The organism is Streptomyces sp. KL116D (assembly GCF_030766975.1).
In the GTDB taxonomy this organism is placed as follows: domain Bacteria; phylum Actinomycetota; class Actinomycetes; order Streptomycetales; family Streptomycetaceae; genus Streptomyces; species Streptomyces longispororuber_A.
This window is the reverse complement of sequence record NZ_JASERH010000018.1, coordinates 57253-103211: the sequence shown is the minus strand read 5'-3', so window position 1 is coordinate 103211 and position 45959 is coordinate 57253. Positions and strand designations below refer to the sequence as shown.

Sequence of the window (45959 nt, the reverse complement as noted above, 5' to 3'; positions counted from 1 at the left end):
CCGCGCTCGCGGCCAGGACCACGCCCACCACGATCCCGGGCCACCCGGTCCACTTCAGACACGCCGCGGCCCCCAGCAGCAGGCCGCCCCCGACCGCCCGGCCCCGTCCCGCCCACACGAGACCCAGGCACATCAGCCCCACCACCGGCAGGTCCACGCCCCCGACGGCCGCCGGCAGCGCCACCGCGGGGCAGGCCACCAGCCACCACGACCGCACGCCGGAGGCGGCCGCCGCGACGCACGCCACGAAGACGCCCGCCGTCCACCACCGCGGATCCCCGGGCAGCGCCCCGAACAGGGCCGTGCCGGGGAGGTACGGGTTCACGTCGGCGACGGTGGCCGGGCCGGCGACGTACGGGCTGCCGGTGGCGAGCAGCCGGGCCCCCGACCGCTCCACGACCGCCACCTCCAACTGCCCGCGCCCACCGGCCACCAGCGTCCCGAGCGGCAGCACGACCGCGCCGCCCACGGCGATCGCGGACACCGTTCCCGCGCGTCCCGCCCCGGCGTACGTCAGCAGCGCCACGACCGCGTACGCGAGCGCGGCCAGGGCGCCCCAGATCCGGTGCGGGCCCAGGCCGGTGCTCAGCGCGTACCCCAGCGATCCGGCCGCGCAGCACCCCCACGCCCCGGCCCCGGCCGCCGCCGCCCGTCCCACGGCCGGTGCGGCCGTCCCCCGAATTCCCAGTTCAGCCATGCCGTCGACGCTAGGAAGCGGCGGCGCCCGGCGCGTCGGAGGAGGCTCCTCGTCCGCACGTCAACCCGTGGCATGACACGGCCGCCCGATCTCCACCCGCACGCCGACGCGCGCCCCGTACCGCCCCGGACAGAATCGTGGTCATGAGGAAGCCGCCCGCCGCCTGGACCGACGCTCCGGCCCATCCGTACGTCTCGGGGGCCGTCCTCACGGCCGGCACGATCGTCGAGCTGTGCTACTTCCCCGGCTCACTCACCATGACGGTGGCGGTCGTCCTGTGCGCGGCGTCCCTGATGTGGCGGCGGGCCTGTCCGCCGGTCGCGCTGCTCACGGTCGCGGCGGCGTTCGTGAGCTTCGGCGCGGACACCGCCCTGTCGTTCTCGGCGATGGTCTGCGGGCCGATGGGCTGGTACGTGCTGGCCAGGCACCGGGTCCTGCACCCCGCGCTCCTCGTCGCCGGCGGCGCCTTCGGCGCGCTCAGCGTGAACCTCGTGCACATCGCGAGCTGGGCCCGCGACGACCGGCTGCCGAACGTGCCGGCGTTCGGCCAGGCGGGCACGCTGAGCCTGTTCACGGAGACGTTCGGGCTGTCCGCTTTCGTCCTCGCGGCCGTCGCGCTCGGCGACGCGGTCCGCTCCCGCGAGCAGGCCCGGCAGGACCGGGCGCTGGCGCAGGCCCAGTTGATCGCCATGGAGCGGCGCCAGGCGGCGGAGGCGGAGCGCGCCGCGATCGCCCGCGAGCTGCACGACATCGTCGCCCACTCGGTGTCGATGATCGCGGTGCAGGCGGAGAGCGCGACGTACACGACGCCAGGTCTGACGCCCGCAGCCCGGGACGGCTTCCAGCAGATCGCGGGCACGGCCCGGGCGTCGATGGCCGAACTGCGCCGCCTGCTCGGGGTGTTGCACGAGGACGGCGGCGCGGCGACCGCCCCGCAGCCGTCCCTGGACCGCCTCGGCGATCTGATCGAGCAGCACCGCACGGTGGGCGGCAGCGCCGAGCTGACGGTGACGGGCGAGCGGGTGCCGCTGCCCGCGTCCTGGGAGCTGTCGGCGTACCGGATCGTCCAGGAGTCCCTGACGAACGTGCGCAAGCACTCCCCCGGTGCCGCCACCTCCGTCTCCGTCGAACTCGGCTACGGGAAGGACCGGTTGACGATCAGGGTCGCGGACGACGGGCCCGGCCCGCCCGGCCCCGCGGCGGCGGCCGACGCGCCGCCCGGCCACGGCCTGCCCGGCATGCGCCAGCGCGCGGCCCTGGTGGGCGGCACCCTCACCGCGGGCCCGGGCCGCGCCGGCGGCTTCCTGGTCGAGGCGGTGCTGCCCTGGTGACCCCCGCGACGCACACGATCCGCACGCTGGTCGCCGACGACCAGGCCGTGGTCCGCACCGCGTTCGCCGGGCTGCTGGCCACGCAGCCGGACATCGAGGTGGTCGCGGAGGCCGAGGACGGCGCGGGCGCGGTGCGGCTGGCCGCCGAGCACCGCCCCGACGTGGTGCTCCTGGACATCCGGATGCCGGGGACGAACGGCATCGAGGCGGCCCGCGCGATCCTGGACGCGTCGCGGGCCTCGGGCGGCACGACGAAGGCGCTGATGCTGACCACGTTCGGCCTCGACGAGTACGTCTACGAGGCGCTCGCCGCGGGTGCGTCCGGCTTCCTCCTCAAGGACGCCACCTTCCCCGAACTGCTGCACGCGGTACGGGTGGTGGCGGCGGGCAACGCGCTGCTCTCGCCCGAGATCACCCGGCGGATGGTCGCCGAGTTCGCCCGGCAGCGCGCCACCGTCCCGCCGAGGCGCAGCGTCGAGGGGCTCACCGGCCGGGAGGTCGAGGTGCTCGTCCTCATCGCCCGCGGTCTGTCGAACGCGGAGATCGCCGGGCACCTCACCATCTCCGACCACACCGTGAAGACCCACATCAACCGGCTGTTCGCCAAGCTGGACCTGCGTGACCGCGCGCAGGCGGTGATCACCGCGTACGAGACGGGCCTGGTCCGGCCCGCCCGGTGAGCCCGGTCCGCCCGGCCCCGTGAGCTGCTCGGCCCGCCCCGTGCGCGGCCCGGTCAGCCGAAGGTGGCCCGCTCCAGCCAGAACTCCAGCAGCTCGCGCTCGCCCAGCACCTCCACCCGCGGGTCGTCCAGCGGCACCCGCCGGTAGAAGGCGAGCAGCAGCGCGGTGAGCGGGCCGCGCAGCGCGACGTCGGCCTTCTCGTGGCCGCGCCGCCAGGCGATGCCCTCGTCGCGCAGCTCGATCAGCCACTCGGCCGCCATCTCGGGCGCGGTGTCGGTGGCGTGCAGGTGCAGGGTGCGGCCGGGGCCGCGCAGGTCCAGGAGCGCCTGTTCGAAGCCGATGCGCTGCCCGTACGTGACGATCTGCAGCCACTCGTCGATCGCGTCGGCGGCGACCTCGGGCACCACGTCGTAGGCGGCTCCGGCGGCGAGGGCCGCGTCGGCGCGGTGGACCACCGTCTCGTGGGCCATGCGGCGGGCCCAGAACCCGGCGTCGCGGCGCCAGGACCAGGTCCAGCAGGGCAGGTCGGGGCCGGCCGTGCGGAGCGTGTCGGCGGTGCGGCGGGCGCCGTCGGCGAGCCAGGCGTCGAGGGCGGCGGGGTCGTCGTCCGCGGGCCCGTCGAAGCCCTCCACGGCCTTCTCCGACACCTCTTCCACGGCCCGGGTGCGCACGGTCGTCTCGACCCAGCGGTGGGCGCCGCCGACGTGCACGGCGAGGTCGCGCAGGGTCCAGTCGGGGCAGGTCGGCACGGTCGCGGCGAGGTCGGCGCCGCGCAGGTGGTCCCTGAGCAGATCGGTCTGGGCGAGGATCTCGTCGCAGGAGCGGTCGTGGGAGAGCGGGGCGTACGGCTGCGTTTCCGTCGTCATGCGCCGACCCTACGAAGCGGGACCGGCTTCCAGCACCACGATTTCCGCCGCGTCGAAGGCGACGCCGACCTCGGCGCCCGGCTCCGGCGCCTCGCGCAGCGCGCAGGCCGCTTCGAGCCGGGGCGCGTCGGCGGGCTGGAGGTGCAGGGCGACGTGGGTGCCGCGGAAGGTGCGGGCGGCGACGGTGCAGGTCAACTGGGCGTCGGCGGCGGGCACGAGGCGTACGCCTGCGGGCCGGACGAGGAGGGTGGCCGGGCCCTGCGGCGCGCCGGCCGGCACCGGCACCTTGCCCCACGGCGTGTCCGCGGACTCGCCGGTGACGCTCGCCGGGACGACGTTGTCGAAGCCGAGGAAGCGGGCGACGAACTCGTCGGCGGGGTGCTGCCACACCTCCAGGGGCGTCCCGGACTGGGCGATGCGGCCGTCCCGCATCACCACGACCCGGTCGGCGAGCGCGAAGGCCTCGCCCTGGTCGTGCGTGACGGCGAGGACGGTGGTGCCCAGGTCGCCGAAGAGTTCGCGCAGTTCGACGACGAGCCGCTCGCGCAGGGAGCGGTCGAGCTGGCCGAGCGGCTCGTCCAGCATCAGCAGCCGGGGGCGCGGCGCGAGGGCGCGGGCGAGCGCGACGCGCTGCTGCTCGCCGCCGGACAGCGCGGCGACGGCCCGCCGTTCGGCGCCCGGCAGACCGACGAGCGCGAGCAACTCCCGTACGCGGGCAGCCTGTTCGTCACGGGAGGCGCCGTGCATACGGAGCCCGAAGGCGACGTTGCCGCCGACGTCGCGCTGCGGGAACAGCTGGTGGTCCTGGAACATCAGGCCGACGCCCCGCTGGTGGGCGGGCGCGCCCGTCTGGTCGCGTCCGTCGAGCGACACCCGGCCGCGGTCCAGGGGCTGCAGTCCGGCGACGGCCCGCAGCAGCGTCGACTTGCCGCTGCCGCTCGGCCCGAGCACGCACACGATCTCGTGCTCGGCGACCGCCAGGTCCACGTCGTCGAGCACGGCGCGGCCGCCGAACCGTACGGTCGCGTCGGCCAGTTCCAGCAGCGCCATCAGAACTCCCCGGTCGAGGCCCTGGCGGGCCGCATGCGTTCGAGCAGCAGCAGGGCGGCGGCGCAGACGACCATCAGGACGGTCGACAGGGCCATCGCCTGCCCGTAGTTGAGGTCACCGGCCCGGCCGAGCAGCCGGGCCACGGCGACCGGCAGGGTCGGGTTGTCGGGCCGCGCGATGAACACGGTCGCCCCGAACTCGCCCAGTGACACGGCGAACGCGAACCCCGCCGCGATCAGCAGCGCCCGCCGCACCATGGGCAGGTCGACCTCGCGCCAGGCCCGCAGCGGCGACGCCCCCAGCACGGCGGCGGCCTCCCGCAGGCGGCCGTCCACGGCCCGCAGGACCGGCAGCATGGTGCGCACGACGAAGGGCACGCCGACCAGGGCCTGGGCGAGCGGCACCAGGATCCAGGTCGCCCGCAGATCCAGCGGCGGCTCGTCGAGCGTGATCAGGAACCCGAATCCGACGGTCACCGCGGACACGCCGAGCGGCAGCATCAGCAGCGCGTCGAACCCGCGCACGAGCCGGCCGGCCCGCCGGGTGAGCGCGGCGGCGGCGAGCCCGCCGATCACCAGCGCGATGCCGGTGGCGGCGAGCGCGTACTCCAGCGAGTTGCGGACCGCGTCGATCGGCGGGACGAGGAAGGTCCCGCCGTCGGCGTCGCCGAGCGCCCGGAAGTACGCGAACCCGTAGCCGTCCGGGGTGTCGAGCGACCGCTGCACCAGCACGCCGAGCGGCAGCAGGATCAGCACGACGACGGTGGCCAGCACCCCGCCGAGGAGGGTCCACTGCCCGGCACCGCGCGGCCGCCGGGCCGTCTGCGCGGCGTCGACGAGCCGCAGCGTGCTCTCCCGGCGGCGGACGGTCCAGGCGTGCACGCCGAGGACGAGGCCGACGGCGACGAACTGCACGACGGTCAGGACCGCGGCGGTGGACAGGTCGAAGATCTGCGCGGTCTGCCGGTAGATCTCGACCTCCAGGGTCGAGAAGCCGGGCCCGCCCAGGATCTGCACGACGCCGAACGACGTGAACGTGAAGAGGAACACCATCAGCGCGGCGGCGGCGACCGCGGGTCCCAGCGCGGGCAGCGTCACCTTCCGCCAGGCCGTGAGCCGGGAGGCGCCGAGCATCCGCGCGGCCTCCTCCTGCCGCGGGTCGAGCTGCGCCCACAGCCCGCCCACCGTCCGGACGACGACGGCGTAGTTGAAGAAGACGTGCGCGAGCAGGATCGCCCACACGGTCGTGTCGAGCCGCACGCCCCACAGCTCGTCGAGGAGCCCGCCCTGCCCGAGCAGCGCGAGGAACGCGGTCCCGACCACCACGGTCGGCAGGACGAACGGCACGGTCACGACGGCCCGCAGCACCTGCTTGCCGGGAAAGTCGAGCCGCGCGAACACATAGGCGCCCGGCAGCGCGATCAGCAGGGTCAGCGCGGTGGAGGCGAGCGCCTGCCACACCGTGAACCACAGGACGTGCCGGATGTCGGACTGCCCGAGCACGTCCAGGATCCGCCCGAACCGCCAGCCGCCGTCGACGTGCAGCCCGCGCTCGACGATCGCGGCGACCGGATAGGCGAAGAAGACGCCGAAGAACGCGACGGGCACGGCCATGAGGCCGAGCCGCGCCGCACCGCCCGCACGAGTCGTACGGGCCTGGTCGACTGCCTCGTCGACTGCCTTGCCGGCTACTTCAGTACGAGCGAGGTCCACGACTTGACCCAGTCGTCACGGTTGTCCGCGATCTTGCGGGGGCTCATGGTCTCGGCGTCGTCGACCGGCACCGCGTACTTGGTGTACTCGGCGGGCGGGGTGGCGCTCTTGGTCACCGGGTCGACGAACATGTTGAGCGGCATGTCCTCCTGGAACTCCTTGGAGACGAGGAAGTCGATGAGCGCCTGACCGCCCTTCTCGTTCTTCGCGCCGTCGAGCAGGCCCGCGAACTCGATCTGCCGGAAGCACGTCCCCGTCGCGACGCCGACGGGCGACGTCTTGGGCTGCGGGTCGGAGTAGATCGCCTCGGCGGGCGGCGAGGAGGCGTACGAGACGACGAGCGGCCGGTCGCCCTTGGCCTTCTTGCCGCCGGCGCTGCCGCTGAACTCCTCGTTGTAGGCCTGGTCCCAACCGTCGACGACCTTCACGCCGTTGGCCTTGAGCTTCTTCCAGTAGCCCTGCCAGCCGTCGTCGCCCTGGCTCGCGGCGGAGCCGAGCAGGAAGCCGAGGCCGGGCGACGAGGTCGCCGCGTTCTCGGTGACGAGCAGGTCCTTGTAGGCGGGCTTGGTGAGGTCGGCGAAGGAAGCGGGCGGCGTCAGCTCGTGCTGCTCGAAGTACGCCTTGTCGTAGTTGACGCAGATGTCGCCGGTGTCGACGGGCGTCACCCGGTTCTTGCCGCTGTCGAGCCGGTACTCGCTCTTCACGTCCGCCAGGCCCTCGGCCTTGTACGAGGCGAAGATCCCGTTGTCGAGGGCCCGCGACAGCAGGGTGTTGTCGACGCCGAAGAAGACGTCGCCCTGCGGGTTGCCCTTGGAGAGGATCGCCTTGTTGACGGCCTCGCCGGCGTCCCCGTCCTTGAGGACCTTCACCTGGTAGCCGGACTTCTTCTCGAAGTCGGCCAGGACGTTCTTGGAGACGGCCCACGAGTCGTGGCTGACGAGGGTGACGGTCTTGGAGTCGCCGCCGGATCCCGAGTCGTTCGACGACCCGCACGCGGACAGCGTGACGAGACCGAGGCCCACGGCCACGGCCACGTACGTCTTCTTGCTCACTGGTTTTCCTCCTGGGGGTGACCAGGAAGAGACGCGGCCCTGCCCGGGGACCTCACGGTCTCCGGGCAGGGCGCAACAGCTTGGAGTGTTGACCGAACTTCCTACCCAGAATGACCTGGGCGAGGTTCAGAGGGTCTGCGGTCGATACCGCACTCTCAGCGCTGTGGCGCTCCCCTGTCGGAATATGCAGATGTCAGTACGCCTGTACGAGACGTACACCGGCAAGGCTACCGCTCGGTGGCCGCCAGCTGTCCACAGGCCCCGTCGATCTCCTGGCCACGGGTGTCCCGGATGGTGACGGGCACGCCGTGCGCGGCGATGGCCTCGACGAACGCCTTCTCGTCCTCGGGCCGCGACGCCGTCCACTTCGACCCGGGGGTCGGGTTCAGCGGAATGAGATTGACGTGCACGGGCTTGCCCCGGAGCAGCCGCCCGAGCCGGTCACCGCGCCACGCCTGGTCGTTGATGTCCCGGATCAGCGCGTACTCGATGGACAGCCGGCGCCCGGACTTCGCGGCGTACTCCCACCCGGCGTCCAGCACCTCCCGGACCTTCCACCGCGTGTTGACGGGTACGAGGGTGTCGCGCAGCTCGTCGTCGGGGGCGTGCAGCGAGATCGCGAGGCGGCACTTGAAGCCCTCGTCGGAGAACCGGTGAATGGCGGGCACCAGCCCGACGGTGGACACGGTGATGCCACGCTGGCTCAGCCCCAGCCCGTCCGGCTCGGGATCGGTGAGCGCACGGATGGACTGGACGACCCGCTTGTAGTTGGCGAGCGGCTCGCCCATCCCCATGAAGACGATGTTGCTCAGCCGCGCCGGACCACCCGGGATCTCCCCGTCCCGCAGGGCCCGCATCCCGTCGACGATCTGGTGCACGATCTCACCGGTCGACAGGTTCCGGTCGAGCCCGGCCTGGCCGGTCGCGCAGAACGGACAGTTCATCCCGCACCCGGCCTGCGACGAGATGCACATGGTGACCCGGTCCGGGTACCGCATGAGCACGGACTCGACGAGCGTCCCGTCGAACAGCCGCCACAGGGTCTTGCGGGTGGTGTCCTGGTCGGTCGACAGATGCCGCACGACGGTCATCAGCTCCGGCAGCAACGCCTCCCGCAGCTTCTCGCGCGAACCGGCGGGGATGTCGGTCCACTCCGCGGGGTCGTGCGCGTACCGCGCGAAGTAGTGCTGCGAGAGCTGCTTGGCGCGGAACGGCTTCTCGCCGATCGCGGCGACAGCCTCCTTGCGCTCGGCAGGCGTCAGGTCGGCAAGGTGCCGCGGCGGCTTCTTGGCTCCGCGCGGGGCGACGAAAGTGAGTTCTCCGGGCTTAGGCATGGCTGTACCAGTGTCGCAGATGGATGGGGGTGACCTGGGGTCGTCGCCTGGGACCCCTGTCACTGTCGGTCGCCCCTGGTCACTGCTGAGCGGCCTCGGACGGCCCAGGGACGGCCCGGGATTCTCGGCTCCCCCATGCTCTGACCAGCTAGTGCTGTGACCGCAAAGGTTCGCCGGGTTGCCTGGCAGGATCTCCCCATGCTTGATGAGGAGCTCGGCGCGCTTGCGCAGATGATGGCAGAGCACATGGCCAGGCCGTTCCCACCCGGTTTCCGCGGCCTGGATGTTGAGGGCTGGGACATGGTGATGCTCGACTCGGATGCCTATGCCTACGCCGCCTGCGTCCACGAAGGCCTGCTCAGCGAACAGACCGGCATACGCCTGACGCGGCTGACGTCGGCGTTCGGGAAGGTTCTTCCGGCGATCGACGACGAGTACGCGGCCAAGTACTACACCCATCTGCACAACATGGTCGTGCTGTCCGCCGAGATCGATAGCCAGCGCAAGAAGTAGCTGCCAGGAGTACAGCAAACCAGGTGACCTTTGCGGTCAGAGCACTAGCATCGCGGCCATTCCAGGGGATGGGGGCTCACGATGGCGATCGGCCGCAAGGGTTCGCGACGCATCGTCGTCGACGGCACGACGTACCGCTGGCGCCTGCGCCGCCGGCCGACCTACAGCCAGGGTCTCTGCTGGTCACCGTGCACGTACACGGTTGAGCATGCGGATGCCTCCGGGGCGACCCTGGTCGTCACGACGAATCAGCCTCACCCCAGTAACTGGGTCGGAGCGCCGAGTGTCGCGGTGCTGCCCAGCGACGTCAGCGTCGCCATCACGTCGGCCCTCGCACAGGGCTGGAACGCGACGAGTCCCGGCTCACCGTTTCGCCTGGACCAGTCAGACGGCTTCGTCAGCAGTCCCTGACGCCACGCTCACCTGGGTCGGCTGCGCCCCGAAGCCGACGATCGTTTAGTCCTCGGTATCGGACTCGTGCAGCGTGACAAGCTCTCCGAGGTCGTTGGCCACCATGACGCGCGCCAGTCGCCCGGCGACAGCGACGACCGTCGGCCAACCGGGCGACTGCAAATATTCCTCGTCCGTGTCATTGGGTGCCTGGGCCTCCGCCACGCCCAGGGCGACGCCCAGCTCCCGCATGAGCGAGACCTCTTCCTCGGTTCGCAGGCTGATGCCGAGGAACCGCTCGGGCTCGTCGGCGTCGCAGAAGTCGTCGAAGAGCGTGTGGAAGACGTGGTCCAGGTTCTCGAACACCGCCGGGTCGAGCCAGACGTCTCGCTGCCACGGCGGATTGGCCAGAGCGAGAACCGCGGGTACGACATGGACCCGGTAGTTCGCTATGAGGCGCGCATCGTCGGTCACGGCGACGAGCGTACGCACAGAGGGGCCCGGCCCCGTGCGGGTGCCGCCTGCGACCGTGGTTCGTCAGCTCTGGGCGGTGTCGTCGTCCGCCTGGCCGGAGCCCTCGGTCGTGCCCGTCCCTGTCTTCTCGCGCATCTTGCGCAGCAGCTCCGCCTTCTGGTCGGCCGCGCGCCGACGGTCGGCGTTGCGGTGCGGGCCGTTGTTCTGCCGTTCGGCGCGGGACTGCTTCTTGCGCTGGCCGCCGCCCTGGCCCACGGGGTTGTTGATGTTCTTGCTGTCGGTCACGGGTTCTCCCGGTGGTGATGTGAGGTGAGCTACGGATTCAGCGGTGGGGGACGGGCGGCGGCTTCGGAGGATGCCGGCGGGCCCGTCACGCTCTCACTCGTGAATCGGCGTCTGGAAGAACATGACAAGGACGTTACCCGGTCCCGTCGGCCCCGCGCGCCGGCCTTTTCCGCTCCCCGGCGTCGGGCCTGGGCCTTCGATGAGTGCCCGCAGCGAAGACGACCTGGTGGGCTCAGCTGGCTGAAGCCTGGAAGCCCACCTTCAGAGCGAGGTCGTTTCACCCGGCTCTGGGATCGCCGGTCCGGTCAGCCTGCGCCCGGCGCCCAGCGGCCCGCCCACCCCTGGGCTCCAGCACACCACCGCCGTCGGCGACGGACGGCGCGCGGCGAAGGCGTCGAGGTTCTTGTCGGTTTCGCGCCAGCGGCCGCAGGCGGGTGCGTTCGTCTCCCGTCGCGGCGCGGGCGTGCACCAGGCGATGGCCGTCGACCAGGTCGGCGTCGGCCTCCGGGCGTGATTGGAGGTTGAGCCACCAGGCGGGTTCGCCGGGCCCCACCCGTTCATCGCCAGCGTGACCAGGTTCGGGCCGTCCTCCAGGTAGGCGACGATGACGCGGCGGGTCGCCGGTGCGGCGTCCGGTCGTGGTCAGCCGGAGCACCCCAGCGTCGCCCGCGCGGCCGCCGCAGCGCGACCCTCCCGCCCAGCACCCGGTAACCGCCGCGGTGCACCACCCAGGCCAGCCGGATGAACCAGCGCGGCGGCGGCGTGGCGTCTGCGTCTGTCGTCCGACCGGCACGACGGCCTCCCGATGCCTCAGCGGCGGCGGTTCCCAGTACACGAAGGTAGCGGCAGGCGTCGGAGGCCGGTAGAGCCGTGGCGCCGGGCCTCAGGGGCAGTAACGGCGACGAGCCTGCCGGCTCAGGCGGGGGCTCATCAGAGAGTGTGCCGGATCGGGCGATCGGGCGACCGGTCGCGTCGAGGGTCAGCTCGATCCGACGAACAGCACCACGGCAGCAGCCACACCACCGGAGCGGTGGGCAGCAGCGAGTCGGAAGAGCGGTCCGCCCGATGCCGCCACGTGGCGGGAGCAGCAGCGTCCCCATGTCCTTGATGCCGAGATCCCGCTTGATCATGGACTCGCCCAGGTCACCGAGCGTCGCGCTGCACTGCGGCGACGAGGACACCGAGCACGCAGGCCCTGCCACCACGTGCCGTCGTCCACCAGGAACTGCATGCACAGCACGCCCGCCACCATCGCGAACGACAGCACCGCGCCGAGCAGACCCTCGCGGGTCTTGCCGGGAGCTGATCCGCGGCGCGAGCTTGTGCTTGCCGAACCGCCAGCCGATCGCGTACGCCCCGGTGTCGCTGACCACGGTCAGGATCCGGAACGTGAGCACCCGCCACGCCGTCGTCCGCGGTGAGCATCATCGCCACGAACGTCGCGAGGAGCAGGGACGTAGAAGGCCGCGAAGACACCGGCCGTGACGTCAGCTTCAGATAGCCCTCGGGCAGCATCCGTCATGCGCCACACCAGGACGGCCAGCGCGGTGAGCGCCATCGCCACCCAGGCGCCCTCGGGGCCCCGGACGTATCCGGCGACGACCATCGCCGCGCCACCGACGGCGAGCGGCACGAGCGGCGCCTTGATGCCCTTGCGCGCCTCGAGCCGCGACGTCAGCTCCCACAGGCCGACGACGACGGCGACCGCCATCACGCCGACGAACACGGCCTTGACGATGAACAACGACGCGATGATCACCGCACCGAGCCCGACGCCGACCCCTATGGCCGCCCCGAGGTCGCGGCCCGCGCTCTTCTTCTCTGCTTCGGCGCCGCCGCGGGGGCGGGCTGCGGTGCTGCGCTGGGCATGGGCTCCTGCGGTGTCTGCGGCGCCTGCGGTGTCTGCGGCGTCTCGTCGCGGAACAGGGGGCCGCTCAGCCGAGCGACCCCCGGTCGCCATCCTGGTCGGCGTCTCCGCCACCAGCGGGCACGCCGGGCATATCGGGCACGATGGGCATGGGCCGAGTCTCCTCAACCGCGTGCCGCTTTCGTACGCGGGACCCGCCGGAGCGCGTCCCTGGTCGTACGAGGGCCCCTGACCGTAGGCGGGCCCGTGGCCCTGGTCGGCGGGCCCCCAGTAGCCGGCCCGGTCGGCGCCCCCAGGAAGAGTCGTTCACGGATTCCTCGAACCTCGATGTTCCGCGCTCGCTCAGACTTCGAGCAGCTCGGCTTCCTTGTGCTTGAGCAGCTCGTCCACCTGGGCCACGTACTTGGCGGTGGTGTCGTCCAGTTCTTCTCGCCGCGACGGCCCTCGTCCTCGCCGATGTCGCCGTCCTTGATCGCCTTGTCGATGGCGTCCTTGGCCTTGCGACGGACCGAGCGGATGGAGACCTTGCTGTCCTCCGCCTTGGTCTTGGCGACCTTGATGTGAGTCGCGGCGACGCTCCTCGGTGAGCTCCGGGAACGTCACACGAATGATGCTGCCGTCGTTGCTCGGGTTGACGCCCAGGTCGGAGTCGCGGATCGCCTGCTCGATGTTGCGCAGCGCGCTCTTGTCGAACGGGGTCACCACGGCCATCCGCGGCTCGGGCACCGAGAACGAGGCCAGCTGGTTGATCGGCGTCAGCGCGCCGTAGTAGTCGGCCACGATCTTGTTGAACATCGCCGGGTGCGCACGACCGGTGCGGATCGCGGCGAAGTCCTCCTTGGCGACCACGACGGCCTTCTCCATCTTTTCCTCGGCCTCGAGGAGGGTCTCTTCGATCACCACTTGCTCCTGCGTGTCTTGAGTGAGGCCCGGCATGCACGGGGGCGGCCGGCTGCGTCGCGTGTCTTTCCTGCACGGTGTCCGACCGGCAGGACATTGTCCATCCCTCGGGGACCTCCGGGGGCCCGGGGCCCCGGGGACGGACGGCTGGGTCAGGCGCGGGTGCCCTGCTCGCCCACGAGCGTCCCGATCTTCTCACCCTTGACGGCGCGCGCGATATTGCCCGACGTGAGGAGCTCGAAGACGAGGATGGGCAGCGTGTTGTCCCGGCAGAGGGTGATCGCGGTCACGTCGGCGACCTTCAGGTCGCGGGTGATGACCTCGCCATAGCTGAGGGCGTCGAACTTCACGGCCTCGGGGTTCGTCTTCGGGTCCGAGTCGTAGACGCCGTCGACGCCGTTCTTGCCCATGAGCAGCGCCTCGGCGTCGATCTCCAGGGCGCGCTGCGCCGCGGTGGTGTCGGTGGAGAAGTACGGCATGCCCATGCCGGCGCCGAAGATGACGACGCGCCCCTTCTCCAGGTGGCGCACGGCGCGCAGCGGATGTACGGCTCCGCGACCTGGCCCATCGTGATGGCGGTCTGGACGCGGCTGTCGATGCCTTCCTTCTCCAGGAAGTCCTGGAGGGCCAGGCAGTTCATGACGGTGCCGAGCATGCCCATGTAGTCCGAGCGGGCCCGGTCCATGCCGCGCTGCTGGAGCTCGGCGCCGCGGAAGAGTTGCCGCCGCCGATGACGACGGCGATCTGCGCCCCGTCGCGGACGACGGCCGCGATCTCACGGGCGATGGCGTGCACCACGTCGGGGTCGACTCCGAGACCCCCGCCCCGGCGAACGCCTCACCGGAAAGCTTCAGCAGAAAGCGCCCGCGCCTTTGCCGTCGTCGCTCTTGTCGCCCTTGTCGGCCTGGGTGGTGGTCATGGAATCTCCTCGTGGTGCACATACGAAGAAGGCCATTGCCGGTGGGGTGTTTCGCATCCCATGCGCGGCAATGGCCTCCGCGTCACATCTGCGGTCGTCCGGAGCGTTCCCGAACGACTGCTGTCGACCCTATCGGGGTCTCGCGTCGGGCGCGGTACGGACTCAGATGCCGACCTTGATGCGCGAGAAGCGCTTCAGGGTGACACCGGCCTCCTGGAGGACCTTCTCGACGGACTTCTTGTTGTCGAGGGCGCACGGCTGACCGAGCAGCGTGGCCTCTCGAAGAAGCCGCTGACGCGACCCTCGACGATCTTCGGGAGCGCGGCCTCCGGCTTGCCCTCGGCGCGGGTGGTCTCCTCGGCGACGCGGCGCTCGGAGTCGACGACCTCGGCCGGGACGTCCTCGCGGGAGAGGTACTTCGGCGCGAAGGCGGCGATGTGCTGCGCGACACCCTTGGCGAGGTCGGCGTCGGCCTTGTCCAGCTCGACCAGAACACCGATCTGCGGGGGCAGGTCGGGCATGGTGCGGTGCATGTAGGCGGCGACGTAGGCGCCCGAGAACTGCGCGAAGCGGTCCAGGACGATCTTCTCGCCGAGGTTGGCGTTGGCCTCGTCGACGAACGCCTGACGGTCTTGCCGGCCTCGATCTCGGAGGCGAGCAGGGCCTCGAGGTCCGCGGGGCTCGTCTTGGCGACGTGCGCGGCGAGCTGGTTGGCGACCGACTGGAACTTCTCGCCCTTGGCGACGAAGTCCGTCTCGCACTTCAGCTCGACGAGGACACCGGAGGTGTTGTCGTCGGCGATGAGGGACACCACGGCGCCGTTCTCGGCGGAGCGGCCCTCGCGCTTGGCGACGCCCTTCTGGCCCTTGATGCGGAGCGCCTCGACGGCCTTGTCGACGTTGCCCTCGGCCTCGTCGAGCGCCTTCTTGCAGTCCATCATGCCGGCGCCCGTGAGCTCACGGAGCTTCTTGACGTCAGCGGCGGTGTAGTTCGCCATGATCCTGGTTTTCTCTCTACGAAGTCTGAAGCAGTCTGCGAAGGAAGGTCACGGGTGAACGGCGGGGGCCGAAGGGGCCCCCGCCGTCACCTCGCGAAACCGGTGTTGATGCCGGTACCCGTACGGGTCAGGCCTGCTCGGCGTCCGCGGCCGGGGCCTCGGCGGCCGGAGCCTCGCGCGGCGGGCGCCTCGGCAGCGGGGGCCTCGGCGGCAGCGGCGTCGGCGGCCGGGGCCTCCTCAGCCTTCTCGTCGGCCTTCTTCTCGCTCCTCGAGCAGGTCGCGCTCCCACTCCGCGAGCGGCTCGCCGGCGGCCTTCTCGCCCGGCTTCTGGTCGCCCGTGGCCACGCCGGAACGGGCGATGAGGCCCTCGGCGACGGCGTCGGCGATCACGCGGGTGAGCAGGGTGACGGAGCGGATCGCGTCGTCGTTGCCCGGGATCTTGTAGTCGACCTCGTCGGGGTCACAGTTCGTGTCGAGGATCGCGACGACCGATGTTGAGCTTCGGGCCTCGCCGACAGCGATGTGCTCCTTCTTGGTGTCCACGATCCAGACGGCGCTGGGAACCTTGGACATCTCGCGGATACCGCCGAGGGTCTTCTCCAGCTTGGCCTTCTCGCGCGAGAGACACGAGAAGCTCCTTCTTGGTGAGACCGGACGCGCGACGTCCTCGAAGTCGATCTGCTCGAGCTCCTTGAGGCGCTGCAGACGCTTGTAGACGGTCGAGAAGTTGAGTGAGCATGCCGCCCAGCCAGCGCTGGTTCACGTAGGGCATGCCGACGCGGGTCGCCTGCTCGGCGATCGCTTCCTGCGCCTGCTTCTTCGTACCGACGAACATGACCGTGCCGCCGTGGGCGACGGTCTCTCTGACGAACTCGTAGGCGCGGTCGATGTACGACAGCGACTGGAGAAGGTCGATGATGTAGATGCCGTTGCGCTCCGTGAAGATGAAGCGCTTCATCTTCGGGTTCCAACGACGGGTCTGGTGACCGAAGTGGACGCCGCTTTCCAGCAGCTCCCGCATCGTGACGACGGCCATGGCCGTACTCCTTGTGTGTTCTCGGTTGTGTCCTGACGCCCCGCTGCGCGCCTGCCGCGTACGTTCCGTACTGGGACCGATAGGCGCCTGACACGAACCTCATGAAGGACATGGGGCCCGGTGCCGGGCGTGCGAAGTCGATCCGGTGGCCCGGATCGCCACATGAAGTGTACGGGACCCGCGAGGTACCGGGTGACGCGCTGTCCACAACCGATCGGTAGTCCACGTTTCCCGGCCAAGATCCCCGGACTCGGGCTCGCCCGGGATCGTGGGCACCATGCGAAAACTACTCAGCGTGATGCCGATGTCGCTGCTGTTCGCCCTCGCGACGCCGTCGTACGCGGCTGACTTCTGGCCGGTGGGCGACCGCCCGGCGGTGGTACGCCCCTGGTCTCCCCCGGCCACGCCCTACGGCCCCGGCCACCGCGGCGTCGATCTCGCGGCCCTCCGATCGGCGCCCTCGGTCCGCGCGCTCACCGACGGCCGGGTCTCCTTCGCCGGCGAGCTGGCCGGCCGGGGCGTGATCGCGGTGGAACTGGCGGACACCGGAGACCCACCCCTGCGCACGACCTACGAACCGGTCACGGCGACGGTGGACCAGGGCGACGAAGTACGCGCGGGCGACCTGGTCGGAGTCCTGGAACTCCCGACGGGCCACTGCCCCCGCACCACGCCGTCCTGCTCCACTGGGGCCTGCTCCGCGGCACGACGTGCCTGGACCCGCTGTCCCTACTGTCCCCGTCCGCACGAACAAGGCCCCCAGCAAGACTCCTACCGATCTGGCCCTTCCCTCCACCTACACCTGAGCCCCACCTCGCTGCGGCGAGCTGCGGCTCGCCGCAGACAGTCGACCGCCGACTAACGACTCCGCCGCTCGCCTTGGGCGGTCTGCCGCCAGCTGACGGCTCCCCGTTGACGGCTCCCCCGCCTTGGGCAATCTGCCGCCTGGGGCGGCAGGGTGGGCAAGGCGGCACCCCGGTGCAGCGCACCCACACGGGAGGCCCCACCACGACACGGCCAGAAACCCGGCCCCGCCCACCATCCCGACGACCAGAACCAATCACCGGCCACCCAGGCGGCAGCCCTCAGCCCTGAACGCCCCGCAAAGCCATCCCCACGGCCGCATCCACGATCACGCCAGGATCCTCCGCGGCCCCCAGCTCGATCCGCCGCACGGCCGCGTCCACCACACCCTGCAACAACATCGCCGCGAGCCGAGGCTGCTCGTGCCCCATCTCCCCGAGCGCCTCGACGATCATCGCGACGAGCCCCCGTGCGCGGCGCGGATCTTCTCCCGCGCCCCGGCATCCAGCTCACTCGCTGCGGAGATCGCCACGATGCGGCCCGGTGCCGCCGGTCCCTCGACCAGCGCCAGCTGCTCACGCACGTACGCCTCGACCTTGCCCCCGGGCGTCGCGGCCCGCGCCATCCCGGCCTCGACCTCCGCGGCCCACACCGGGAAGTCGACCTCGCACAGCTCCTCGACCACGGCCGCGCGGGACTTGAAGTACTCGTAGACGGACGACTCGCGCGAGCCCCGCCCGCTCAGCGAGCGCGGAACGCCAGCGCCTCCGTCCCGCCCTCGCGATCAGCAGGGAACGCGCCGCGTCCAGACGGGCGCCGCGCTGCATCGACCGGTGCTCGGCCACAGAGGCCGCTCGAATCCTTGGCACGTCTCCACTTTACGGACGCGCCGCCCGGTACGGGAGCGCACCGGCCACCCGGGGCCGGAGCAAGCTCCGGCAGGGACGATTCACCACGACCGCCCGCCCGGCACCCCTCAGCGCCGGAAACTCGCCAGCTTCGCCCGCAGCTGCAGCACCGACTTCGTGTGTGATCTGACTGACCCGGCTCTCGGTGACGCGAGCATCGTTGCCGATCTCGGCCAGCGTCAGGCCTTCGTAGTAGTAGAGCGTGACGACGGTCTTCTCACGCTCCGGCAGCGTGCGTTGATCGCCCGCCAGATAGCGCCGCAGCTCGCGGTCAACTCGGCGACCTCCACGGGATTGTCCGCCGCGTGGTCCTCGAGCGTGTCCATGAGGCTGAGCCGGTCACCGCTCTCGCGACGTGCAACAGCTCCTCGAGCGCCACGACGTTCGCGAGCGCCAACTGGCTGAAAACCGCATGCAGTTCTCCAGCGCCACCCCCATCTCTCGGCGACCTCGCTCTCCGAGGGCGTCCGCCGCAGCTTGGCCTCGAGCGTCGCGTAGGCCCGCTCGACGTTGCGCGCCTTCTCGCCGCACGGACCGCGGGATCCAGTCCAGGGCCCGCAGCTCGTCGATCATCGCGCCGCGGATCCGGGTGATCGCGTACGTCCCGAACTTGATCTCCCGTCCGATGTCGAACTTCTCGATCGCGTCGATCAGCCCGAAGACCCCCGACGAAACGAAGTCGGCCTGCTCGACATTGGGCGGCAGCCCCATCGCTGACCCGGCCCGCGACGTACTTCACCAGCGGCGAGTAGTGCAGGATCAGCTGCTCCCGCAGCCGCTCGTCGCCTTCCGTCGCCTTGCACGACCTCCACAGCTCCTCGAGGGAGGAGGGAGCCGGAGGCCGCACAGCTGGAACCGCGGGCCGCGGGAGGGACCGCCGCCCGGTCGGAACCGGAGGTGTGCCGTGGCATGCGCCGCCTTGTGCCGTTCTGCTGCGTACCGAGGAAGCCGACTCGAGAGACTCGGAGGAACTGGAGGAACTGGAGGAACCGGAGAAACTGGAGAGACCAGTGAAACCGGTGAGGTGCCTGAGGTGGTGGTCGTAAGGGCCGCTTTGGTTGCCTTGGTCGCTTTGGTCTCTGAAGATGCCGTGCTGCCCGTCTGGTGATGACTGGCACCGAGCTGCCTACCTGATCGCGGATTGAGGGGACGAACCCGAATCCTGGTGAGCGTAGCGTGACTGGAGTGTCGCAGTGTGCGAAGGGTAGGATCGTACGCGCGCAGATACGTTCCGTTGGGCGACTGGCGCGGACTCTTCGGGCTCCGCACGCGACCGGGCCGGAGCGCCAACTGCTCTGAATTCGCCAAGCGTCATCGGGGGTCATCCGGACGGCGGAACGTCAGGCGTCAGGGAACTCTTCGAAAGTCCGGCCGGATCGCCTGGCGTGTCAACTGCCAGCCGTCGCCGTGCCGTTCGACGAACCCCACCGAGCGCAGTTCGTACAACTTCCCGATCGCCCGTCCTGCGTCGCCCCGCGCGCCCGGCTAGGCCGATCTCCGCGACGCTGCGCGTCCCCGCGCGGGCAGCACCGCGAGCAGTCGCCGCGCCGCGCGGGCCCGCGGCAGCAGATCGCGCGGCAGCACGGGCCCCCGCCGCTCCGGCGCCAGCTCCCCCATCTCTCCGACCAATAGCTCAACGACTTCCGCGGCGTCCGTCACCAGCACGGCCTCCTTCCGCAGCAGCGCCGTGCACGCGGAGACGCTGCTGGTCACCGGCCCCGGCACCCCCACCGAGTGCCGGCCGAGCCGCCGCGCCCACCGGGCCGTGCCCAACGCCCCACTGCGATAGGCCGCCTCGACGACCACGGTGCCTCTGGTGAGAGCCGCGATCACCCGGTTCCTGAGGATGAAGCGACTGGGGTCGGCTGATCACCGGGCGGCAACTCACCCACCACGAGCCCCTGTTCCGCGACCCGTGGTCGATCAACTGGGCGTGACCGCGCGGATAGACGCGGTCGACCCCGCAGGCGAGGACCGCCACGGTCGCACCTCGTCGCCCCGAGCGCCCCACGGTGCGCCGCCGCGTCCACCCCGTACGCCCCGCCCGAGACGACGACCTGCAGCCGTCGCTCCGCGAGCCCGGCCCCGAGGCTCGCCCCGATCCGCACCCCGTAGTCCGTGCAGGCCCGCGCGCCCACCACGGCCACCGAGCGCAGCAGCGCCCACATCCGCAGGCTGGGCCCGCCCCGCACCCACAGACCGATCGGCCGCGCGTCCCCCAGGTCGTCCAGCTGACCCGGCCACTCGGCGTCCCCGGGCACACGAACCGCGCCCCGAGCTCCGCGACCCGGGCCAAGTCCGCGCTCCGCGGGCGGCGCTTCACGGGACCGGGCGACCAGTCCTGCCCAGCGCTCCGCCCGCACCCCCGGCAACGGCCCTGCGCTCGGCACCGGCACCACCGTCACGGCCATCACCGACGCGCCGGTCGCACCGGTCACACCGATCGCGGCCCTAGTCGTCCCCCGCCGGCCGCCTCGCCGATCCGCCGCACTGTCTCGACCGCCCCTGAACTCCCGCAGCCACCGCCCGACCACCTCCGAGCGCCGGGCTCCGCCGATCCAGGTCAGCTCGCGCCCGGGCGAGCCGCACCTCGTCCGGGACGCCCACCCCGTCAGCTTGAGCCGGCCCCGATCGTCATCGGCACTCCCGCGCGAGATCCTCGGTCGCAGTTGCAGCGCGCGAGCGTCCACGTCTGGGCGAAGGGCCGCTCCGGCCCGCGAGGTCGGCGACGGTCCACGCCACCCGAAGCACCCGGTCGAGCCCGCGAGCGGTCAGGAAGCCGCGCTCCAGGTCCAGTTCGGCCTCGTCCAGGGCTCCCGGCGCGGCGCCATCTCGCGCGCAGCGCGTGCCCCGGCACCTCGCTGCTGGTCCGCCACGGGGTGTCCGCGAACCGTGCGGCCGCCCGCTCCCGCGCGCTTCCCGCACTCCGGTCGGCAACCACCTGCGTGCTGTCGCCCCGCGGCCCGTACCCGGCACAGTTCGCTGCGCGCGACGGCGTCCACCTCGACCCTGAGGTCCACCCGAGCCGATCAGCGGCCCGGAGAGCCGGGCCCGCACCGCCGCACGGCGGCCGGTGGACGCGTCGCACTCCCCGCCCAGGGCGCGGTACTGCTCGCAGGGCGCACGGGTTCGCGGCCAGCGCCATCAGGAACCGCGCGCAGCCGCACTCACTGCGCTCGCGCGATCACCACGTGCCCCGACTCCAGGGGCTGGCGCAGTGCGTCCAGGGCCCGGCCGTCCGGGTGAACTCGGGCGCCTCGTCCAGGAAGAGCACGCCGCGATGCGACAGCGAGACCGCGCCGGGCCTGGCCACGCCGGGCCCTCCCCGACGAGGGACTGCATGGTCGCCGAGTGGTGCGGTGCGCAGCACGGCGCGGTGTCGATCATCGCCTTGCCGGGCGGCAGCATGCCCGCCACCGAGTGGATCGCCGTGACCTCCAGGGACTCCTCGCGGGTGAGGGGCGGAAGGACGGTCGGCAGCCGCTCGGCGAGCATGGTCTTGCCCGCGCCCGGCGGCCCGGAGAGCATGACGTGGTGGCCGCCCGCCGCGGCCACCTCGATCGCGGTGCGGGCCGACGGCCGTCCGACGACGTCGGCGAGGTCGAGCCCGTGGCCGTCGTGCAGTGAGTCCGCCGAGGCCGGTGCCCGCGCGCCGCTCCCGGGCATGCTGAGCCCGGCGAGCAGAGATCGGGGCGGGTGCGGTCCTCCGGCGGCTCGTCGGCACCGGCACCGTCCGTGAGCACCGCGATCAGCTGGCGCAGGCTGCGTACGCCGAGGACCGAGATCCCCGGCACGAGGGACGCCTCGCCCGCCGTGCCCTCGGGGACCACGACCTGCTCGTACCCGCGTCGGCCGCCGCGAGCACCGCCGGGAGCACGCCCTCGACCGGTCGCACCCGCCCGTCCAGCCCCAGTTCGCCGACCATCACGATGTCGGCGAGGATCCGTGGGTCGATCCGCTCGGCGGCACCGAGCACGGCGCAGGCGACAGCGAGGTCGAATCCCGAACCGCCCGCGGGCACGGACGCCGGGCTCAGTCCACCGTGAGCTTCTTCTGCGGCCAGTCCGCCCCGGAGTTCACCACCGCGGCCCTGACCCGGTCCCGGCTCTCGACGAGGCTCTTGTCGGGCAGCACGAGGTGTGACGCGGCAGACCCCCGGCTCCAGGTCCGCCTGCACCTCGACGACGACGCCGCTCGACCTACCAGGCCACCAGAACACGTACGCGCGAATCCCATCAGGACACCGCGCGTACTCGACGCGGGCGGCCGCGCGCGGTCCGGCAGCAGGATCCCGATCACGTCGATGCGCACTCCGCCGGGTGGCGCTCCGCCGTGCTCACTGCGCCCAGCGCTCCGCGAGGTCCCGCAGGCGTCGTGCCTTGACCGGCGTGATCGCGGCCATCGGATGCCGGGAAGGCACCGTCCGCCCCGCGCCGCCCCCGGCGGGTCTTGACCTCAGCACACCACGATCGCGTCGCCGTCCCGCGCCACGATGTCGATCTCACCGAGCCTGCTCCGCGCGCCAATTCCGCGCGAGCACCGTCATCCCGGCGATCGGCCAGCCGCCTCGCGGCCAGGTCCTCGCACGTGCTTCCCCATCGCGCCCCGTGCGTTCACGTCGGCACCACCTCTCCGGCACCCACGCTGACGCAGCGCAGAACAAGAAGTGGATCTTGGTGAACCACTCACGGGTTGTGGACAGAGTCCGCCACCCGCCAGGGTTCCGCGACCGGCCGAGGCGAGGAACGCCCGGCCTCAGCTGCCCGGAAGCTCCAGGTCACTCTTGTTGAGCTCCTCGATGTTCGACGTCGCTTGAACGTCAGAACGCGCACCTGCTTCACGAAGCGTGCGGGCCGGCACATGTCCGAGACCCAGGCATCCGCCATGGACACCTCGAAGAACACCTCGCCCTGGACCGAGCGCACTCTGCACCTCGTAGTCGTTGAGTGAGGTAGAAACGCCGCTCGGTCTCGATCACGTATTTGAACAGACCGACGACGTCGCGGTACTCCCGGTAGAGCTTCAGCTCCATCTCGGTCTCGTACTTCTCGAGGTCCTCGGCGCTCATGGCATGTTCCCCTTCAGCCGTGCGTCGTATTGCGCGCCAGCCTCTGGTGTCTCTAGACGATTTCCGTGTCGAGGACCAACGGCCGGCTCGGGGACCGTCGTCGAGCAATCGGTTCAGCAGCTCGGCGAGTCTGGTCGGATACACCGTCTCATGCGCTTCGGCCAGTTCCTGGTACGTCCACCAACGTGCTCCTTCGACGCTGCGATCGTTCGGTCGGTCAGGCCGTCGTCGTTGATCTCGACCCGGTCCTGCAGCGACGCCAGCCACGGGCCAGGAAGTACCACTCGTCCTGGTCCCAGCGCCGTCCGTCGAACGGGAACGAGCAGGTCCGCTGCCACAGCGCGGGGCCCAGCTCCACCTCGGTGATGCCGCCGGTCTCCCCGGCAGTTCCTGCGCCGCGCACGCGCGTGCTCACGCGTCTCGTCGCTCCAGACCGCCGCCCGGCGTGAGACCACCAGTCGACCGCCGCGCGTCATCGGGCTCGATGGCCGTGCAGGAGCAGGACGCGGTCCTCTACGGGTCGAGCAGCACGACCTCTGCGCCACCTGGCGCAGCACCCTGCCGAGCTCAGGCACGAAGGCCGCGCCTGGAGCGCTTGGTGCGCGAGCTCGCCGTGGCCAGCTTGGCGAGGGGCCCGTAGGCCGCCCTGCCGAGCACCAGGACCGCGTCCGGCCAGCGACTGGCACGGTCAGCATCAGCCTGAGCGGCCCCGGCGCGGAGGTCGCGGCGGCATCGCGCTCGAAGCCGGTGGGCTTGGCCGGCGCGCCGTCCGGCGGGCCAGGCTCACTGCGTCGCGCGCGCCTGCACGGCGCCGCGCTCCACCGAGCCGTTCGCGAGTCTCCGAGGTGGACGCTGAGTCGCCAGCGAGCCGCTGCGCTCGTCGCCGGGAGGAAGAGGCGCTTGACGGTCGTGGACTTGATCGGTGAGCGAGGCGTTCGTGTCAGCCGGGAGATACGGTTCTTCGACCTTCTCGCCGTTGACGGTCAGCTTGCCGTCGGTGCAGCAGGCGATCCTGTCGCCGCCGATGCCGACGACGCGCTTGACCATCGGCATGTCACCCCAGGTCGCCTCACTGGAGACGACGACGTCGCCGCGCTTGACCTCACTGCCGTCGATGCGCTGGGCGAGGACGGTCGCCGGCGCCGATCGTCGGCGTCATCGAGTCGGTGGGCACGCGTGTACGGCTGGTACACGAAGCGCACCCACACGAATCCGCCGAGGAACAGCACACAGCCGGGGCCACGGCTATGCCCGACAGCGCGCTGCCGACCTTGCCGTGGCCCTCGGCCGCGTACGACGTGTCCTGCTCATCCCAGTTGCTCCCCGCGTCGGTAGAAACTCGACCTCGCGGCCCGGCCTCGGAACGGCACGGACCGCGGAAGATCGGCGATCTGGGACGGCACCCTACCCGGCGGTACCGGTCGCAGAAACCCTGGTGTTCTCGGTAAGGCGCTGGTTGATCTTGCGCCTGCGCCACAGGACCAGCGGCAGCGCACCCGCGAGCCCGAGCGCGCCCGGGGCCGCGCTCTTCGCCGCGGCGTCGATGCCCGACTGGTCGAAGGTGTCCGGCACGGGCAGCGTCGACCAGTGCGTGGGCGGCCAGGCGACGACGATGGCCCGCCCACGACGTTGTCGACGGGGACGAAGCCCTGGTTCTTGTCGTTCTGGTGGTAGCGGGAGTCCATGGAGTCCTGGCGGTGGTCACCATGACCCAAACTTTGCCTTCTGGAACCTTCACCTTGAAGGTCCCGCCCGCGTTGTCCGGGCTGCACGGGGTGTTGCCCGCGTAGACGTACGGCTCGTTCAGCGCCTTGCCGTTGACCTTGAGCGCCCGTGCCCTTGCACTCGATGGTGTCGCCGCCGACACCGACGACGCGCTTGATGAGGTCCTTCTCGTCGGCGGACGGCATCAGACCGATCCAACTGAGCACCTGCTGCACGGCGTTGGGCTCCGCGGTGGGCTCGCCCTCCAGCCACCCGTCCGGGTCGTGGAAGACGATCACTCGCCGCGGTCCGGCTCCGGCAGCCGAACCACGGGTGAGCTTGCCGACCAGCACCCGGTCGCCGATCTGCAGCGTGTTCTCCATCGACGCCGACGGGATCGAGAACGCCTGGACCAGGAACGTCTTGATCACCAGGGCCAGCACCAGGGCGATGGCGATGAGGAGCGGCAGCTCCTTCCAGAAGGAACGGGCTTCTTCTGGTTGCTCCTGGGTTCGTCGCCGTCGGCTCCCGAACCGCCCGTGGAGCTCGCCTCCACGCCGTCACCGTCCTCGGGCACGGAACCCGTCACGGCCGGACTCGCCGCGTCGTCGGATCGCCCGGGCTGCTCCTCGGGCCCATGCCCTGACCGTGCGCCGACCGCCAGTCCCCCACATCCACTCCTCACTCCGTGCCGCTGCCTGATCCCTACGCGATGCAGGCCCACCACTCCCATAACGAGCGGGAGTTCCGCAGGGAGTCGGGAGGGGGATCAATCCGTCCGAATCCGATGCGTTCGGACGGTACGGCGCTGTTCGTGGTGGCCACCTTATGCGACGTATGAGAGCCGCTGGTCGACCCGTCGCCTTGCGCGTCGGCCACGGCCGAGAACGTCTCCGGCTCGCCGAGCGTGGTCCAGTGCCCGATGGGCCAGACGATGCCGCGGGCCCGTCCGACCACCGACTCCTCGGCGACGGTTCCCTTGAAGTCGTCGGTGAGGTGGTAGCGCGAGTCCGCCGAGTTGGCACGGTGGTCGCCCATCACGAACAGCCGACCCTCGGGGACCTTCACCGAGAAGTCGAACTTGACGGGCGTTGCCGGGGTGGATGTAGGCCTTCTCGTCCAGCGGCGTCCCGTTGACGGTGACGCGCCCCTGCTTGTCGCAGCACTTCACCGTGTCGCCGCCGACACCGACGACCCGCTTGATGAGGTCGCGGTCGTTGTCGGACGGCAGGAGCCCGATCCAGGTCAGGCCTTCGCTTGATCTCGCTTCACCCCGACCGGGGGTCCTGCTTGTCGCCCGCCTCCTGGGCGAGCTTTCAGTTCGGGTCGCTTGAAGACGACGACGTCACCGCGGTGCACCTGCGCGCCGAGCCAGGGGGTGAGCTTGTCGACCGCGACCCGGTCGCGTCGATCTTGATCGTCTGCTCCAGCTGGAGCCGGACGGAATCACGAACGCCTGCACCAGGAACGTCTTGAGGACCAGGGCTGCGAGCAGGGCCACGCCTATGAGGAGCATCTCCTTGATCGCGGAGCGCCTTCGGCGCCGCTTCACCTTGCGCGCGCGAGCTTGCGCCGCTCCGCACGCCCCGGCAGCGTGGGCCCGCTGCGGGCCGGCGGTGGGCAGCTGGTCGTCGGACCGGTGGCCCGCGCGCACGAGCTTGCCCCGGCTACCCATGCGCACCCCCGGGTGCGGGCGCACGCGCGCGTAGACGTCGTTGCGCGACAAGGAGTGCCAGTGACCCATCGGCGAGCGATCCACTGGGCCCGGCCGATCACCTGGTCGACCGGGACGAACCCGCCGCCGGGCGCACCCAGGCACTCGCGGGAGTCACGAGTCGCTGCGGTGGTCGCCGAGCAGGAAGAGGGAGTCCTCGGGAACCTCGATGTCGAAGGGCACATCCGAAGGCGCGTCCCCGGCATGCAGCACGGCGCGCTCGTCCACGGACTGCCCGTTCACCTCGATCCTCCCGTTGCTGTCGCGGCAGACCACATGGTCTCACGCCCACGACGCGCCCGATGTAGTCAGCATCACCGAAGTACCCGCTGCCGTCGAGGCACGACCACGTCTCCCTCGCCTCGCGGCACCGAAACGGTACGCCAACTTATTTACGAGAACGCGGTCCCCGACCCTCAATGTGGTCTCCACCATCGAGCTGCTGGGGATCTGGAACGGCTGCATCACGAAGACGCTGAAGGCGAGCAGGAACGCCATGCACAGTGGAGCAGCGAGAGCGTGATGCGGCGCCGGGCGGCCAGGCGGTCGCGGACAGCAAAGAAGAGAGCGCGACCGGTCCTCCTCAGCCCTGTGAGGTCGTGACTCATGGGGCTGGGAGGAACGCGGTCGCGCTCCACGTGCTACGTAGCTTCGGTGTCCATCGAGGCCAGATGCTATCCGGCTCTCCTGAGGACTCCGCGGTACGCGAGATGCGCTGGCGCCCCGAGGGGCGCCGAGCGGCTCAGTTCTCGCGCTTCTCCTTGATCTTCGCGGCCTTGCCGCGCAGCTCGCGGAGGTAGTACAGCTTGGCGCGACGGACGTCACCCTTGGTGACGAGCTCGATCTTCTCGACGATCGTGTGCACCGAAGGTGCGCTCGACGCCGACGGAGAAGGAGACCTTGCGGACCGTGAAGGTCTCGCGGACACCGGCGCCCTGGCGACGGATGACTACGCCTCGAACTGCTGCACACGGGAGCGGTTGCCCTCGATGACGCGGACGTGACGTTGACGGTGTCACCCGGGCGGAAGGCCGGGATGTCGCTGCGCAGCGACGCGGAGTCGACGGAGTCGAGCAGGTGAGACATGATCGTCTGCTTTCTTCGCCGATGCCACAGGTCATCAGCGGGAGGTATGCGATGAGTTTCGGTAGCTGATCGCGTCGGGCCGCGCGTCGTCTGTGGCAGGGGCGCAGGCTGGACGTACAGCAGCGGCCTATTCCTTCCACGGCCTCGGGCGTTGGCCCAAATCGTCCGTCGGGACCCGGCCGCCAGCCCCAGGATCGAGAGCATTTCCCGGTCCTTCTTGTCGAAGGCCTTCGGGTCGGTGCGCTCGATCAGATCGGGCCGGTTGCGCGTGGTGCGACGCAGCGCCTCGTCCCGGCGCCACCGCGCTGATCCTGCCGTGGTGGCCGCTGAGCAGCACGTCCGGGATGTCCCGGCCGCGCCACTTTGGAGGCTTGGTGTAGACGGGCCCTTCCAGGAGGTTGGCCATCGCGCCGGGCGCGAAGGAGTCGTCCTGGTGCGAGGCCGCGTTGCCGAGCACGCCCGGCAGCAGCGCGCGCCACGGCCTCCGTGACGACCAGCACGGCGGCTTCCCGCCCGCGAGGACGTAGTCGCCGATGGAGACCTCGTAGACCGGCATGCTGGGTCGCGTACTGCCGTCGATGACGCGGCGGTCGATGCCCTCGTAGCGCGCGCGTGAAGACCAGCCAGGGCGCTCGGAGAGCTCCACGGCGAGTTCCTGCGAAGAGGGCGCCCGGAGGGCGTGGAACGACCAGGACGGGCCCGTGGGCCCCGTTCTCGTACCCGTCGGCGAGGACGTCGTCGAGCAGTCGCCCCACGGCTCGGTCTTCATGACCATGCCGGGGCCGCCCCCGTAGGGGTGTCGTCGACCGTGTTGTGCCGGTCGTACGTCCAGTCCGCTCAAGTCGTGCACCTGGACGTCGAGTTGGCCACGCGCGCGTGCCTTGCCGACGAGCGAGACGTTCAGCGGTTCCAGGTACTCGGGAGAAGATCGTGACGACGTCGAGCCTCAGCGCGCCCTCTTCCTCCGCGGTGTCGCGCGGACGCGATCTCGGCGCGGTCGTCGATGAGGCCGGGCGGCGGCGTGATGATCGCCTTCTGCTCCTCGAGGTCGGTCTCGCTGACGATCTCCTCGACGAACGGGATCATGACCTCGGTGCCGTCGGGGCGCTCCACGATGAACAGGTCCTGCGAGGGCAGGTGGGAGATCTCCGTGATCCGGCTCGACCTCGATCCCGTCGACGGTGACGACGTCGAGGTCCATGAGCTGGTGGTCGTAGGACTCGTCCTCGTCGCTCCGGCCGCGCTCCTCGGGTCGACCTCGGCGATCAGGAGGGTGTTGCGCAGCGCCTCCGCGCCGGTCCGGTCGTGCACGCCCTCGAAGCGCAGCAGCAGGCGGCCGCTGTGCACCCGGCCGACTCGATGGTGAGCGGTCCCGAAGCGGCGGGGTCGGTCGCGAGCACCGCGCCGGGGCCGAGCCGCAGCTCGGGCTCGTCGGTGCGCACCTCGACGGTGACGCTCGCCCTTGGATGTCCCGTGGGCGCGGCCGATGCGCCCGACTACCAACTGCACGATCCGAAACTCTCCTGTCCAACCACTGGGGCTCAACGACTAGGGCCGGGGACGGCTAGCCAGCCCTCCCGGCCTCGAGCCGGTGTTCAACTTTGTCAGCAGAACCTGGTCGACGTCGACGAGGTCGACACGCGGACACCGCGGCCGCCGATGGCGCCCACGACGGTGCGCAGAGCGCGCGCGTGCGGCCGTTGCGGCCGATCACCTTGCCGAGGTCGTCCGGGTGGACCCGGACCTCCAGCACGCGCCCACGGCGCAGGTTGCGCGCGGCGACCTGCACGTCGTCGGGGTTGTCGACAATGCCCTTCACGAGGTGCCGCCCAAGAGCCTCCTCGAGCATGCTCGGAGCCTCGGTCGACTCGGACGCAGCCCCAGCGGCCTCGTCCTCTCTCTCAGCACTTCTTCTTCTGGGTGATGGCCTCACCTTGGGCTCGTCGGCCGTGGCCGAAGCGCCTCTCGAGAAGGAGGGACGGGCCTTCTTCGGCTCGGCGACCTTCAGCGGCTCCGGGGCGGGCGGCCCTTGTGCTTCTGCCAGTCGCCGGTGAGCTTCAGGATGGCCATGACCGGCTCGGTCGGCTGCGCGCCGACACCCAGCCAGTACTGCGCGCGCTCCGAGCCGACCTCGATGCGCGACGGGTCTGCACCGGGTGGTACAGACCGATCTCCTCGATGGCCCGGCCGTCACGGCGGGTACGGGAGTCGGCGACGACGATGCGGTAGTGAGGCGAACGGATCTTGCCCAGACGCTTCAGCTTGATCTTGACTGCGCGAGTGGTGTCTCCTGGTCTTGACGTGGGTGGGCACGGCGAGAGTTGCCGCGTGGTCTGCGGTACCCGAGTGCCCGATGGACGCGCCAGCCGCGAGAGAGGGGTCCTGTGCGACTGTCGAGTACAGCTAGCCATTGTGCCATACGTCGACGGCGGCCGAACCCGCATACGGCCGCCCCACCAGGGCCGAGCGTCAGCTCGCGGCGGCGCTCGACGACCTCCGGGATGCGGAAGGGCTTTCCGCATCCGCCGCACACGATGGGGGCCTGTGCGAGCACCGAGGGCACGACGCGGACATTGCGACCGCAGTGCGCAGACGGCCTTGACTCCGCACCCCGCCTCCTGAGGAGCCGTGCCGGGCGGCCGGTCCGCGGAAGCTGCGCTTGGTGTCCGCGGCGGTCGCCACGGTGTGCGCCTTGAGCGCGATGGAGCCGCTCGATCGTCTGCCGGTAGCGCTGCTTCGCCTCGAGTTCAGCGTGACCAGCGAGCAGCCACCGCTGGGATGCGGCTCCTCGGGGTGGTCGAGGCCCAGCTCCTCGGCGAGCTGGCCAGGAATCTGCGGCTGTGGTGGCGGCCGGCGCGCGAGGTGTCGCGGATTCCGCGCGCTGCGGCGATGCCATGGACCGCCTCGTGGAGGAGTCGCTCGGAGGAGAGCCCGTGTCCGCAGGCGGACGACGACTCCCCGATCAGATTCGGGCGCGGCAAGATCCGGCAGTTCGGGGTGGTGCCGCTGAATGTCGGCCCACGCCCCTGCCAGCTCTGCGGCGAGAACAGGTGGTGTCGTGCTCACGTCGTGACAACGAGCCGGGGTGCCTCTGTGTTCCTATTCCGGGGCATCCCAAATATTTTGCACGTACCAGTCAGTTGCCGCTCATGCGTCCCGACGAGGGCGGGTGCGCTGATCTGCGGAGAAGCCGCACAGCTCACGCCAAGGGGTGCGTAGTGATACATACGCCCCGGGATGTACGCGATCCACACGCCGGGGCGTCGCTCGAACAAGAGCTGTTTTCGGCCTCAGTACGCGCGTGCCACCACGGCGACGTTACCGGGTGCGTCATCGGCGTCCGGCACCGACCCGTCCGCGGCGAGCAGACACCGCACGGAGACGGAGTGCTCGGCCAGCCGCGCCTCGCCCGCCTCGCCGAGCGTGGCCCACGGAATGCTCGCCCAGCCGCCGGCCGAGGTCACCTCGACGGCCTCCTCCAGCGTGGCGACCTCGCTCGTACGGGACACGCGGCGTTCGCGGGACTGCTCAGGAGCAGCGCCTGGTCCTCTTCGAGGATGCCCGGCAGCAGTCCGGCCAGGGCGTCCACGGGCACCGGCTCCTTGCCGCCGGGAATGCGGCGGGCCAGCATCGCCGTACCGCCCTCCAGGTCGCGCGGGCCGATCTCGATCCGTACGGGGACGCCCTTCAGCTCCCAGTCGACGGCCCGGCGCCCGAAGGGGGTGTCGGTGCGGTCGTCGACCTGGACGCGATGCCGGCCGCCTTCAGGGCGTCACCGATCTCGCGCACCTTGGCGAGGACGGCCTCGTCGCCCTTGATGGCGAGGACGACGACCTGGGTGGCGGCGAGGCGCGGCGGCACCCGTAGTCCGTTGTCGTCGCCGTGCATCATCACGAGGGCGCCGATCATGCGGGCCGTCGATCCCCAGGAGGTCTGCCAGACCAGCTCCTGCTTGCCTTCCTTCGACAGGTACTGCGTGTGGAAGGCCTTGGCGAAGTTCTGCCCGAGTTCGTGGCTCGTGCCCATCTGAGGCCTTGCCGTCGCCCATCATCCCTTCGAGGGTGAGGGTGTTGATGGCGCCCGCGAAGCGCTCCTTGGCGGTCTTGCGCCCCAGGACGACGTCCATGGCGAGCACGTTCTCCATGAAGTCCGCGTACGTACGTGCCGGTGGATGCGCGCCGCGAAGTGCGCGCGCCTCCTCGTAGGTCGCGTGCGCCGTGTGGCCCTCCTGCCAGAGGAACTCGGGTCGTCCGCAGGAACAGCCGGGGCCGCAGCTCCCAACGGACCACGTTGGCCCACTGGTTGATGAGCAGGGGCAGGTCGCGGCAGCTCTGCACCCACTTGGAGAAGTAGTCGTTGACGATCATCTCGGAGGTGGGCGGACGACGGCGGGCTCTTCGAGCTCCTTGCCGCCGCCGTGGGTGACCACGGCCAGTTCGGCGCGAAGCCCTCGACGTGGTCGGCCTCCTTGGTGAGGTACGACTGCGGGATCAGAGCGGGAAGTACGCGTTCTGCGTGCCCGTCTCCTTGATGCGCGCGTCCATGTCCTGCTGCATCCGCCCCCACAGGCCGCAGCCGTACGCGGTCGGATCACCATCGTGCCGCGCACCGGTCCGTTGTCGGCCAGCTCGGCCTTGGTGATGAGCGTCCTGGTACCAGCGCGGAAAGTCTTCCGCCTGGGGCGTGAGAACGGGTGCTTTGGCCATGTCGCGCATGCTACGGCGCGGACTGCGGGCACGGGAATCCTTTTCGCCCGTATGCCTCTATGCCACTGGCAAGGGCCTTCAGGGGGCGCACGACGGAGTACACGCGCAATGTCGGCACGCCTGCCAAACACCCCCTAGACGTGACGGACGATGCGGAGTTCTCTGACATACGGGGGAGTGCGAGCAGCGCGCGAACACGGTCAACACACCACGGCGACAACTCTCGGCATCTCTCGGTGGATTGGGGCACTTTCGATGACACCTACGCTCGTGCAGCGACACCTCCCCCACGCGGCACCGGTGTCGCGCGCGGACCTGTGCGCACGCGCGCGTGACGTGGGCGGAGATCCAGAGCGGATGTTGGTCCCGCTCTACGAAGCGGTGTACGAGCGGCTTGAGGTCGGCCCGGGCACACGCCTTCTGGGACTCGGCTGCGGTTCCGGTCCCGCCCTTCTCATGGCGGCGTCGTCGCGGCGCGGCCGTGACCGGCGTCGAGGCCGCGGAGCCGGAGCGGCTCAGCGCTCGCCAGGGAGCGGCTGCTGCCCGAGGCGTGGAGCGAGCAGGAGAGCACGGACACCCGTCTCACGGACGGCCGGGACGACGCGGTCGTCGCCGCGCCGGACGACGCCCCGTGCACCCTGATCACCGCCTTCCAGCCGATCGGCTGCACGGCGGGGGACTCTCGAGCGGCTCTCCACGCTCCTGGAGAGCGCCGCTCCGCTGGCCGAGCGGAACGCCTCCGTGGTGCTGGTCGGATGGGGCCCTCCGGAGCGCTGCACGGCTTCGTCCGTCTACGGGTGGCCAGAAGCTCGCCGACCCCCTTCGTAGTGCGGGGAGTTGGCGGCCGGCTCTCCGGCGTGACGACCTGGAGGAGGTCGCCCAGCGGGCGGGGCTGCGGCCCGACGGATCGGGCGGGTGGCGTGCCCGCCCTTCGGGTACGCGGACACGGAGAGTGCGGTGCGCGGCCTGCCGTCGACGCGGTTGTTCGACGCGTAGCGGTCGGGCGACGGACCAGACGCAGGTGGACAAGGAGGTGACGGAGGCGCTGCAGCCGTACGTGCGGGCCGACGGCACCGTCTGGATGCCGAACGTCTTCCGGTACCTGATCGCGCGTACGACCTGACAGTGCGTACGACCACGGCGTCGCAGGAGGCAGGAGGACGGATCCGGTTCAGTCCTTGGTGAGGCGTGTGATGCCGGCGACCCGGTAGGCGTCGGCCTCCTCCAGCGTCTCGTTCTCCAGGAGCGCGGCCGCCAACGCGTCCAGCTGGTCGCGGTGGTCGCGCAGCTTGTGGCACGCTCTCTCTCGTAGCACTCGTCCACGATGCGGCGCATTTCTCCGTCGATCGTGTCGAGGGTGTCGGGCGCGGCGGCGAGACCGTAGGCCTGCTGCGCATCGTTCGGGAGGGCCGACAGACGGCCGACCTTCTCGCTCATGCCCCAGCGGGCGACCATGCCGCGGGCGATGTTGGTGACCTGTTCGAGGTCGTTCTCGGCACCGGTGGTGATGACTCCGTAGACGACCTGTTCGGCCGCCATGCCGCCCAGCGCGCCGATGATGCGTCTCACGCAGGTACTCCTCCGTGTACGCGTACTTGTCGGAGTCCGGGGTGGACAGGGTCACGCCGAGCGCCCTGCCGCGCGGCACGATGGTGATCTTGCGGACGTCGGCGCCGGGCTGGAGCATGCCCAGGAGGGCGTGGCCGCTCTCGTGGTAGGAGCGCGTGGTGCGGCGGCGCTCCTCGTCGGGCATCATCAGGGGCCGCTCGCGCCCAGCTGACCTTCTCCAGCGCTTCGGACAGGTCGGTCTGCGTGACTTCCTTCTGCTTGCGCTTGACGGCCAGGAGCGCTGCCTCGTTGGTGAGGTTGGCGAGTTCTGCGCCGGTCATGCCCGGGGTCGTGCGGGCGACTTGGGCGAGGTCGACGTCGGGGGCGAGCGGGATCTGGCGGGCGTGGATCTTGAGGATGGCTCTCGCGGCCGCCGCGGTCGGGCGGGGAGACGCTGACGATGCGGTCGAAGCGGCCGGGGCGGGTGAGGGCCGGGTCGAGGACGTCGGCGCGGTTGGTGGCGGCGATGACGATGACGCCCTCGGAGCCGGTGAAGCCGTCCATCTCCGTGAGGATCTGGTTCAGGGTCTGCTCGCGCTCGTCGTGGCCGCCCATGCCGCTGCCGCCGCCACGCGCGCGGCCGATGGTGTCGATCTCGTCGATGAAGATGATCGACGGCGACCTTGCGGGCCTCCGCGAACAACTCCCGTACGCGGGAGGCGCCGACGCCGACGATCATCTCGATGAACTCCGAGGCGGAGGCCGAGAAGAACGGCACTCCGGCCTCGCCGGCCACCGCTAGCGCGCGAGCAGCGTCTTGCCGGTGCCGGGCGGGCCCGCGAGGAGCACGCCGCGCGGCATCTTGGCGCCCATCTTGCGGTAGGCGTCGGGGTTCTTGAGGAAGTCGACGACGTCGTTGAGCTCGCCCTCGACCTCGTCGATGCCGGCGACGTCGTCGAACGTGGTGCGCTTCTTGCCGGGTTCCAGTTCGACGGGCTTGGGCGGCTGTTTGCGGCCGAGCATGCGTCGCCGGCGCCGCCCATGCCCTGGCTCATGCGGCGCGCGATGAAGATCCACAGGACGACGAGGAGCAGCATCGGGGCGAGCGAGATGAGGAGGTTGGACAGGAAGCTGCGCTCCTGGACGACCGGTTCGGCCGTCACGGTGACGTCGTGCTTCTCCAGGTTCGCCCAGAGGTCGTCGTCGGCGAAGGACGGGCGCTGCGTCGTGAACTTCGTGTAGTTGTCGGCCTTGCTGCCGCTGTCGTCCGGGGTGGGCTGCTCAGCTGCTTGAGCTGGCCCTGGATCGCGTCGCCCTTGGCGTAGATCTTGGTGACGTTGTCGTTGGCGACCTGTTTGCTGAACTCGGTGTACGAGATCGTCGGCTCGTCGCCCTCGTTGAAGAACGACAGGACCAGGTTGGCGATCAGGTAGACGATCAGGGCCGTCAGGATGAGGCTCGCCCCAGCCGCCGGGCATCTTGCGCTTGGGCGACTGCGGAGGCGGCGGGGGCGGCGCACCCTCGGAGCGCCAGGGCTGATCGGTGCGGTCGCGCGGGGGTACGGATTCGCCACGCCTGTCTCTCCTCCTGCCGCCTGCCCTCTGCCGAGCTCCGGTCTCGGGCCCACGAGCCTGGGCCCATGACCACGCACAGATCCCGGACCCTTGCCAGTATCCAGAATCCTGGTTACTGTCTGAATCGTGAACGGTTTCGACGATCGCTCCTCACGCGCAACGGCCTCGCGGCCCGCCGGCTCGCGGTCCTCCTCATGGGCCACGAAGCCGGACACCCGCCTGCCCCGCGTACGGGACTTCGCCGAGGAGCTCGGCTGCGGGAACGGAACCGTGCGGCCGCTCTCCGCCTCCTGGAGGAGGCGGGCGCCATCGAGACCGCCGCTCCGTGGACACCTGGGCACCTTCCTGGTCGCCTCGGACCGCGCCATACTGTGGCGCCTCTCGGGGCTCGGCACTCTGCTGGCGGCGATGCCCTCCCCTACTCCCGGCGCTACGAGGGCCTGGCCACGGGCCTGCGCGCAGCCTTCGAAGAGGCCGGTACGCCTTTGCCATCACCTTCATGCGCGGTGCGGGCGCCCGAACCGCGGCCCTCCTGAAGGCAAGGTCGACCTGGTCGTACTGTCGCGCCTCGCGGCCGACGGACTGGTCGAGCAGCACAGAGACCAGTTGGCGCTCGTCGCCGACCTGGGACCGGCCACCTATGTAGGCGCGCACGGCTTCCTCGTGCGCGATGGCGCCTCACTGGACGCCCCTGGACTGCGGGTCGCCGTCGACCACGCGTCGGAGGACCAGCGGATGCTGGCGGAGCGCGCCTCTCGGGGCGCTCGGACATCCAGTGGGTCGAGTCGTCGTACATGCAGCTGCGCGACCTGTTCGCACAGAACAAGGCCGACGCCACCGTCTGGAACCTCGACGAGGTGCAGGGACGGCTCGGCATGGAGGTGGACGTGCTGCCCCTGGGCGACGAGGTCACCCGCGATCTGGCGCTGCGCAACTCCAGCGCGGCGATCATCGGCAGGACCGAGGGCGCCAAGGCGCTGTCCGCGGTGCAGGACGCCCTCGATCTGTCCCAGGTGGCGCAGTTGCAGGCCGAAGTGCTGCGAGGCGATCGCATCCCCTCGTACTGACGACCCGCACGGACGACGGGCTGTCGTGATCCCCTCTCGGGACCTTCGGCCCCCCTCAAAATCCAGAATCCCGGTTACTGTCTCGATTGGGAGGTCCCATGGACGACCAACTAGCCCTCCGCATCCGGCTGTTCCTCGAAGGAGGCCAGGTCAGGCCCGAGGTCGCCGACTTCGTGTACTCGCCGAGCTGACCGCTCTGGAGGACGAGGGCCGCATCGTCACCGAGGAGAGCGCCGGATGCTCACCAGCCATCTGATGATGGCGCTCACCCGGCTCCTGGACGGCGCCCCTGATCGAGCAGTTCCTCACGGACGAGCAGGTCGCCGCCGAGCTGGCCGACCATCCGGCGGCCGTGGAGCGCGCCCGCCGCGTGTCCCGCCGGGCCCACGCCGAACTCGGCGCGACCCTGCCCGAGTCCGAGATCAACTTCCTGGCCATGCACCTCGCCGTACTGGCGCAGCAGCCCACCCACTGAAGTCCGCAGGGACTACGGAAAGAAGGAACCCGTCATGACGAAGATCCTCACCGGCGGCGTCGGCAAGGTCAGAAGTGGCGAACACGATCAAGGAGTTGGGGCTCGACGGCGTCGAGGTCACCGTCTCCAGCGACATGGATGCCGCCATGAAGCTGCGCGCGGGCCAGGCCGACTACTTCCTGGGCACCTGCCACACCGGGGCCGGGGCATCGCTCGGCGTCCTGGTCGGCCTGATGGGGCAGGCCGCCTGCCACACCTTCGGGCGCGGCGTGCCCACCGAGGAGGAGAGGTCGGCACCCTGCTGGCGGACGGCAAGAAGGTGTTCGGCTTCTCCATGGACCAGATCGACCGGATCGCGCCGCTGATCGCCCGCGCGATCGCCACCCGCGCCTGAGCACGCAGGGACATGCCATGAACTCCTCCCCGGTACCGTCCTCGCCGCCGGCGCGAACCTCGACTTCACGCTGGCCCAGCAGCTCACCGTGATCGCCCTGTGCGCGCTGACCGCCTTCATCTCGCACATGGCCCTGGCCGTCTTCAACGACGGCGTGCGCCCCTTCATGCTCGACTTCATCCAGGGACGCACCACCCGCAGCGCCACCACGGCGGTGCTCCTTCGGCCTGTCCGCCGGCTTCATCTTCGGCCTGGGCGCGCCGATGGCCCTGTCCACGGGCGTCCTCAGCCCGTGGCTGGTCTTCCTGCCCACCGACATCCTCGGAATCCTGGCGCCCAAGAAGTGGCTCGCGCCGATCCTGGGCGGCGCCTCGGGGCGCGGTCGTCGTCTTCGGTCTGAACGGCGCCAACAACCTGGCGCACGACCTGCCCGTCGACTTCCTGACGGCGATGCAGCAGATGTCGACGCCGATCCTGTTCCTGTTCACGCTGTTCCCGGTGCTCGCCATCACCAAGCAGTTCGGACGCAAGTGGGGCGCGATCGCGGGCGTGGCCGAACTGGCCCTGGTCGTCATGACGATGAAGCTGTGGCCGAAGGTCTTCGCGGGAGCCATCGCCATGGCGGTCGGTGTCCTGATGCTGATCGCTCTGGCGGTCGCCAAGGACCTCAGGCAGCGCAAGACGGACCGGGCGAACGGGGTCGAGGAGATCGCCCTCGCCGACGACCCCATGGCGTCCCTGTTCAGCGCGAGCGCGGCCCGGCTCCGCAAGTACCTGCCGCTGTTCATGGTGCTCGGCGCCGGCGTCTGCGTCCTGGCGCAGATGCACATATTCGGCGGTGGCGAGGCCACCAGCTTCCTGATCGCCAAGGGGCAGTACGGGGAGGCCGCGCAGGTCGACTTCTACCGCGTCTTCGGCTTCATCCCGCTGATCGCGACGACGGCCCCGGCCTCCGGCGCGTACGGCATCGCGGGCTTCACGCTCGTGTACACCCATCGGCTATCTGATGCCGAACCCGTTCCTCGCGGCCGTCGTCGGCGCCCTGGTCTTCGCGGTCGAGGTGCTCGCCCTGTCGTACATCGGCAAGTTCCTCGGCAAGCTGCCGAGCGTGCGGGACTCCTCGGAGCACCTGCGCAGCGCGATCACCGACACCCTGCAACTGGCCATCCTGTTCTGGTTCGCTGATGGCGGCGAACGCGATGGGCGCGGGCCTCGGCATCCTGATCGTGGGCGGGCTGTACCTGCTCAACGAGGCGATGGGCCGCCCGGTCGTGCGGATGGCGGCGGCGCCCGCCGCGGTGATCGTCGGCGGCATCCTGCTCAACGTCCTGTACTGGCTCGACCTGTTCACCCCGATCAAGGCCTGAGCCGGACCGGCATCGGCGACGTCGGCAACCACCTCTTTCGACGATCTCGTAACGCTGCGTGAAAGTTTCCCCAAGATTCGTCACGCTCCGTGGAACTCGTGCGGAACGCGAACCGTTGAGGGAGTGAGCGGCAGGCGAAAGAGGCCGCGCGACACGGCCCGCCCGCCGGGCCAGTACTCACCGGAGAGGACACCCCCCACCATGCACACCACCACCCTCCACACCGTCACGGGCCCTCTTTCCCACGAAGCCGTCCGCGGCCCCGCCCTCGCCCATGAGCACCTCGTCCTGGACCTGGACCTCAAGGGCGACGGCGGGCAGCCGTCCTCGACGCGCAGCGGCACGGCCCGGCGGTCACCACCGAACTGGCCGCTCTGCACGAGGAGTTCGGACTCTCCCTCGTCATAGAACTGACCTGCCGCGGCATGGCCGCGACCCGAGCGCGCGCTCGCCGCGATCGCGCGGGACTCCGGGTCGCGGTCGTCGCGGCCACCGGCTGGTACTACGAGCCTTTCCACGCACCGGAGTTGGCGGACGCGAGCGTCGAGCGGCTCACCGACGTCCTCGTGCGCGAGATCGAGAGCGGCCTCGACGGCACGGGGATCCGGCCCGGCGTCCTCGGCGAGGTCGGCAGTCACGGCGACCGGCCGAGCGAGCCGAGACCCGCTTCCCTGCGCGCCGCGGCGCGGGCCGCGGACGCCACCGGGCCGTCCGTCGCCACCCACGCCCAGCTCTGCGGCGCGGCGGCCTCGCCCAGCTGGAACTGCTCACCGCCGAGGGCCTGCCCCCGCACCGCGTCTCCATCGGCCACCAGGACCTCTCGATGATCCGGCGTGCACAAGGAGCTGGCGGCGAGCGGTGCGTACGTCGCGTTCGACACGGTCGGCAAGGAGAGCTACCAGAGCGACGACACGCGGCTGCGGCTGCTGCTCGGTCTGATCGAGGCCGGGCACGCCGACCGGGCCCTGCTCAGCTGCGACATCTCCCGGCACGGGTACCTGGAGGCGGAGGGCGGCCAGGGGTACGGGCATCTGTTCCGCTCCTTCCTGCCGCGACTGCGGGCGGCCGGGGTGGACGAGGACCTGATCGACCTGATGACGCGGCGCAATCCGCTGCGCTTCCTGACCGGCGCGAGCGTGGAGGAGATCTGACCACGACAGCCGACATGACAGCCGAGAAGACCCTTCGCTGCCTGCCATCATCATCCGCTGGCGACCGTCGCCGTCGAGGACGCCGCGCCCGCCAGTTCCGGCTCCTGGAGTGCACGGCCGCGCACTTCGAGGGCACGGAGCTGTTCACCGCGGACGCGGGCGTCGTGCCCGGACTCGGCCGGCCGCGGACCACGGCCCAGGTGGAGGCCGTGCTCGCCGACTTCTTCGGTGCCGAGGACGCCGCGTTCGTCCAGGGCGCGGGCACGGGCGCGATCAGGGCCGCGTTGAACGGGGCGGTGAGCGCGGGCGACTGCTCATCCACCGCGCGCCCGTCTACCGCACCACCGAGGTCACCCTGCGCGGCATCGGGGTCCGCACCGAGGAAGTCGACTTCAACGACATGGGGGCGCTGCGCAAGGCACCCTGCCTCCGGCCGCTTCCGGTGGGCGTACGTGCAGCACACCAGACAGCGCCTCGGTGACGCGTACGACCCGGGCGAGGTCCTCGCGGCGTGCCGGGCGGCGGGGGTGCGCACCATCGTCGACGACAACTACGCCGTGATGCGGGTTCCGGCCTCAGGTGTCGAGCTGGGCGCCGACGCCTCCTAAGCTCCTGCCCTAGCTCAAGCTCGCACGGACCGGAAGGTCGGCGACCGTCGTCGGCGCCCGGGACCTGGTCGAGCACGTGCGCCGGGACAACTACTCGCGGCCAGGTCCAGGGCCACTCAGGCGCTGACGCGCTGCGCGCTCACCCACGTGCCGGCAGGATGTGGGCGCTGCAGTCATGGGTCGGGGCCGAGGTGGCCGAGCTGGCTCGCGGCGGGCGAGGTGCCGGCGTCGCCGAGGTCCGGATCGCCAATGCCCAGGACCGCTGCCCGCTGGTCCGGCTCGACCGGCCCGTCGCCCGGGAACCAGCCGTGGGCGGTGGCGGCGCGGTCTGCGGGCGGCGCCGCATCCGGTGGGCTCCAATCCCGGTACGAGATCGCGCCGCTCTTCTACCGCGCATGTCCAGCTCGGCCCTCGACGACGCGGAGCTCGCCGACTGACGGTGCGGACCAACTCCGATGCGCGCGGGCGCCGACCTGGTCGTCGACATCCTGCGCCGCTCGCTCCACGAACTCAGCAAGGACTGACCGACCGTGTTCCTCGACAGCCTCGCTCACCCGCAACGAGCTGGTCGACGCCGCGGCCGACCTCCTCCACCGGCGCGGTGCGATCCCGCCCGACACCTGGCGTGATGGACCTCGACGCGATCGAGGGAACGCGCGGCTGCCCGCCGCCGAGGCCGAGCGGCTCGGTCTCACCCTCTGGTTCGTCGTCAAGCAGCTCGGCCGCAACCCGAGCTGATCGGGCCATCGCCCGGCGCATCCGCAGTACGCCGCCATCGACTCCGCCCGAGGCCCGCACCCTGCACGCCACCGGCGCCCGGGCCGGGAGTCTCGGACACCTCGTGCAGATCCGCGCCGCGACCTGCCGGAGATGCTGGCCTGGCGTCCCGGACGGTGACGGTCCACGACCTGGCGAACGCCAGGGCGGTGTCCGACACGCGGCGGCTGGCTGCTCGTGCAGGACGTGTTGATCCGCCTGGAGAGCGCCGAGGGTCCTGTGCACCCGCAGGAGGGCGGGTCCCGCTCGCCGGGATCGACAGAGTTCGCCGCGGCGCTGGAGCGGCTGCCCGGCGATGCGGATCGCGGGCGATACACGCGTTCCCGTGCGTACCGTGCGATCCGGCCACGGGCGCCCCGGCCCCACGAACTTCGAACTCGCCCTCAAGGCCCGCCAGACACCGGCCGCCCGCGGGCACCACGGCCTCAAGCTCAGCGCCAGCGCGCGTCCATGGCCACGCTCTCGCGCTGCTCGCCGAGCTCGGCGCCACCCGCGGTGAGCCCGGCCACTCGCTGACCGGCACCACTCTGCGCACGCCCGCGACCTCACGCCGGCCCGAGAAGCTCCGCGTACGTGGCCGTCACCGAGGTCGCGCACACCTCGCGGACGGCCGGCCCGCGGTCCACGGAGGCGGCTTCTATCCCCGCTCGAACATCAAGGCAAGGCGCGCTGCTCCCCGCACCGGTCTGCGCCTGCCGGTGCAGGACGCGCCGCCGGAGACATCGACTACTACCGGCTGCTCGACGCCCCGCACCCCACGCGGACGTCCGCGTATGGGGCGACACCGCGCTGCTGCGCGTTCCGTACACGAGATCTTCGCGACGCGCTCGACGGTCGCGGTGTGGCGGAAGACTCTCCGCGGGGCGCCACGGCTCGTCGGGCTGTTCGGCGCACAGGAAAGAGCCGCCTCATGCAGAGCAAGACCGTGATCGTGGTGGTGGACGGATTCGGTGTCGGCGCGATGCTTCGGACGCCGGCGCTGCGCCCGGGCGACGTGGCGGCGGACACCTGCGGGCAGCGTGCTGGACCGGTGCGCGGAGGCGTTCGGCAGACCGCTGCGGCTTCCGGTGCTCGGCGCGCCCGGCCTCGGCCTGCGCACCTGCGCACGACCTGGCCCGGCGCACGCATCTGCCGCCGGTCGCCGCGGGCAGGGCGACCAGCGCTCGGATATCCGCGAGACACGCCCGCCGGGCACCAGACGATGATGCCAAGGCGCGGACTTCAGCAGGGTGACGGTGGCCCGGCTCGCCGAGCACCTGGAGCAGGTGACGCGGGCCCTGACGGACCGCACCGGGTCGAGCTCCTCGACGGCAAGCCGTTGCTGCTGGTCGACGGGGCCGTGCCGTGCACGACAACCCGGAGGCGGACGGGCATCAACTGGAACGCGTCGGGCCGGCTGGACGACTATCGGCTTCTGACGGCATCCTCGGCGTGGCCCGTACGGTCCGGGCCGTCGCGCCGGTCGCGGGTCATCGCGGTGGCGGTCGTGCCGACGGGCCGCTCGGCGACTTCTGTGCGGGCGGGCGACGGCGGCACGGTCGGCCTGGACACGCCGGTGGCGACCGGCTTCTACCGCAACGGCGGGCTGCAAGTGCAGCACCTGGGCGCCGAGTTGGACCACGCGGCGGCTCCCGGACCTGGCGCGCGCGCTGCGCGCATCCCGGTGACGCCCGTCGGCTTAAGGCGGTGGTGGCGGACATCCTGGCCTGCAAGAGGCGGCGGTGCGGCGTCCGGCGGTGGACACACGGCGGAGGTGCTGGCCCACACCCTGGAGGCGGTGCGGGCCGACGGAGACGCGCTGGTCGTGGCGAGCGTGCAGGAGAGCGATGCTGGCCGGGCACCAGCAGGACGTCGAGCGGTACGGACGGATCCTGGAGCAGGTCGACGCGGGCCTCGCGGCGCTGGTGTCCCTGCTGTCCGAGCCCGGCGACCGGCTGATCGTCACGGGCGACCACGGCAACGATCCGACGATCGGGCACGCGTACCACACGCGGGAGTTCGTGCCGGTACTGATCCACCGTCCCGGGGCGCCGGGCGTGGAGCTGCTGCCCGACGCGGCGAGCCTCGCCGACGTGGGTGCCACCGCGGCGGCGGCGCTCGGCCTCGACCCGAAGGGCCTCGCGGCCGGCACGGAGATACGCGAAGCCGCGGCGCGGGCCGCCTGACCGCCTCCGTACAGAGGTGAGGGGCGCCCGCACGCGGCGAGCGCCCTCGTCCCTCCGCGTACGGAAAGGTCATCGACCCATGGCAGCAGCCCGGCCGGCGCTTCCCGCCGGCCCGACCGAATCAGCCCATGAACTTCTTGAACTCGTCGGGGAGTTCGAAGTCCTTGGCGTCCTGTCCGGCGCCCGGCAGCCCGAGGGCGCCGCCTCGCCTGGCCTGCGGCCTCGCGGCGGAGCGGCCTCCTCCTGCTCCTCTGCTGCTTGCGCTTCATCGGGTTGCCGGAGCGCTGCTTGCCCTTGGCCTTCTTCGGCTGCTTCTCCTGCCGGCCCGGACCGCCGCCCATGCCCGGCATCGGGCATCGGCATGCCGCCGCCCTGCGCCATGCGGGACGCATCATCTTGCGGGCCTCGAAGAACCGCTCGACCAGGTTCTTGACGGCGCTGACTCGACACCGGAGCCCTTGGCGATACGGGCACGGCGCGAGCCGTTGATGATCGTGGCGTCGGCGCGCTCGGCCGGGGTCATCGACTTGATGATGGCGGCGGTGCGGTCGACGTCGCGCTCGTCGAGGCTGTTGATCTGGTCCTTGATCTGGCCCATTCCGGCAGCATGCCGAGCAGCTTGGAGAGTGGAGCCCATCTTCCTGACCTGCTCCATCTGCGCCAGGAAGTCGTCGAGCGTGAAGTCCTGGCCCTCTTGGAGGCCAGCTTCTCGGCCATCTTCTCGGCCTCTTGCTGCGAGAAGGTCTGCTCGGCCTTCTCGATCAGCGCGAGCATGTCGCCCATGCCGAGGATGCGGGACGCCATGCGGTCGCGGTGGAACGCGTCGAAGTCGTCCAGCTTCTCGCCGTTCGAGGCGAACATGATCTGGCGGCCGGTGACGTGCGCGATCGACAGGGCGGCACCACCACGGGCGTCACCGTCGAGCTTGGAGAGCACCACGCCGTCGAAGCCGACGCCGTCGCGGAAGGCCTCGGCCGTGTTGACGCGCGTCCTGACCGATCATGGCGTCGACGACGAAGAGGACCTCGTCAGGGGCTGACGGCGTCGCGGATGTCCGCGGCCTGCTGCATCAGCTCCTGGTCGATGCCGAGGCGACCGGCGGTGTCGACGATGACGACGTCGTAGACCTTGGACTTCGCGTACTCGATGGAGTCCTTGGCGACCTCGACCGGGTCACCCACCCCGTTGCCCGGCTGCGGGGCGTAGATGCCGACGCCGGCGCGCTCGGCGACGACCGGCAGCTGGTTGACGGCGTTGCGCTGGAGGTCACAGGCGACGAGCAGCGGCGAGTGCCCCTGGCCCTTGAGCCACGTGGCCCAGCTTGCCCGCGAGGGTCGTCTTACCGGCACCCTGCAGACCCGCGAGCATGATCACGGTCGGGCCGGTCTTGGCGAAGCGCAGCCGGCGGGTCTCGCCACCGAGGATGCCGATGAGCTCCTCGTTGACGATCTTGATGACCTGCTGGGCGGGGTTCAGCGCCTGGGAGACCTCGGCACCGGCCGCGCGCTCCTTGACCTGCTTGATGAAGGCACGGACGACGGGCAGCGCGACGTCGGCTCCAGCAAGGCGATGCGGATCTCGCGCGCCGTGGCGTCGATGTCCGCCTCGCTGAGGCGACCCTTGCCGCGGAGGTTCTTGAATGTCGCTGCGAGGCGATCGGAGAGTGTCGAACACGGCGGTCAGCGAATCCTCGGGTCGGGTGGCATTGGGACGGTCGCCCTCCAGGGTATCCGGACGAGCGGGTTGGGTCAGCGGCCCGGTCGTCCCCGACCGCCGACCCGCCTATCCACGCAGTGCGCCCTCCAGTGCCCTGGCCACCGACACGGCCTCCTCCGACGGCAGCGGAGCCCCTTCGGGACCGGTCACGTAGAAGGCGTCGACGGCGTTGAGACCGCAGCGATGGAGACGTGCGCCGACCGCACCCGCACGTCGGAGAGCTCCAGGGCCCGCCCGATGCGGTGCAGCAGTCCCGGCGCGTCCTGGGCCCGCACCTCGATGACGGTCGCGAGCCGGGAGCCCGCCGACGCCACCGTCGCCCGGGGCGGCGGCGCCACCACGCCGCGCCGCCGCGGGTAGGCGGCGTCCCGCTCGGCGAGCCGGGCGACGATGTCGAGGGAGCCGTCGAGGGCGCGCACGAGGTCGGCGCGCAGCCGCGCGCGCTCGCGGAAGGGAGCCGTACTCGGCGGCGACCCGCCAGTCCAGCAGGAGCACGGAGCCGCTTCCGCCCTGCCGTCGGGTTCCGTCGCTCCCCCGCCCCATTCCGTCGGCAGGGACAGCGCCCGCAACTCCGCGGTGCGCACGGTGAGCCGGTGCATCGCGAGACACCGGAGACGGCCGGCAGCACCCCGGGCTGGTCCGGCACGGCGATCAGCAGTTCGACGCTCGAGCGGCTCCGGTTCCGTGGCGGCGTCCCCTCTCCCGCCGTCCGTGGCGACCGGTTCCGTCTGCGCCCGCAGCGCGAGCACGGGCCCCCCGGTGCGGAACGCCTCGACGGCGAGCCGCTCCTGCTCGGCGGTCGGGTCGATGTCGTCGGGTCGACGGGCTCGTCCCCGGCGAGGACCGCCGAGACCCGCTTGACCAGATCGGCGACGAGCGAGCGCGCTGCCACGACGACCAGGCAGCGGGGCCGGTGGCCAGCGCGTCCGCCTCGGTGAGGGCGTGCAGGAGTTCCAGCGTCCCGGCGGAGCCGACCGCGTCGGCGACGGAGCGCACGGTCGCCGGGTCCTCCAGGTCGCGCCGG

Annotated in this window: 23 protein-coding genes, 30 pseudogenes and 1 riboswitch (1 of these 54 running past the window's edge); of the genes and pseudogenes, 15 read left to right on the top strand and 38 right to left on the bottom strand. The window is 71.1% G+C overall.

The genetic code is table 11. From position 1 onward, the window contains the following. Positions 1-697: pseudogene (locus RBJ77_RS06745) on the bottom strand (hypothetical protein); the annotation flags it as partial. Positions 698-840: 143 nt separating this feature from the next. Here RBJ77_RS06745 and RBJ77_RS06740 point away from each other — a divergent pair. Both RBJ77_RS06740 and RBJ77_RS06735 read left to right on the top strand, forming a co-directional pair. Then, the gene (locus RBJ77_RS06740) at positions 841-2028 is read left to right on the top strand and encodes a sensor histidine kinase (RefSeq protein ID WP_372344093.1); all 1188 of its coding nucleotides are present in this window, start codon (positions 841-843) and stop codon (positions 2026-2028) included. Beyond that, positions 2025-2708, top strand: a complete 684-nt coding sequence (locus RBJ77_RS06735; RefSeq protein ID WP_372344092.1) for a response regulator — start codon at positions 2025-2027, stop codon at positions 2706-2708. Before RBJ77_RS06740 ends, RBJ77_RS06735 begins: the two co-directional genes overlap by 4 nt. A 53-nt stretch (positions 2709-2761) precedes the next feature. Here the strand turns inward: RBJ77_RS06735 and RBJ77_RS06730 are convergent, their stop codons facing one another. The 5 genes from RBJ77_RS06730 to rlmN form a co-directional block, all read right to left on the bottom strand. Then, on the bottom strand, positions 2762-3574 hold the full coding sequence (locus RBJ77_RS06730) for a maleylpyruvate isomerase N-terminal domain-containing protein (RefSeq protein WP_372344091.1): 813 nt from the start codon (positions 3572-3574) through the stop codon (positions 2762-2764). Positions 3575-3583: 9 nt separating this feature from the next. Next, the gene (locus RBJ77_RS06725; RefSeq protein ID WP_372344090.1) at positions 3584-4624 is read right to left on the bottom strand and encodes an ABC transporter ATP-binding protein; all 1041 of its coding nucleotides are present in this window, start codon (positions 4622-4624) and stop codon (positions 3584-3586) included. Then, on the bottom strand, positions 4624-6336 hold the full coding sequence (locus tag RBJ77_RS06720; protein ID WP_372344089.1) for an ABC transporter permease: 1713 nt from the start codon (positions 6334-6336) through the stop codon (positions 4624-4626). Before RBJ77_RS06720 ends, RBJ77_RS06725 begins: the two co-directional genes overlap by 1 nt. Beyond that, positions 6312-7388 carry a thiamine ABC transporter substrate binding subunit gene (locus tag RBJ77_RS06715; RefSeq protein WP_372344088.1) on the bottom strand — a complete coding sequence of 359 codons (1077 nt, stop codon included), beginning with the start codon at positions 7386-7388 and terminating at the stop codon, positions 6312-6314. The genes RBJ77_RS06720 and RBJ77_RS06715 overlap by 25 nt, the downstream gene beginning before the upstream one ends. Before the next feature lie 80 nt (positions 7389-7468). Next, positions 7469-7574, bottom strand: a riboswitch (TPP riboswitch). Positions 7575-7615: 41 nt separating this feature from the next. Next, positions 7616-8722, bottom strand: coding sequence for a 23S rRNA (adenine(2503)-C(2))-methyltransferase RlmN (rlmN, locus tag RBJ77_RS06710; RefSeq protein ID WP_365575494.1), 1107 nt, complete (start codon positions 8720-8722; stop codon positions 7616-7618). A 198-nt stretch (positions 8723-8920) separates the two neighbouring features. Here rlmN and RBJ77_RS06705 point away from each other — a divergent pair, with 198 nt between their 5' ends. Together RBJ77_RS06705 and RBJ77_RS06700 are read left to right on the top strand one after the other, a co-directional pair. Beyond that, the gene (locus RBJ77_RS06705) at positions 8921-9235 is read left to right on the top strand and encodes a hypothetical protein (RefSeq protein WP_372344087.1); all 315 of its coding nucleotides are present in this window, start codon (positions 8921-8923) and stop codon (positions 9233-9235) included. A gap of 81 nt (positions 9236-9316) precedes the next feature. Beyond that, complete coding sequence (locus RBJ77_RS06700) at positions 9317-9646, top strand: hypothetical protein (protein ID WP_372344086.1); 330 nt, start codon at positions 9317-9319, stop codon at positions 9644-9646. 45 nt (positions 9647-9691) lie between these two features. Here the strand turns inward: RBJ77_RS06700 and RBJ77_RS06695 are convergent, their stop codons facing one another. The 9 genes and pseudogenes from RBJ77_RS06695 to rpsB form a co-directional block, all read right to left on the bottom strand. After that, on the bottom strand, positions 9692-10099 hold the full coding sequence (locus RBJ77_RS06695; protein ID WP_372344085.1) for a hypothetical protein: 408 nt from the start codon (positions 10097-10099) through the stop codon (positions 9692-9694). A gap of 63 nt (positions 10100-10162) precedes the next feature. After that, positions 10163-10384: a DUF6243 family protein gene (locus RBJ77_RS06690; protein WP_372344084.1), complete on the bottom strand. Its 222-nt coding sequence runs from the start codon at positions 10382-10384 to the stop codon at positions 10163-10165. Positions 10385-10661: 277 nt separating this feature from the next. Continuing rightward, a complete protein-coding gene (locus RBJ77_RS06685; RefSeq protein WP_372344083.1) occupies positions 10662-11177 on the bottom strand; it encodes a nitroreductase/quinone reductase family protein in 516 nt (171 codons plus the stop codon). A 331-nt stretch (positions 11178-11508) separates the two neighbouring features. Further along, positions 11509-11757: pseudogene (locus RBJ77_RS06680) on the bottom strand (phosphatidate cytidylyltransferase); the annotation flags it as partial. Positions 11758-11759: 2 nt separating this feature from the next. Beyond that, on the bottom strand, positions 11760-12344 hold the full coding sequence (locus RBJ77_RS06675; RefSeq protein ID WP_372344082.1) for a phosphatidate cytidylyltransferase: 585 nt from the start codon (positions 12342-12344) through the stop codon (positions 11760-11762). Between the two features lie 249 nt (positions 12345-12593). After that, a pseudogene (gene frr / locus RBJ77_RS06670) lies at positions 12594-13151 on the bottom strand (ribosome recycling factor). A gap of 152 nt (positions 13152-13303) precedes the next feature. Then, a pseudogene (gene pyrH, locus RBJ77_RS06665) lies at positions 13304-14070 on the bottom strand (UMP kinase). Between the two features lie 162 nt (positions 14071-14232). Next, a pseudogene (gene tsf / locus RBJ77_RS06660) lies at positions 14233-15067 on the bottom strand (translation elongation factor Ts). A 237-nt stretch (positions 15068-15304) separates the two neighbouring features. After that, positions 15305-16088 (bottom strand): annotated as a pseudogene (gene rpsB / locus RBJ77_RS06655) (30S ribosomal protein S2). Positions 16089-16380: 292 nt separating this feature from the next. Here rpsB and RBJ77_RS06650 point away from each other — a divergent pair. Continuing rightward, the gene (locus tag RBJ77_RS06650; RefSeq protein ID WP_372344081.1) at positions 16381-16965 is read left to right on the top strand and encodes a peptidoglycan DD-metalloendopeptidase family protein; all 585 of its coding nucleotides are present in this window, start codon (positions 16381-16383) and stop codon (positions 16963-16965) included. A 223-nt stretch (positions 16966-17188) separates the two neighbouring features. On the opposite strand, the pseudogene RBJ77_RS06645 reads toward RBJ77_RS06650, so the two are convergent. The 20 genes and pseudogenes from RBJ77_RS06645 to proS all read right to left on the bottom strand — a co-directional run bounded on the left by RBJ77_RS06645 (position 17189) and on the right by proS (position 32093). After that, positions 17189-17752: pseudogene (locus RBJ77_RS06645) on the bottom strand (TetR/AcrR family transcriptional regulator). A 131-nt stretch (positions 17753-17883) separates the two neighbouring features. Continuing rightward, positions 17884-18726: pseudogene (gene whiG, locus RBJ77_RS06640) on the bottom strand (RNA polymerase sigma factor WhiG). A 436-nt stretch (positions 18727-19162) separates the two neighbouring features. After that, positions 19163-20226 (bottom strand): annotated as a pseudogene (locus tag RBJ77_RS06635) (DNA-processing protein DprA). A gap of 200 nt (positions 20227-20426) precedes the next feature. Then, positions 20427-22051 (bottom strand): annotated as a pseudogene (locus RBJ77_RS06630) (YifB family Mg chelatase-like AAA ATPase). Positions 22052-22054: 3 nt separating this feature from the next. Beyond that, a pseudogene (locus RBJ77_RS06625) lies at positions 22055-22414 on the bottom strand (YraN family protein); the annotation flags it as partial. 156 nt (positions 22415-22570) lie between these two features. Continuing rightward, positions 22571-22883: pseudogene (locus tag RBJ77_RS06620) on the bottom strand (DUF2469 domain-containing protein). A 217-nt stretch (positions 22884-23100) separates the two neighbouring features. Continuing rightward, positions 23101-23298 carry a hypothetical protein gene (locus RBJ77_RS06615; protein ID WP_372344080.1) on the bottom strand — a complete coding sequence of 66 codons (198 nt, stop codon included), beginning with the start codon at positions 23296-23298 and terminating at the stop codon, positions 23101-23103. Between the two features lie 368 nt (positions 23299-23666). Then, complete coding sequence (gene lepB / locus RBJ77_RS06610; protein ID WP_372344098.1) at positions 23667-23999, bottom strand: signal peptidase I; 333 nt, start codon at positions 23997-23999, stop codon at positions 23667-23669. 288 nt (positions 24000-24287) lie between these two features. Continuing rightward, positions 24288-24455, bottom strand: coding sequence for a hypothetical protein (locus RBJ77_RS06605; protein WP_372344099.1), 168 nt, complete (start codon positions 24453-24455; stop codon positions 24288-24290). A 107-nt stretch (positions 24456-24562) separates the two neighbouring features. After that, a pseudogene (lepB, locus tag RBJ77_RS06600) lies at positions 24563-25018 on the bottom strand (signal peptidase I); the annotation flags it as partial. Positions 25019-25292: 274 nt separating this feature from the next. Then, entirely contained in the window at positions 25293-25655 is a 363-nt protein-coding gene (locus RBJ77_RS06595; RefSeq protein WP_372344079.1) for a S26 family signal peptidase, read from the bottom strand. Positions 25656-25932: 277 nt separating this feature from the next. Then, positions 25933-26262 (bottom strand): hypothetical protein, encoded by a 330-nt coding sequence (locus RBJ77_RS06590; RefSeq protein WP_372344078.1) that lies wholly within the window; start codon positions 26260-26262, stop codon positions 25933-25935. Then, positions 26255-26799 (bottom strand): annotated as a pseudogene (lepB, locus tag RBJ77_RS06585) (signal peptidase I). The gene RBJ77_RS06590 and the pseudogene lepB (RBJ77_RS06585) overlap by 8 nt, the downstream one beginning before the upstream one ends. Positions 26800-27043: 244 nt before the next feature. Then, positions 27044-27387: pseudogene (gene rplS, locus RBJ77_RS06580) on the bottom strand (50S ribosomal protein L19). 127 nt (positions 27388-27514) lie between these two features. Next, positions 27515-28228 (bottom strand): hypothetical protein, encoded by a 714-nt coding sequence (locus RBJ77_RS06575; RefSeq protein ID WP_372344077.1) that lies wholly within the window; start codon positions 28226-28228, stop codon positions 27515-27517. Positions 28229-28287: 59 nt separating this feature from the next. After that, positions 28288-28896 (bottom strand): annotated as a pseudogene (gene rimM, locus RBJ77_RS06570) (ribosome maturation factor RimM). 99 nt (positions 28897-28995) lie between these two features. Beyond that, a pseudogene (locus RBJ77_RS06565) lies at positions 28996-29236 on the bottom strand (RNA-binding protein); the annotation flags it as partial. Between the two features lie 208 nt (positions 29237-29444). Next, positions 29445-29798, bottom strand: coding sequence for a 30S ribosomal protein S16 (gene rpsP / locus RBJ77_RS06560; protein WP_372344076.1), 354 nt, complete (start codon positions 29796-29798; stop codon positions 29445-29447). 77 nt (positions 29799-29875) lie between these two features. After that, a pseudogene (locus tag RBJ77_RS06555) lies at positions 29876-30453 on the bottom strand (hypothetical protein); the annotation flags it as partial. A 224-nt stretch (positions 30454-30677) separates the two neighbouring features. Then, a pseudogene (gene proS / locus RBJ77_RS06550) lies at positions 30678-32093 on the bottom strand (proline--tRNA ligase). Between the two features lie 255 nt (positions 32094-32348). Between proS and RBJ77_RS06545 the strand changes: the two are divergent. Next, positions 32349-33216: pseudogene (locus RBJ77_RS06545) on the top strand (cyclopropane-fatty-acyl-phospholipid synthase family protein). Positions 33217-33264: 48 nt separating this feature from the next. Here the strand turns inward: RBJ77_RS06545 and ftsH are convergent. Further along, positions 33265-35119: pseudogene (gene ftsH, locus RBJ77_RS06540) on the bottom strand (ATP-dependent zinc metalloprotease FtsH). A gap of 504 nt (positions 35120-35623) precedes the next feature. Between ftsH and RBJ77_RS06535 the strand changes: the two are divergent. The 9 genes and pseudogenes from RBJ77_RS06535 to RBJ77_RS06495 form a co-directional block, all read left to right on the top strand. Beyond that, positions 35624-35917: pseudogene (locus RBJ77_RS06535) on the top strand (hypothetical protein); the annotation flags it as partial. A gap of 92 nt (positions 35918-36009) precedes the next feature. Next, positions 36010-36282: a YhfZ family protein gene (locus RBJ77_RS06530; protein ID WP_372344075.1), complete on the top strand. Its 273-nt coding sequence runs from the start codon at positions 36010-36012 to the stop codon at positions 36280-36282. A gap of 98 nt (positions 36283-36380) precedes the next feature. Then, a pseudogene (locus RBJ77_RS06525) lies at positions 36381-36757 on the top strand (PRD domain-containing protein). 34 nt (positions 36758-36791) lie between these two features. Further along, a pseudogene (locus RBJ77_RS06520) lies at positions 36792-37151 on the top strand (DUF2620 domain-containing protein). Positions 37152-37278: 127 nt separating this feature from the next. Further along, positions 37279-38518, top strand: a pseudogene (locus tag RBJ77_RS06515) (YhfT family protein). A 201-nt stretch (positions 38519-38719) separates the two neighbouring features. Further along, positions 38720-38926: a hypothetical protein gene (locus RBJ77_RS06510; RefSeq protein WP_372344074.1), complete on the top strand. Its 207-nt coding sequence runs from the start codon at positions 38720-38722 to the stop codon at positions 38924-38926. Next, positions 38884-39669 (top strand): annotated as a pseudogene (locus RBJ77_RS06505) (phosphotriesterase). The gene RBJ77_RS06510 and the pseudogene RBJ77_RS06505 overlap by 43 nt, the downstream one beginning before the upstream one ends. 57 nt (positions 39670-39726) lie before the next feature. Beyond that, positions 39727-40801 (top strand): annotated as a pseudogene (locus RBJ77_RS06500) (PLP-dependent transferase). A gap of 1163 nt (positions 40802-41964) precedes the next feature. After that, a pseudogene (locus RBJ77_RS06495) lies at positions 41965-43219 on the top strand (phosphopentomutase). 121 nt (positions 43220-43340) lie between these two features. Here the strand turns inward: RBJ77_RS06495 and ffh are convergent. Together ffh and RBJ77_RS06485 are read right to left on the bottom strand one after the other, a co-directional pair. Beyond that, a pseudogene (ffh, locus tag RBJ77_RS06490) lies at positions 43341-44895 on the bottom strand (signal recognition particle protein); the annotation flags it as partial. 106 nt (positions 44896-45001) lie between these two features. Next, positions 45002-45959: pseudogene (locus tag RBJ77_RS06485) on the bottom strand ([protein-PII] uridylyltransferase) (it continues 1485 nt past the right edge of the window).

Excerpts from the sequence above, each read along its gene's own strand:
- RBJ77_RS06700 (WP_372344086.1), top strand. The coding sequence starts at position 9,317 with ATGGCGATCGGCCGCAAGGGTTCGCGACGCATCGTCGTCGACGGCACG.
- RBJ77_RS06730 (WP_372344091.1), bottom strand. The coding sequence starts at position 3,574 with ATGACGACGGAAACGCAGCCGTACGCCCCGCTCTCCCACGACCGCTCC.
- rlmN (WP_365575494.1), bottom strand. The coding sequence starts at position 8,722 with ATGCCTAAGCCCGGAGAACTCACTTTCGTCGCCCCGCGCGGAGCCAAG.
- RBJ77_RS06530 (WP_372344075.1), top strand. The coding sequence starts at position 36,010 with ATGCAGCTGCGCGACCTGTTCGCACAGAACAAGGCCGACGCCACCGTC.
- RBJ77_RS06675 (WP_372344082.1), bottom strand. The coding sequence starts at position 12,344 with ATGGCGACCGGGGGTCGCTCGGCTGAGCGGCCCCCTGTTCCGCGACGA.
- RBJ77_RS06590 (WP_372344078.1), bottom strand. The coding sequence starts at position 26,262 with ATGGGTAGCCGGGGCAAGCTCGTGCGCGCGGGCCACCGGTCCGACGAC.
- RBJ77_RS06740 (WP_372344093.1), top strand. The coding sequence starts at position 841 with ATGAGGAAGCCGCCCGCCGCCTGGACCGACGCTCCGGCCCATCCGTAC.
- RBJ77_RS06725 (WP_372344090.1), bottom strand. The coding sequence starts at position 4,624 with ATGGCGCTGCTGGAACTGGCCGACGCGACCGTACGGTTCGGCGGCCGC.
- rpsP (WP_372344076.1), bottom strand. The coding sequence starts at position 29,798 with ATGGCTAGCTGTACTCGACAGTCGCACAGGACCCCTCTCTCGCGGCTG.
- RBJ77_RS06650 (WP_372344081.1), top strand. The coding sequence starts at position 16,381 with ATGCGAAAACTACTCAGCGTGATGCCGATGTCGCTGCTGTTCGCCCTC.
- RBJ77_RS06705 (WP_372344087.1), top strand. The coding sequence starts at position 8,921 with ATGCTTGATGAGGAGCTCGGCGCGCTTGCGCAGATGATGGCAGAGCAC.
- RBJ77_RS06510 (WP_372344074.1), top strand. The coding sequence starts at position 38,720 with ATGCACACCACCACCCTCCACACCGTCACGGGCCCTCTTTCCCACGAA.